The organism is Chelativorans petroleitrophicus (assembly GCF_025398195.1).
GTDB lineage: Bacteria > Pseudomonadota > Alphaproteobacteria > Rhizobiales > Rhizobiaceae > Chelativorans > Chelativorans petroleitrophicus.
Map to the genome: position 1 here is coordinate 55,616 of NZ_JAODNV010000019.1, position 41,035 is coordinate 96,650.

The 41,035-nt window shown below is 61.0% G+C and carries 36 protein-coding genes and 3 pseudogenes (1 of these 39 only partly in view); 20 read left to right on the forward strand and 19 right to left on the reverse strand.

What is annotated here, in order from left to right; translation table 11 throughout:
• The 3 genes from NYR54_RS16215 to NYR54_RS16225 all read left to right on the forward strand — a co-directional run.
• Positions 1 to 460, forward strand: the 3' portion of a protein-coding gene (locus tag NYR54_RS16215) for a phosphoenolpyruvate hydrolase family protein (RefSeq protein ID WP_261516754.1). It extends 389 nt beyond the left edge of the window; 460 of the gene's 849 nt are visible here — the last part of the coding sequence; its start codon lies off the left edge, out of view; the stop codon is at positions 458 to 460.
• Between the two features lies 1 nt (position 461).
• Positions 462 to 875, forward strand: a complete 414-nt coding sequence (locus tag NYR54_RS16220; protein ID WP_261516755.1) for a cupin domain-containing protein — start codon at positions 462 to 464, stop codon at positions 873 to 875.
• Between the two features lie 250 nt (positions 876 to 1,125).
• On the forward strand, positions 1,126 to 1,671 hold the full coding sequence (locus NYR54_RS16225; protein WP_261516757.1) for a cell wall hydrolase: 546 nt from the start codon (positions 1,126 to 1,128) through the stop codon (positions 1,669 to 1,671).
• Between the two features lie 22 nt (positions 1,672 to 1,693).
• On the opposite strand, the gene NYR54_RS16230 is transcribed toward NYR54_RS16225, so the two are convergent.
• The 4 genes from NYR54_RS16230 to NYR54_RS16245 all read right to left on the reverse strand — a co-directional run bounded on the left by NYR54_RS16230 (position 1,694) and on the right by NYR54_RS16245 (position 5,635).
• Positions 1,694 to 2,866 (reverse strand): M24 family metallopeptidase, encoded by a 1,173-nt coding sequence (locus NYR54_RS16230; protein WP_261516797.1) that lies wholly within the window; start codon positions 2,864 to 2,866, stop codon positions 1,694 to 1,696.
• 310 nt (positions 2,867 to 3,176) lie between these two features.
• The gene (locus NYR54_RS16235; RefSeq protein ID WP_261516758.1) at positions 3,177 to 3,836 is read right to left on the reverse strand and encodes a peroxiredoxin; all 660 of its coding nucleotides are present in this window, start codon (positions 3,834 to 3,836) and stop codon (positions 3,177 to 3,179) included.
• 174 nt (positions 3,837 to 4,010) lie between these two features.
• Positions 4,011 to 4,886, reverse strand: a complete 876-nt coding sequence (locus tag NYR54_RS16240) for a prephenate dehydratase (RefSeq protein ID WP_261516759.1) — start codon at positions 4,884 to 4,886, stop codon at positions 4,011 to 4,013.
• Positions 4,886 to 5,635 (reverse strand): 3-deoxy-manno-octulosonate cytidylyltransferase, encoded by a 750-nt coding sequence (locus tag NYR54_RS16245; protein WP_261516760.1) that lies wholly within the window; start codon positions 5,633 to 5,635, stop codon positions 4,886 to 4,888. The genes NYR54_RS16240 and NYR54_RS16245 overlap by 1 nt, the downstream gene beginning before the upstream one ends.
• A 207-nt stretch (positions 5,636 to 5,842) precedes the next feature.
• On the opposite strand from NYR54_RS16245, the gene NYR54_RS16250 reads away from it, so the two are divergent.
• From NYR54_RS16250 to NYR54_RS16290, 9 genes are all read left to right on the forward strand, one after another.
• The gene (locus NYR54_RS16250) at positions 5,843 to 6,661 is read left to right on the forward strand and encodes a c-type cytochrome (RefSeq protein ID WP_261516761.1); all 819 of its coding nucleotides are present in this window, start codon (positions 5,843 to 5,845) and stop codon (positions 6,659 to 6,661) included.
• A gap of 150 nt (positions 6,662 to 6,811) precedes the next feature.
• On the forward strand, positions 6,812 to 8,677 hold the full coding sequence (locus NYR54_RS16255; RefSeq protein WP_423738633.1) for an extracellular solute-binding protein: 1,866 nt from the start codon (positions 6,812 to 6,814) through the stop codon (positions 8,675 to 8,677).
• 50 nt (positions 8,678 to 8,727) lie between these two features.
• Positions 8,728 to 10,557 (forward strand): extracellular solute-binding protein, encoded by a 1,830-nt coding sequence (locus tag NYR54_RS16260; protein ID WP_261516762.1) that lies wholly within the window; start codon positions 8,728 to 8,730, stop codon positions 10,555 to 10,557.
• 51 nt (positions 10,558 to 10,608) lie between these two features.
• On the forward strand, positions 10,609 to 11,709 hold the full coding sequence (locus NYR54_RS16265; protein WP_261516763.1) for a microcin C ABC transporter permease YejB: 1,101 nt from the start codon (positions 10,609 to 10,611) through the stop codon (positions 11,707 to 11,709).
• Complete coding sequence (locus NYR54_RS16270) at positions 11,710 to 12,861, forward strand: ABC transporter permease (protein ID WP_261516764.1); 1,152 nt, start codon at positions 11,710 to 11,712, stop codon at positions 12,859 to 12,861. It abuts the gene before it with no gap.
• Between the two features lie 230 nt (positions 12,862 to 13,091).
• The gene (locus tag NYR54_RS16275) at positions 13,092 to 13,235 is read left to right on the forward strand and encodes a hypothetical protein (RefSeq protein ID WP_261516765.1); all 144 of its coding nucleotides are present in this window, start codon (positions 13,092 to 13,094) and stop codon (positions 13,233 to 13,235) included.
• Positions 13,235 to 13,420: a hypothetical protein gene (locus NYR54_RS16280; RefSeq protein ID WP_261516766.1), complete on the forward strand. Its 186-nt coding sequence runs from the start codon at positions 13,235 to 13,237 to the stop codon at positions 13,418 to 13,420. The genes NYR54_RS16275 and NYR54_RS16280 overlap by 1 nt, the downstream gene beginning before the upstream one ends.
• Before the next feature lie 8 nt (positions 13,421 to 13,428).
• The gene (locus NYR54_RS16285) at positions 13,429 to 15,057 is read left to right on the forward strand and encodes an ABC transporter ATP-binding protein (protein WP_261516767.1); all 1,629 of its coding nucleotides are present in this window, start codon (positions 13,429 to 13,431) and stop codon (positions 15,055 to 15,057) included.
• Between the two features lie 24 nt (positions 15,058 to 15,081).
• Entirely contained in the window at positions 15,082 to 16,035 is a 954-nt protein-coding gene (locus NYR54_RS16290; RefSeq protein ID WP_261516768.1) for a 2-hydroxyacid dehydrogenase, read from the forward strand.
• 43 nt (positions 16,036 to 16,078) lie between these two features.
• Here NYR54_RS16290 and NYR54_RS16295 read toward each other — a convergent pair whose 3' ends face one another.
• The 4 genes from NYR54_RS16295 to NYR54_RS16310 form a co-directional block, all read right to left on the reverse strand.
• Positions 16,079 to 16,279 carry a DUF2905 domain-containing protein gene (locus NYR54_RS16295; protein WP_261516769.1) on the reverse strand — a complete coding sequence of 67 codons (201 nt, stop codon included), beginning with the start codon at positions 16,277 to 16,279 and terminating at the stop codon, positions 16,079 to 16,081.
• 98 nt (positions 16,280 to 16,377) lie between these two features.
• The gene (locus tag NYR54_RS16300) at positions 16,378 to 16,857 is read right to left on the reverse strand and encodes an Hsp20/alpha crystallin family protein (RefSeq protein WP_261516770.1); all 480 of its coding nucleotides are present in this window, start codon (positions 16,855 to 16,857) and stop codon (positions 16,378 to 16,380) included.
• Positions 16,858 to 16,961: 104 nt separating this feature from the next.
• Complete coding sequence (locus NYR54_RS16305) at positions 16,962 to 18,155, reverse strand: zinc-dependent alcohol dehydrogenase (RefSeq protein ID WP_261516771.1); 1,194 nt, start codon at positions 18,153 to 18,155, stop codon at positions 16,962 to 16,964.
• A gap of 10 nt (positions 18,156 to 18,165) precedes the next feature.
• Complete coding sequence (locus NYR54_RS16310) at positions 18,166 to 18,822, reverse strand: SRPBCC family protein (RefSeq protein ID WP_261516772.1); 657 nt, start codon at positions 18,820 to 18,822, stop codon at positions 18,166 to 18,168.
• A gap of 242 nt (positions 18,823 to 19,064) precedes the next feature.
• Between NYR54_RS16310 and NYR54_RS16315 the strand changes: the two genes are divergently transcribed.
• Both NYR54_RS16315 and NYR54_RS16320 read left to right on the forward strand, forming a co-directional pair.
• Entirely contained in the window at positions 19,065 to 19,886 is an 822-nt protein-coding gene (locus NYR54_RS16315) for a GGDEF domain-containing protein (RefSeq protein WP_261516773.1), read from the forward strand.
• Between the two features lie 615 nt (positions 19,887 to 20,501).
• Positions 20,502 to 21,224 carry a helix-turn-helix domain-containing protein gene (locus NYR54_RS16320; RefSeq protein ID WP_261516774.1) on the forward strand — a complete coding sequence of 241 codons (723 nt, stop codon included), beginning with the start codon at positions 20,502 to 20,504 and terminating at the stop codon, positions 21,222 to 21,224.
• 126 nt (positions 21,225 to 21,350) lie between these two features.
• On the opposite strand, the gene NYR54_RS16325 is transcribed toward NYR54_RS16320, so the two are convergent.
• The gene (locus NYR54_RS16325) at positions 21,351 to 22,835 is read right to left on the reverse strand and encodes a mannitol dehydrogenase family protein (protein WP_261516775.1); all 1,485 of its coding nucleotides are present in this window, start codon (positions 22,833 to 22,835) and stop codon (positions 21,351 to 21,353) included.
• Positions 22,832 to 24,049, reverse strand: a complete 1,218-nt coding sequence (gene uxuA / locus NYR54_RS16330; protein WP_261516776.1) for a mannonate dehydratase — start codon at positions 24,047 to 24,049, stop codon at positions 22,832 to 22,834. The genes NYR54_RS16325 and uxuA overlap by 4 nt, the downstream gene beginning before the upstream one ends.
• A 281-nt stretch (positions 24,050 to 24,330) precedes the next feature.
• Here uxuA and NYR54_RS16335 point away from each other — a divergent pair, with 281 nt between their 5' ends.
• A complete protein-coding gene (locus tag NYR54_RS16335; RefSeq protein WP_261516777.1) occupies positions 24,331 to 25,125 on the forward strand; it encodes a molybdopterin-synthase adenylyltransferase MoeB in 795 nt (264 codons plus the stop codon).
• Positions 25,126 to 25,159: 34 nt separating this feature from the next.
• On the opposite strand, the gene NYR54_RS16340 is transcribed toward NYR54_RS16335, so the two are convergent.
• The gene (locus tag NYR54_RS16340) at positions 25,160 to 26,989 is read right to left on the reverse strand and encodes a glycosyltransferase family 2 protein (protein ID WP_261516779.1); all 1,830 of its coding nucleotides are present in this window, start codon (positions 26,987 to 26,989) and stop codon (positions 25,160 to 25,162) included.
• Positions 26,990 to 27,491: 502 nt separating this feature from the next.
• Between NYR54_RS16340 and NYR54_RS16345 the strand changes: the two genes are divergently transcribed.
• Both NYR54_RS16345 and NYR54_RS16350 read left to right on the forward strand, forming a co-directional pair.
• On the forward strand, positions 27,492 to 28,325 hold the full coding sequence (locus NYR54_RS16345; protein WP_261516781.1) for a transporter substrate-binding domain-containing protein: 834 nt from the start codon (positions 27,492 to 27,494) through the stop codon (positions 28,323 to 28,325).
• Positions 28,326 to 29,442: 1,117 nt separating this feature from the next.
• Positions 29,443 to 30,325, forward strand: a pseudogene (locus NYR54_RS16350) (IS3 family transposase); the annotation flags it as partial.
• Between the two features lie 280 nt (positions 30,326 to 30,605).
• Here NYR54_RS16350 and NYR54_RS16355 read toward each other — a convergent pair.
• The 5 genes from NYR54_RS16355 to NYR54_RS16375 are packed head-to-tail and all read right to left on the reverse strand — an operon-like array spanning position 30,606 to position 35,959.
• A complete protein-coding gene (locus NYR54_RS16355; RefSeq protein WP_261516782.1) occupies positions 30,606 to 31,988 on the reverse strand; it encodes a M20/M25/M40 family metallo-hydrolase in 1,383 nt (460 codons plus the stop codon).
• Positions 31,989 to 32,029: 41 nt separating this feature from the next.
• The gene (locus tag NYR54_RS16360) at positions 32,030 to 32,806 is read right to left on the reverse strand and encodes an amino acid ABC transporter ATP-binding protein (protein WP_261516783.1); all 777 of its coding nucleotides are present in this window, start codon (positions 32,804 to 32,806) and stop codon (positions 32,030 to 32,032) included.
• On the reverse strand, positions 32,806 to 33,729 hold the full coding sequence (locus NYR54_RS16365) for an amino acid ABC transporter permease (RefSeq protein WP_261516784.1): 924 nt from the start codon (positions 33,727 to 33,729) through the stop codon (positions 32,806 to 32,808). The genes NYR54_RS16360 and NYR54_RS16365 overlap by 1 nt, the downstream gene beginning before the upstream one ends.
• Before the next feature lies 1 nt (position 33,730).
• Positions 33,731 to 34,633, reverse strand: coding sequence for an ABC transporter substrate-binding protein (locus NYR54_RS16370; protein ID WP_261516785.1), 903 nt, complete (start codon positions 34,631 to 34,633; stop codon positions 33,731 to 33,733).
• A 57-nt stretch (positions 34,634 to 34,690) separates the two neighbouring features.
• Complete coding sequence (locus NYR54_RS16375) at positions 34,691 to 35,959, reverse strand: trans-sulfuration enzyme family protein (RefSeq protein WP_261516786.1); 1,269 nt, start codon at positions 35,957 to 35,959, stop codon at positions 34,691 to 34,693.
• 104 nt (positions 35,960 to 36,063) lie between these two features.
• Here NYR54_RS16375 and NYR54_RS16380 point away from each other — a divergent pair, with 104 nt between their 5' ends.
• Positions 36,064 to 36,939: a LysR substrate-binding domain-containing protein gene (locus NYR54_RS16380; RefSeq protein ID WP_261516787.1), complete on the forward strand. Its 876-nt coding sequence runs from the start codon at positions 36,064 to 36,066 to the stop codon at positions 36,937 to 36,939.
• 7 nt (positions 36,940 to 36,946) lie between these two features.
• On the opposite strand, the gene NYR54_RS16385 is transcribed toward NYR54_RS16380, so the two are convergent.
• Together NYR54_RS16385 and NYR54_RS16390 are read right to left on the reverse strand one after the other, a co-directional pair.
• Positions 36,947 to 37,807 (reverse strand): transposase, encoded by an 861-nt coding sequence (locus tag NYR54_RS16385; protein WP_261516788.1) that lies wholly within the window; start codon positions 37,805 to 37,807, stop codon positions 36,947 to 36,949.
• Positions 37,808 to 37,938: 131 nt separating this feature from the next.
• Positions 37,939 to 38,925 (reverse strand): MBL fold metallo-hydrolase, encoded by a 987-nt coding sequence (locus NYR54_RS16390; protein ID WP_261516789.1) that lies wholly within the window; start codon positions 38,923 to 38,925, stop codon positions 37,939 to 37,941.
• Positions 38,926 to 39,218: 293 nt separating this feature from the next.
• On the opposite strand from NYR54_RS16390, the gene NYR54_RS16395 reads away from it, so the two are divergent.
• Positions 39,219 to 39,689 (forward strand): hypothetical protein, encoded by a 471-nt coding sequence (locus NYR54_RS16395; RefSeq protein WP_261516799.1) that lies wholly within the window; start codon positions 39,219 to 39,221, stop codon positions 39,687 to 39,689.
• 179 nt (positions 39,690 to 39,868) lie between these two features.
• Here NYR54_RS16395 and NYR54_RS16400 read toward each other — a convergent pair.
• Positions 39,869 to 40,467 (reverse strand): annotated as a pseudogene (locus NYR54_RS16400) (SDR family oxidoreductase); the annotation flags it as partial.
• A 121-nt stretch (positions 40,468 to 40,588) separates the two neighbouring features.
• On the opposite strand from NYR54_RS16400, the pseudogene NYR54_RS16405 reads away from it, so the two are divergent.
• Positions 40,589 to 41,035 (forward strand): annotated as a pseudogene (locus NYR54_RS16405) (transposase); the annotation flags it as partial.

Genomic DNA, 41,035 nt, shown 5'->3' on the forward strand with positions numbered 1-41,035 from the left:
CATGCGCCAGAGCTTCGAGGAAACCGGCATGGGCTTCGGCCTTGAGGTGGACATGATCGCGCTGGCGCATGAGCTCGATCTTCTGACCACGCCCTACGTCTTCAACACGGATGAAGCCGTTGCCATGACGAAGGCCGGTGCCGACATCGTGGTCGCCCACATGGGGGTGACGACGGGCGGCGCCATCGGCGCGACCTCGGCAAAGTCGCTGGATGAATGTGTGGCCGAGATCGACGCGATTGCCGCCGCCGCACGGTCCGTGCGCGAGGATGTCATTGTGCTGTGCCATGGCGGGCCGATCGCCATGCCCGAGGACGCGCGCTACGTGCTCGAGCGCTGCGAGGGATGCCACGGCTTTTACGGGGCGAGCTCGATGGAGCGGCTGCCGGTGGAAATGGCGATCCGCGACCAGATCAGGAGCTTCAAGGCACTGCCCCTCAAGACAAAAGCGGGAGGATGAAATGACCGGGGAGAAGTTCTTCGTCTATCCGGACAAGGTGGACACTTTTGCCTTCGATTGGGGCAGACTGGCGCTGACCGTCGGGCCGGAGGTGAACGGTGCTGAGCGGTTCTCGGGCGGCGTGGTGGACCTGCAGAAGGGCCAGGGGCATGCCCGTCACAATCATCCCGGCGCGGAGGAAATCATCTTTGTCGTCTCCGGCACCGGCGAGCAGATGGTGGAAGACGAAAACGGCAATCCGGTCGTCCAGCAAGTGGGGCCCGGCTGCACGATCTATGTGCCCGAAAGCCGCTTTCACTCCACGCTAAACACGGGCGATGGACCGATGCGCCTCTTCGTGGTGTATGCGCCGGCAGGACCGGAGCAGGCCCTGCGCGAACTACCCGATTTTCGGCTGATACCGGCGGAGAAGTAGCGGCGGCGGGCTTCGTCTCGAAGGACGTGCCGCACGTCGCCGGTTAGCCCGGCGGCAATGGCGCATTGCGTGCTTTCACGACTTCCAGAACGAAGGGATAGGCGGCTGCAATGGACTGCAGCCCCTCCATGCGACTCACTGACCTGCCCATTCTCCCGATTTGCCCTTTTCTCGCCCAATCTGTTCCAAGTTGACGCCCCATTGATCCAACAGAAGACCCCAAAAAAGACGATCAACACAGGGGTTGGGTATGATCCAATCACTTGCGGGTGCAAGGCTCGCCGCCATATTCACTTGGGCCGTGTTTCTCAGCCTGGCTGTTCCTGCCGAGGCCGCCCCGGTGCCGAAATCGCGCTCGGAGATGGCCCCGGTCTATCTGAGCTACAAGAAGGAAATGGAGTGCCTCGCCCGGGCCATCTATTTCGAGGCAAGAGGCGAGTCCGTCGAGGGGCAACGTGCCGTAGCCCGCGTCATTCTGAACCGGGTGGAAAGCAAGTACTATCCGAACAGCATTTGTGGCGTGGTCTATCAGAACGACCATCTGCGCAACGCCTGCCAGTTCTCCTTTGCCTGTGACGGCAAGCCGGATCGGATCACGGATGAGAAGGCCTACAGGAAAGCAGAAAAGATCGCCAGGCAGGTCTACGGATGCGGCCAGAGCTGGTGTAAGCTGTCCGATCCGGTCGGGCGCTCTACGCATTACCATGCGGATTATGTGAAACCCGGCTGGGCAAACCGGCTGGAGAGGACGGGCCGCGTCGGCAGTCACATCTTCTATTACACGGCCACGATGTAGCCGGGGGCGAATGCCGCCCGGCTCAGTCGCGCGGCATACCGCCTCTGTTCCATCCCCTGCCGCGATCGCCGAACATCTGGTAGCCATCCGGCGTCACCGCCAGCGTGTCTTCAAGCTTGATGAAACCACGCGTGGGATGCAGCATGGTCGTCTCGACGGAGATCACCATGCCCGCCTCCAAAGGCCGGGCCGCATCGACTCCCTCATAGGTGACGGGGTGGTTGGTGGTCAGGAACGGCACCTCATGGGTGATCAGCCCCATGCCGTGGGCGAAGAAATCGGTGTAGGCGGCCACGGGCAAGGTCTTCAGCGTCTCTTCGGCGGCCGCGATCACGTCGCCGCCCTGCGTGCCGGCGGCGACCTTGGAGAAGGCGGCCTGCTGGACGGTTTCCACGTAGCCCAGCAGATCCTCCAGCTCCGCATCGGGCTCGCCAAGAATGCCCATGCGGCAGAGATCGCCGATATAGCCCTGATAGTTGCCACCCGAATCGATGGACAGCACCTCGCCCTGCTGCCACTTCTGTTCGGAAGCGGCACGATTGTGGCTCGAGCCGAGCGTCAGCAGGCAATATTCGAAAGTGAGACCGCGCTTCGTCTCCTCCTGGCGCAGCCGGTCTATGATCTCGCGCTTGGTCGTGCCCTCCTGCGCCCAGCCGATCGTTGCCAGCATGGCATCGGTGATGCGCTCCGAAGCAAGCCGCAGCTTCTCCAGTTCCTCGCCGGACTTGATCGCCCGCAGGCGCTCCAGCATGCCTGTCGCATCAACCAGGCGCGCGCCTTCGAGCCTGTCGGAAAGCAGCCGGTATGCGTCGGCGGGCAGGAAGCCCGGCTCAATGCCAATGGCAGCACTGGTCCTGCCAATTTTCTTCAGATGCTCGAGGGCAGTCTCCGCCGCATCCAGCGTGCCCCAGCAGGCCGGGTAAAAGGCAGGCGTCCAGAAAGGATGGTTCTGGTGCTCGCCCGCTTCCATGCGGTTGGCGATATAGGCGGCCTGTTCTGGCTGCCCTTTCACATAGATCACGATCGGCAGATAGCGGCTGTGACCGATCGCATCCATGGCGGAAAAGAAGATGAACCGGTAGCCCCCGAGAAGATATTGCGTGTTGTGCTTGGACGTGGCCACCAGCACGTCGATGCCTGCTTCCTCCATCAGCCGGTCGGCGCGCTGCGTGTCGAACGGAATGCTTGTCCCCATGCCTGAATTCACGACGCTCCTCCTCCTGATTCCTGACACTGGGTGCATCTGGTCGGACCAATTTCGCACGGCGTGAGAGCGGCGTCCAGAGTTTCTCGATGGCGGATGTCACTCCAGGCGGAGCTCAGCCTTTGGTTATTGCGTGCCGAAAGACCGGCGCCGCGAATGCCGCAACGGTAAACAGGAGCGCACTGATGACAAGAAATGCCCGCGGGTCATAAGAGGCCCGCGGGCTAAGATGTTAAGGTTCTGCAAAAAGCAACGCCGCTCCCGGCTGAGGTGGCCAGGTGCGGCTTGCCTTGTCCTCGGATCAGGCGGTCGGCTGCTTCGTCTTGCGCAGATAGGGCAGGATCGTCTCGAAGCTGCCGAAACGCTGAACCGCGTCCTCGTTGGAAACGGCTGCCGTGATGATCACGTCATCGCCCTGCTTCCAGTTGGCGGGTGTGGCCACCTGATGCTTGGCGGTGAGCTGGATCGAGTCGATCGCGCGCAGGATTTCGTCGAAGTTGCGCCCGGTGGTCATCGGATAGGTCAGGATCAGTTTGATCTTCTTGTCCGGCCCGATGACATAGACGGAGCGCACCGTGGCGTTGTCGGCAGGCGTCCGCCCGGCCGCCGAATCGCCGGCATCGGCGGGCAGCATGTCGTAGAGCTTGGCGACCTTCAGGTCGCGGTCGCCAATCAGCGGATACTGCACGGTAAAGCCGGTCGCCTTCTTGATGTCGTCCTTCCAGCGTTCGTGATCCTCGACCGGATCTACCGAGATACCGATGATCTTGGCGTTGCGCTTCCTGAATTCATCCTCCAGCCCCGCCATCGTGCCGAGTTCGGTGGTGCAGACGGGGGTGAAGTTCTTCGGATGGCTGAAGAGCACGGCCCAGCCGTCCCCGATCCACTCATGGAAGTTGATCGTGCCGTGCGTTGTCTCGGCCGTGAAATCCGGAGCCGTGTCGTTGATACGCAGACCCATGGCGTCTCTCCCTGTTTGAAAGATTTATCTTAACATAGGAGGCTGAACAGCGGGAATTGAGGATCGGAATAGGCGTGAAATATCCCTTGAAGGAAAACTATTCCAACAAGGGGCAGTTCGAAACAACAGCCTGCTAACCGACCAATTCCCGAGCAATTCCGATGAGCTGGCTACCTAGTCGTCGTCCTCGCTCTGGGTGGCCCGGAACGGGTGGCCTTCGTAGACGCCCAGAATGCGCACTTCGCGTGAGAAGAAGCGTAGCTCCTCCAGCGCAAGTGCCAGGTTACGGTCGTCCGGGTGCCCTTCCACATCCGCGTAAAAGAGGGTGGAGAAGAATTTGCCGCCGAGCTGGTAGCTTTCCAGCTTCGTCATGTTGACGCCATTGGTGGCGAAGCCGCCTAGCGCCTTGTAGAGCGCGGCCGGCACGTTGCGCACCCGGAAGATGAATGTGGTGATCATCGTCTGATCCGGCGAGCGGCGCTCTGCCCAATGGCTGTCCTTGGACAAGACGACGAAGCGGGTCACATTGTTGTCGGCGTCCTCCACGTTCTCCGCCACGATTTCCAGGCCGTAGAGCTCGGCCGCGAGCCGGGGCGCAAGCGCGGCGTTGGACCGCACCTTTTCCTCTGCGACGATGCGTGCCGCCCCGGCCGTGTCGCCCGCTACCACTGGTTTCCACCGGTGCCGCCGGATAATCTTACGGCACTGGCCGAGCGCGTGGATGTGACTGTAGACCGCCTTGATTTCCGAAAGCTGGACGCCCGGAAGCACCATGAGCTGAAATTGGATTGGCAGAAAATATTCACCCACGATATGCAGCCTGGACTGGGGCATGAGGTGGTGGATGTCGGCCACGCGCCCGGCGATGGTGTTCTCGATCGGGATCATGGCCAGGTCCGCCTTGCCCGTTTCCACCGCATTGAAGGCATCCTCGAATGTAGGGCAGGGTAGCGGCTCCATATCGGGAAACATGTCGCGGCAGGCCGTATCCGAATTGGCGCCCGGCTCGCCCTGAAAGGCAATCCTGTTCGTCTTGCGTGGCAGCATCATCAGTTTCCGTTCGCGGAGAGAATTTGCCTCGCCCGCTCCAGATCCGCCGGCGTATCGACACCGAGCGGCACGGTGCGGACGATCTCGGCATCGATGCGCATGCCCGCCTCCAGTGCGCGAAGCTGTTCCAGCCGCTCGCGCTGTTCCAGCACGCCTGGCGGCAGTGCTACGAAGCGTTCAAGCGCCGCGCGGCGATAGGCATAGATGCCGATGTGGTGATAGAGCGGCCCGTCGCCCCATGGGGCTGTGGCCCGTGTGAAATAAAGGGCGCGCAGTCGCTCCTGTCCGGGCGTCGCAGGGAGCGGCGCGCCGACGATCTTCACGACTGCGGGGTTTGTCTTTTCCTCCTCGTTTGAAATCTCCGCGCCCAGAGTCGCAATGTCCACATGCCCGTCCTCCAGTGGGCGCAGCACGGCGCGAATGTCCTCCGGCGCGATGGTGGGCAGGTCACCCTGGAGGTTGATGACGATCTCGGCCTTGCTGTCCGGGTCGATCTTGCCGAGTGCCTCGAAAATGCGGTCCGAGCCGGACGGATGGTCGCCGCGCGTCATGACCGCCTCTACGCCTCCCGCTTTCGCGGCAGCGGCGATCTCGGCTGTATCGGTGGCCACCACGACGCGGCCGATTCCGCTCTCGAGGGCTCGTGCGGCAACCTGAGCGATCATCGGCTTTCCGGCGATATCGGCGAGCGGCTTCCCGGGCAGGCGCGTGGAGGCCATACGGGCGGGGATCAAGATGATGGCGGTCATAGACGGCGGTGCTGCGAGGCTGTCGGCGGGATTGAAAAGTGGCAAAAGGTCTCAGTTGCAAACAGCCTTATATGTGTTGCAACGCTTCAGCAAAAGACCTAGTTTCCGCGCCGGTTTTACCGGCAGCGGCCGACGCGGGGGACGTGATGGCAGGTGAGAACGGCGCAGCGTCTCCTGGCGCGCGGTAGAAGGGAGCCTCTGGGCAGCATGGATTCTTTCGAACTCAACAAGCTTATCGGCGCATTCCTCGGCGTCGTTTTCATCATCTTTTCCGTCAGTCTCATTTCCGACGCCATCTTCCACTCTCCCGCGCCAGAGACACCAGGCTATGCGATCGTGGTGCCGGAAGATGGCGGGGCGGGCGCAGACGGTGGCGCCGAAGAGCCCGCGGCCGAATCAGTGCTGCCGCTTCTCGCCTCCGCCGATCCATCGGCCGGCGAAGGTGTCTTCAAGCGCTGCGCGGCCTGCCATTCGACGGAGCAGGGCGGCCCGAACAAGGTTGGTCCGAATCTATGGGACGTCGTGAACCGGCCCATCGCCAGCCACGAAGGCTTCAGCTACTCCTCCGCGCTGCAGGAATTTTCCCAGGGCGGCCAGGTCGTGTGGGACTATGAGCATCTCGACCACTTCCTACTCAATCCGAAAGGCCTCGTGCCAGGCACGGCGATGTCGTTCGCAGGCCTGAAGAATATTCAGGACCGCGCCAATGTAATCGCCTATCTGCGGACGCTTTCGGACAATCCCGCGCCTCTGCCTGAGGCCGCTCCCGCTGAAGACGAGAGCGGTGAAGACGCCGCGCCTGCGGAGGACGATGCGCAGCAGGAAGCGCCGGCCGACTCCAGCGGTGCCCAAGCCGCTCCGGCCGAGAATGGTGCCGGTGAGCAGGATGCTGCCCCCGCCGCGGCGGAAGAAAGCTCCGCCCAGCCTGATGCGGCGAGCGACGGCCAGGCTGAGCCGGAAGCAGCTGGCGATGTCGACACCGCACCCGAAGCCACGGAAGAGGGCGAGGCTGCACCGGCGCCTTGATCCGCCGCTCCATGCGTTAACAGGAAGCCGGCCTGCGCCGGCTTTTTGTTTGCGTGAGGTGATGCGCCATTTGCCTTCGGCCGCGGATGAACTAACTTCGCCGAAAAGAAAAAGCGGACGAAGGGAGAAAAGCGGATGCCGACCGCATTGATGGGGCAGGGGTGGAAGGCCGTGGCAGTGGCGCTGGCCTTGGTGCTCATGGGTGCGGTTGCAGGCGCGCAGGAGTGGCGCACATCCTCCTCGCTCATCAATCCGGAAATCGAGACCCAGCCTTTCGAGCGGTACAGCTATGTCAATCCCGAGGCTCCCAAGGGCGGCACGCTCAATTCCGCAGCCTTCGGTACGTTCGACAGCTTCAATCCCTTCCTGGTGCGTGGCACGCCCGCGGCGGGCCTGACCTCCTTCGGCGGGCTGATCTGGGAGACGCTGATGCAGCAGTCTCCGGAAGAGCCCAGTACCAGCCATCCCCTCATCGCGGAGGCGTTCAAGTATCCCGAGGATTATTCCTCGGCGACCTATCGCCTGGACCCGGATGCGCGCTGGCATGACGGCACGCCGATAACAGCCGAGGACGTCGTTTGGTCGCTGGAAGTGCTGAAGAAGATAAGCCCTATGCACAACCGCTACTTCGCCAATGTCACCGAGGCCGTGGCGCTATCGGATCACATGGTGGAGTTCCACTTCGATCAGGCGGGCAATCGCGAGCTGCCGCATATCATGGGCGATCTGCCGGTGCTGCCGAAACACTGGTGGGAGGGCACGGACACCAAGGGCAACAAGCGCGACATCACCCAGCCGACGCTCGAGCCGCCGCTAGGCAGCGGGCCGTACCGCATCGCCAGCTTCCGCGCGGGATCGGAGATCGTGTGGGAGCGCGTCGAGGACTATTGGGGGGCCGATCTGCCGGTCAACATCGGCCGCAACAATTTTGACCGCATCCGCTACATCTATTTCCAGGATCAGAATGCGGAGTTTCTGGCCTTCACCAGAGGCGGCGTTGAGGATGTCCGCCGCGAAGTGAGCACCCGCCGCTGGGCCCAGGATTACAATTTCCCCGCGTTCGAGGCAGGCGACGTCGTCAAGCGCGAGTTCGTCAGCAACAGCGTGGAGCCGATGCAGGCCTTTGTCTTCAATATGCGCAAGCCGCGCTTTGCCGACCGCAGGGTGCGCCAGGCGCTCACTCTAGCCTACAATTTCGAGCAGCAGAACCGCACCCACTTCTTCGGCATGAACAAGCGGTTCAGCAGCTATTTTGAAAAATCCGAACTCTCCGCCACAGGCGTCCCCGAGGGACACGAACTGGAGATACTGGAGGAATTCCGCGATCAGCTCCCGCCGGAGCTCTTCACGCAGCCCTTCGAGCTGCCGGTCTATGATTCGCCGCAGGACGAGCGGGAATATTTGCGCGAGGCCGTACGCCTGTTCAACGAGGCCGGCTGGGAAATCAGGAACGGCCGCATGGTCAACAGGGAAACGGGCGAGCAATTCAGCGTAGAATTTCTCGGCGCCTCGCCCACCGACGAAATCATCGTCAGCGGCATCATCCCCAATCTGCGGCGCATCGGCATCAACGCCGAGCTGCGCGTGGTCGACACGTCGCAATACATTCAGCGCATCCAGAATTTCGATTTCGACGCGATTACGAGCCGGTTCGCCCAAACCCATTCCCCCGGCAACGAGCAACGCGATTTCTGGGGCTCGGAAGCCGCCGACATGCCGGGTTCGCGCAATCTGGCGGGCATCAAGGACCCAATCGTCGACGCGCTCATCAACAAGATCATCTATGCCGAAGACCGCGAGGAGCTGGTGGTCGCAACTAAGGCGCTCGACCGGGTACTCCTGTGGAATTACTACATGATACCGCAATATTATCAGCCCACATTGCGCTACGCCTACTGGAACAAGTTCGGTATTCCCGAGAAGCAGCCCGAATATGCCGGAATTGACGTGCAATCCTGGTGGGTGGACGAAGAACGCGCTGCCGCCCTGGCTGCCAAATACAGCGGTTTCAATTGAGCCACATGCGCCCCATCGCCCGGTCGAGACGTGATTTCCTGAAGCTGTCCATGGCCGCAGCCGCGGCTCCCTTCGCAGGGCGTGTGGCCTTTGCTGCAGCGCCGACCGACGTGCCGCTGCACGGGCTCTCGGCCTTCGGCGATCTCAAATATCCGCCGGACTTTACCCAGTTCGGCTATGCGAATCCGGATGCGCCCAGGGGCGGCACCTTCAATTTCCAGCCGGGATACTGGTACTACAATCAGAATGTCCTCACCTTCAACACGCTGAACAGCTTCGTGCGAACGGGCGATGCCCCGCCGCGCATGGAAATGTGCTTCGATTCGCTGATGGTGGGCGCTTGGGACGAGCCGGACTCCCTCTACGGCCTCGTGGCCGAGACCGTGACGATTTCGGCCGACCGCAACAGCTTCACCTTCAGGCTGCGGCCGGAAGCCAGCTTCCATGACGGCTCGCCGCTCACCGCCGAGGACGTGGCGTTCAGCTACAATCTGCTGAAGGAAAAAGGCCATCCGCAGCTCGCTCTCGTGCTTTCCGAGATGGTCGCGGCCGAGGCGACGGACAAGCACGAATTCCGCCTCGTCTTCTTCGGCAAGCAGTCGGAGCGCACGGTCTCCACCGCCGTGCAGTTTCCGATCCTGTCCAAAGCGTCTCTCGAAGGCCGTTCCTTCGACAGCTCCAGCCTCGAACCGCTGCTCGGGTCCGGGCCGTACAAGGTGGGCCGTTTTTCTGCCGGCCGCTATATCGAATATGACCGCGTGGAGGATTACTGGGCGCGCGATCTGCCCGTCGCCCGCGGTCTTTATCATTTTGATCGCATCCGCATCGATTTCTATCGCGACCGCAACGCCGCTTTCGAGGCTTTCAAGAAGGGGGAGGCGCTGTGGCGCGAGGAATTCACCTCGCGCGTCTGGGCGACGGGCTATGACTTCCCGGCGCTGCATAAGGGACAGGTCGTGCGGCGGGAGTTTCCCGAGGAGCGCGTGGCCGACATGCAGGGCTGGGCGTTGAACCAGCGGCGTGCCCGGTTCCGCGATCCCCGTGTGCGTGAGGCGATCAGCCTCTGCTTCGACTTCGAGTGGACGAACCGGAACTTTTTTTACGGGCTCTATGAACGCAGCGTATCGGCCTTTCAGCAGTCGGATTTCATGGCCGAAGGCTTACCCTCGGCGGAAGAACTGGCGCTTCTGGAGCGATTCAGGGGCCAGATACCAGAAGCCGCTTTCGGCGAGGCCGTCACGCCTCCGGCTTCCAACGGATCGGGCCGCGATCGCGATCTGCTCGGGCGGGCCCGCGAACTCTTCATGGAAGCGGGCTGGCAGCCCAAGGGGCGGCTTCTCCACAATGAGGCCGGCGAGCCTTTCACGCTGGAATATCTGGTCCGCGACGAGGTGTTCGTGCAGGTCTCAACTCCCTTCATCGAGAACCTGCGCGCCATCGGCGTCGATGCCTCGATCCGCTTGATCGATGCCTCGCAATATCAGCTGCGCCTGACCAGCTTCGATTTCGACATGGTGGGCGTGCGCTTTTCCCTCGGCGCGACGCCTACTAGGGACAGTCTGGAGCTCGTGTTCCATTCCCGTTCGGCCTCCGTCGAGGGCTCGCGAAATCTGCCGGGTACGGCCGATCCTGCAATCGACGGCCTCATAGAGATCGCCGGACGCGCGACCAGCCGCGACGAGTTGATCGTCGCGCTGCGGGCGCTCGACAGGGTGCTTCGCGCCCGGCGCGACTGGATCCCGAACTGGCATTCGCCCTCTCACCGGGTCGCGTATTGGGATGTGTTCGGCTTCAAGGAGCCGAAGCCCGATTACTTCTTCCCTGTCGAGGCGCTGTGGTGGTACGACGAGGAAAAGGCCAGGGCGATCGGCAAGGCATGACCGCGGCGTGACGACCATCCCGACAACCATTTCTCGCAGGGCTGTTCACTGATGGGCACCTATATCCTCCGCCGCCTGCTTCTCATGATTCCGACACTGTTCGGCATCATGCTCATTTCCTTCATCGTGGTACAGTTCGCGCCGGGCGGACCCGTCGAGCAGGTGATTGCCCAGATAACGGGGCAGGCCGGCGGGGCAGACGCGCGCCTTGGAGCGGGCGCGGGCGCCGACATGGCCGGCCAGGGCTTCGAGGCGGGCGGGGCGACCTCGCGCTATCGCGGCGCCCAGGGCCTCGACCCGGAGTTCATCGCGCAGCTTGAAAAGCAGTTCGGCTTCGACAAGCCACCCGCCGAGCGCTTCTTCCTGATGCTGTGGAACTATATCCGCTTCGATTTCGGCGAGAGCTATTTCCGCGACATCTCCGTCGTCGATCTCATCATCGAGAAGATGCCGGTCTCCATTTCGCTGGGCGTGTGGATCACGCTGATCTCCTACGCTATCTCCATTCCGCTCGGCATCCGCAAGGCCGTGAAGGATGGCTCGCCCTTCGATGTGTGGACGAGCGGAGTGGTAATCATCGCCTATGCGATCCCCAGCTTTCTCTTCGCGATCCTGCTTATGGTGCTGTTTGCGGGCGGATCGTTCTTCGATTGGTTCCCCCTGCGTGGCCTCACCTCGGACAATTGGGCCTCGCTTTCCTGGCCGGAACGCATTCTCGACTATTTCTGGCACCTCACGCTGCCGCTTACGGCACTGGTGCTGTCGGCCTTCGCGACCACCACGCTGCTGACAAAGAACTCCTTTCTCGACGAAATCCGCAAGCAGTATGTGGTGACCGCGCGAGCGAAAGGGCTTTCGGAGCGGCAGGTGCTCTACGGCCACGTGTTCCGGAATGCGATGCTCATCATCATCGCCGGGTTTCCGGGCGCATTCATCTCGTCATTCTTTACCGGAGCGCTCCTGATCGAGAGCATCTTCTCGCTCGATGGCCTGGGGCTGCTCGGCTTCCGGTCCGTGATCGACCGCGACTATCCGGTGGTTTTCGCAACGCTCTACATCTTCTCGCTTATGGGGCTGCTCATCAACCTGCTCTCCGACATCACCTATACGCTCATCGATCCGCGCATCGATTTCGAGCGGAGGGACGTGTAGATGGCTGGGTTTCAGAGCGCAGCGCAGGTGCAGCGGGTGCGGGCCGAAGCGGCACGGCCGTGGCTTTCGCCCATCAACCGTCGGCGCTGGCAGAACTTCAAGGCCAACCGGCGCGGCTACTGGTCATTGTGGATCTTCCTTGGCCTTTTCGTCCTCTCGCTCTTTGCCGAGTTCATCGCCAATGACAAGCCAATCATCGCCTCCTACAAGGGCGAGCTCCTCTTTCCGGTGGTTGTCGATTACCCGGAGGAGAAATTCGGCGGCTTTCTCGCGGTTACGGACTACCGCGACCCCTTCATCCAGGAGGAGATCGAGGCCAACGGTTGGATGATCTGGCCGCCCATCCGCTATTCCTACCGCACCGTCAACAGTGAAATTCCGGAGGCCGCACCCGCGAAGCCCTCCTGGCTTTATACAAAGGAAGAGCGCTGCAGCCGCTATCCCCTGGGCGTGGACGATCCCAACTGCACGATGGGTAACTGGAACTGGCTCGGCACTGACGATCAGGCGCGCGACGTGCTGGCGCGCGTCATCTACGGCTTCCGCATCTCCGTCCTGTTCGGACTGGTGCTGACCGCCGCATCCGCCGTCATCGGCGTTTCGGCTGGTGCGGTGCAGGGCTATTTCGGCGGCTGGACAGACTTGATCTTCCAGCGGTTCATCGAGATCTGGTCGTCGATCCCCGTGCTCTACCTCATTCTCATCATCGCCGCCGTTCTGCCGCCTGGCTTCTGGATACTGCTCGGCATAATGCTGCTCTTCTCCTGGGTGGCGTTCGTGGGCGTCGTGCGCGCGGAGTTCCTGCGGGCGCGCAACTTCGAATATGTGGCTGCCGCCCGCGCGCTCGGCGTGCCAAATCGTACCATCATGTTTCGGCATCTCCTGCCGAACGCCATGGTGGCCACCCTCACCTTCCTGCCCTTCATCCTCAATGGGTCGATAACGACGCTCACTTCGCTCGACTTTCTGGGCTTCGGCTTGCCGCCCGGCTCGCCCTCGCTCGGCGAGCTACTGCGGCAGGGGCAGAGGAACCTCAACGCCCCTTGGCTCGGCATCACGGGTTTCCTCACCCTCTCCGTCATGCTGTCGCTTCTGATCTTCATCGGTGAAGCAGTGCGCGATGCCTTCGATCCGAGGAAGACGTTCAGATGAGGCACGCCTCTTGGTATGGAGTGAAGCATCTTCTATCTTGGCAATTGCTATGGACCTGACATCCTGAACGAGGCCGTGCAGCGGACTTAGCGCGCTACGCTCAATGGAAGAGAACACGCTATGGGCATCGTCGTGAGAAAGCACTACAGGGCTTCCAGGCTGCCGGCGCATTTGCGCACGGGATCTCGGAGGATGTGCTGGTTCGCGTGGCGGTTGAAGAGGAGCCGGTAATGTCGCTGCTCAGTCGTGAGGAGCTGTTGAACCTGGTGCGTCAGGCACAGGCGAATCCGCCGGGCACGCCCGTGAAACGAGGGGGCACTACAGAGGAAGCCGTCACGCAGACCAGAGACCTGCGCGACGAATGGGAGGACTGATGGAGCCCTTCCGGCGCCTCTATCTGGATGCGAATCTGCTCACAGAGCTCGGCGAGGGCGAAGGAGAGATACAGCGGCTGCTATTCGAGCTTCTCGCAAAGCAGATGACGCATGAGTGCGTGTTTCTCTGCACCATCAAGCGCCCTGCGACAGTCGGGGTCCTTCAAACTATTCTGGAGAGCTGAGGCATCACTTGACCTCCCCACTCCTTTCCATCCGCAACCTTTCCGTTGCCTTCACCCAGGGCGACAGGGAAACGCTCGCCGTTGACCGCGTCTCGTTCGACATCCGCCCGGGCGAGACCGTGGCGCTGGTGGGCGAGTCGGGGTCGGGCAAGTCTGTCACCGCGCTTTCGGTACTGAAGCTCCTGCCTTACCCGGCGGCAAGCCACCCTTCGGGCGAGATTCTATACGGCGGACGCGACCTGCTCGCCGCCGACGAGAACCACCTTCGGCGCGTGCGCGGCAACGAGATCAGCATGATCTTTCAGGAGCCGATGACATCGCTCAACCCGCTTCACACGCTGGAGAAGCAGGTGGGCGAGGTTCTGAAGGTGCATCGCGGAATGTCCGACCGGGCCGCTCGCGAGCGCACACTGGAACTGCTCAAGCAGGTGGGCATACGGGAGGCGGAAAAGCGGCTGGGCGCGTTCCCGCACCAGCTTTCCGGCGGCCAACGCCAGCGCGTGATGATCGCCATGGCCCTTGCCAACGAGCCGAAGCTGCTCATCGCCGACGAGCCCACCACCGCGCTCGACGTTACGGTACAGGCGCAGATTCTTGAGCTTCTTGCGCGCCTCAAACGCGAGCAAAACCTGTCGATGCTGTTCATTACGCACGATCTCGGCATTGTCCGTAAGGTGGCGGACCGGGTGTGCGTGATGACCGGCGGACGGATCGTCGAGACCGGGGCGACGGCCGACATCTTCTCCAACCCCCAGCACGAGTATACCCGTCATCTTCTGGCCGCCGAACCCAAGGGCGAGCCGCCGCGGAGCGACCCGTCGGCCAAGAAGGTGCTGGAGGGAGACAACATCAAGGTATGGTTCCCGATCAAGAAGGGGCTGCTCAGGCGCACGGTCGATCACGTGAAGGGCGTGGATGGCGTCGATGTGACCGTGCGGGCGGGGCAGACCCTCGGTGTCGTGGGGGAGTCAGGCTCCGGCAAGACGACGCTGGGGCTGGCACTGTCGCGCATGATCGCGTCCGAGGGCGAAATCCGCTTTAGGGGCGAGCCGATCAACCGGCGCTCTTTCCGCCAGATGCGGCCGCTCAGGCGGGAGATGCAGATCGTCTTTCAGGACCCCTATGGCAGCTTGAGCCCCCGCATGTCGGTGGCCGAGATCATCCAGGAGGGGCTGAAAATCCATGAGCCGGGGCTTTCGGCCGAAGAGCGGGACCGCCAGGTGGTGGAAGTGCTCGAGGAGGTCGGTCTCGATCCGGAGGCACGGTTCCGCTACCCCCACGAGTTTTCCGGCGGGCAGCGCCAGAGGATCGCCATCGCGCGCGCCATGGTGCTGAAGCCCCGCTTCGTCATGCTCGACGAGCCCACCTCCGCGCTCGACATGAGTGTGCAGGCTCAGGTGGTGGACTTGCTACGCGACCTGCAGAAGCGCCACCAGCTCGCCTACCTCTTCATCAGTCACGACCTGAAGGTCGTGCGTGCGCTTGCCAATGAGGTGATCGTGATGCGGGCAGGCAAGGTGGTGGAAGCGGGACCCGCCGACCAGATCTTTCACGCACCGAAGACCGACTATACGAAGGCTCTCATAGCCGCAGCCTTTGACATCGCGACGGCGCCGACGGGCGTGGTGAGTGAGTAATCAGCAATAAAACAGGGTGAGAGAATGACCGGCCAGCCAGCGGCGCACCGCATATTGCTTTCCATCAAGGGCCTGCACCCGCAGCGCTGGTACGAGCTGCTTTCAAAGGGGCGCGAGGTGGTGCTGGAGCCCGAAGGGGAGGCGGACCCGACCATACGCTATGCGGTGGTCTGGAAGCAGCCGCCTGGCCTGCTCAAGCGCTTGCCCAATCTGCAGGTGATCTTCTCCATGGGCGCCGGGGTCGATCACATTCTCGCCGACCCGGAACTACCTGATGTGCCGATCGTGCGTGTGGTGGCGGAAAACCTCACGCAGCACATGGTGGAATATGTCTGCTGGCGCGTGCTGGATCATCACCGTCAGGGCATAACCTATCGTGCCCAGCAGCGGGAGAAGATCTGGCACGAGCCTCCCCAGCCACCGGCCAGCGAAGTGGCGGTCGGTATTATGGGCTTGGGCGAGCTGGGCCGGGCCGCCGCGAAGGCGCTCCGTGCGATCGGGTTCACGGTCAATGGCTGGAGCCGCCGCGAACGGCGCGTGGAGGGAGTGAACGGCTTTCATGGCGAGGCTGGGCTTACGCCCTTCCTCAATGCGACGGACATTCTCGTGGTCCTTCTGCCGCTTACGCCCGCCACGGAAGGCATCATCGATTATTCGGTGCTGCAGCGGCTGAGGCGAAAGGGACCTCTGGGCGGGCCTTGCCTGATCAATGCCGGGCGGGGACGATTGCAGAAGGAGGCGGATATTCTGAGGGCGCTGGAGAAAGGCGTGCTCAAGGAGGCAAGTCTCGATGTTTTCGAGCGCGAGCCGCTCGACCTGCAAAGCTCGCTTTGGACGCACCCGCGTGTGTTTGTCACGCCGCACGCCGCCGCAACCTCGGACCCGGCACATCTCGCGCCGCTGATGCTTCAGCAGATGGAGGCGTTCGAGCGCGGCGAGCCACTGAAGAATGTGGTTGACCGCCAGGCCGGCTACTGAGGCTGCGCCCGATCGATTGCCGCTGGCCGTGGGCAGCAGACTCTCAGCGGTTGATCAGCCAGAGAATGAAAGTCAGCGCCAAGCTGATGAGGATCGATGTGGTGATCGGGATATAGACGCGAAAATTCTCGCCGCCGAAGGCAAGATCGCCGGGGAGGCGACCTAGCCCCAGCTTCTGGATGAACGGCCACAAAAGCCCCACCGCGATCAGAATGATGCCGAAAGTGATGAGCAACCGGCTCATATCCATCTACCCGCGTCCATCTCCTGCGTTGCGGCCGATGAGATAGGCGCGGGCTGCCACGGAGACAATGGCATCCTGGCGGGAGCTGGCGTTTCGGGTCAGCCCTTTTTCACCTCGATGCGCCGCATGCGCGATTTCGCCTCTTCGGTCTTGGGCAGCCGGATGGTCAGCACTCCTTTCTTGAAGGTCGCCTCCGCCTTGTCGGTGTTGATGCCTGGAGGCAGCGGTACCGCGCGGTGGAAGCTTCCGTAGGTGCGCTCCGAAAGATAATAGTCCTTCTTCTTTTCCTCCCTCTCGGCCTTCTTTTCACCGCGCACGGTGAGCATCTCGTCGCTGATGTTCACCTCGATGTCCTTCTCGTCCATGCCCGGAAGCTCGATGGACACCTCGACCTCGTCGTCCGTCTCGGAGACATCGGTGCTGGGCTCCGTGCCCGTAAACAGGTTGGGCATGCGGGGGCTGCGCCGCCAGAAATTGGTGAAGATGTCGTCGATCTCCTGCTGCAGGCTCATCAGTGGATTGCGTCCGCTTTCCTCCTCGCGCCGGTTCCAAGGCAGGTTTCTGCGTAAGTTCCACATGACATACCTCCTTTCATTTCACGTGGTTGCGCGCCTTCGCCAGCCATCCGCGCAGCCGCGCCATTCGACTTCCTGCCAACGCCGCAGGCGGCAAGCCTGACCGGTCAGCCATTGCGTGCCTCCATGCCCGGCTTGAGCACGACTTTGGTGGTCTCGTTCTGCTCGAAAGCGAATTTACGGTAGGCATCAGGGCCCTTCTCAAGTGGCATGCGGTGGCTGATGAGGAAGGTGGTGTTGATCCGATTGTCGCGGATCATTTCGAGCAATCCAGACAGGTATTTCTGCACGTGCGTCTGCCCGGTGCGCATCGTCAGGCCCTTCTGCATGAAGGCGCCGACCGGGAATTTGTCGACAAAGCCGCCATAGACACCCGGCACGGACACGCGCCCACCTTTGCGGCAGGCATAGAGCGCCTCGCGCAATACATGCGAGCGGTCCGTCTCGAGCCTGAGCGACTGCTTGGCGTAATCGTAAAGATTGTCCGGCGCGAAGCCGTGACTTTCGAGACCGACTGCGTCGATCACCGCGTCGGGACCGATCCCGCCCGTCATCTCCATCAGCGCCTCGTAGACGCGGGTGTTGCGGTAGTTGACGGTCTTGGCGCCGAGCTTCCGGGCGAGCTCCAGCCGGTGGGGGTAGTGATCGATGGCGATCACCTGCGCCGCGCCCATGATGAGCGCGCTCTGGATCGCAAAGAGTCCGACAGGTCCGCAGCCCCATACGGCCACCGTGTCGCCTTCCTCGATCTCGCAATTTTCCGCCGCCATCCAGCCCGTGGGCAGAATGTCCGACAGGAAGAGCACCCTGTCGTCCTCCATCCCGTCATCGATGACGATCGGGCCGACGTCGGAAAAAGGCACGCGCACATATTCGGCCTGCCCACCGGCATAGCCGCCGGTCAGATGCGAGTAGCCGAAGAAGCCGCACATATGGTGGCCATAGAGCATCTGCGAGATGTCGGCCTTGTAAGCCGGGTTGGAATTGTCGCAGGCGGCGAATTGCTGGCGTCTGCAAAAGAAGCAGTTTCCGCAGGCGATCACGAAGGGGACGACGACGCGATCGCCCCTCTTGAGCCTGGTGTTGCCTCTGCCGACATCCACCACCTCGCCCATGAATTCGTGGCCCAGGATGTCGCCGGGCCGCATGGTGGGGATTACACCGTCATAGAGGTGCAGGTCCGAACCGCAAATGGCGGTAGACGTCACCTTGATGATGGCATCGCGAGGATTTACGATCTGCGGATCCGGGACCGTTTCGACCCGGACGTCGTGCTTTCCGTGCCAGGTAAGCGCACGCATAGCGCACCCCTCAGCCGTGCGACGCGGCGGGGCGAGATGCGGCGGTGGCGATCTCGCCGGTCTCCATGAGCTGTTTGAACCGGCGCAATTCGCGCCGGGTCTGAACGCCCGGCCCCCGCTGGAACAGCTTTGCCGTCATGCGGCCCACCGCTCCGCCGGACGGATCGTAGGCGATCACCGCCTCAATTTCGGTGCCGCGTCCGCCGGGCGCATCGCGGAATGAGACCCGGCCGCTGTTGCGGACCTGCGCGTTCTCGTCCGATTCCCATGCGATAAGCTCGTTGGGGCGGTCTTCCACAATCTTCGTCTCGAATTCGACCGTACTGCCCGCCGGTCCCTCGACCACCCAGCGCGAGCGTGTCTGGTCGAGCGGGGTGACGGAGCGGACGTTCTCCATGAAATTGGGAAAAATGGCGAAATCGCGCCAGCGCGCATAAACCTCCTCACGCGGGCGGTTGACCGTAATGGTGCGGCCGGCGAAGATACCTTCACGCCAGCGCCCTTTTCTGCGCCAGGTTCTTCGCGGCGCGTCTTCAGGCTCAATGATGCGGCGGTGGCCGCGCATCATGTTGCGCGCGGCGAAGAGAACGGCTGCACCGGCAACGACGCCCAGCACACCCGCTGCAAGTGCCCGGCCGTTCGACCGGCGGACGTGTCTGCGATACATGGAACGCTCCCTCGATGAGAGCTTCGTTTTGCCGGCCCCAACGCGGGCGCGGGAAAGATGTTCCCGGCCGAACGCCGTTTCAGCATGCCTTGATAAATGCCGGCTTCATGCTTCCGGCGGATACGCTGCATGCCTAGGAGGGCAGCGGTTTGCTTCACCACGGGCCGGGGTGCGGCCTCGATCGTTAAAATGCGGCGGAGCTTGTAAAATGTTCCTTCGCCGCGGCCGGATATACCGCAGCCATGAAAGGGCGGATTCGGACCATTGTTTCCAGGGTTTCGGCGGTAACGGCGCTGGCCATCGCGGCCACTTACGCCGCCTCCTTCATAACGCGCCTGTTCACCGGCGCACCTCACACTTCCGTGGATCTATTTGAGTGTTTCGTAATCCCGTTGATGGTGGGCGTTCCGATCCTAACCTGGTTGTTCGACCAGATGGAGCGGCTGAAGGAGGCAAACCGCAATCTCGTCTTCATGAACGAGAAAATGCGGGAGGCCTGCCGCCAGCTCGAGCTCGCACATGAAATCGTGACCCACACTGCCGGTCACGATCGCATGACCGGCCTGCTTAATCGCGAACGCTTCACGGAGTATCTGGAGCAGGCGCTGCGCGATGGCACCCGTGCCGTCCTGCTGCTTATCGACGCCGATCATTTCAAGCAGATCAACGACCGATTCGGCCATCTTAAAGGCGATGATGCCCTCGTGCAGATCGCGCGTGCGATTCGCTCCTCAGTGCGCCGGCAGGATGCGGTCGGCCGCATCGGAGGCGAGGAATTTGCCGTGCTGCTGGAAGATGTCAGCCTCACCCAGGCAGCCGAAATGGCGGAGCGGATCCGGCAAAGTGTCCAGGATATCGCCTGGCATTATGCCGAACCCGGAGTGCACCGGCTGAGCGTAAGCATCGGCGGCGCCATGTTGGGCAACGGGCTGGATACGGCGGCCGCCGTTTTCGATCAGGCGGACCGCTGCCTGTATGCGGCCAAGCGTGCCGGCCGCAATCGCGTCCATTTCAAGGTTCCGATCAGGGAGGCCGAACCGGACATGCTGCTCAAGGCAGGCTGACGGCGGTCAGGCTTCGGGGGGATCATGATCGGATTGCGCGCTCGTTGATATAAAAAGCACCCGCCGGGGGAGGATGCCGGCGGGTGCTTTTGAAGTCGGTCAGCACTAGGAGGAGGAAAGCTGACCGCATCTCGACGAGGCGGGAGGAGGAGACCCCGTCGAGGACTTGCGCCGTAGATAGGGGACCCTGCGCGCGGTTTAAAGAGCCAACTTGCAAAAGAGCTATGCAAATGTGTCGCACCTGCTTTCCCTTACAGGGAAAGCGTAACCTCTCGGCAGTGCAACCTTCGTAAAGGACAGGCGCCTTCATGGTTGGTGGTTGAAGACGTAGTCTGATTGCTCCGAGTACGGGAGGGGGAGGGGGTGCAGTTGCCGCTGAAATGACGGAATGTACTGGGTAATAATTCGGGGTGGCGGCCACCGATGCTAACAGGTACGGGCGGGAGTGCGCATCGACGGTTCATGGGGGCCGGTCGATCGACAAACGTGGAAATATTGAATGTGATTCCCGCGAGCGCGGGCCCGCGGAAGGCGACGTTCGGAGGCGGGGTAGTTCACTCGATTCGCCCGCCGGGATCACAAAACTTCCTTTCCGAGAATCACTTTGCGGCGATAATGCTTGCGCCCTCGCCAAAAATTTCCGCGGCCTTTGCAAGCGATAAGCTCGAGACCTTCGATGCACCGCTGGGCATGCTGGTCATCAACCCCGCCAATGTGGAAAGCCGGACCATCTGGTCATCTACACGAGAGAATCTGGTGGTGGGGATCCGCCGCGAGAGCATGCTTTCCCTGGCCGAGCAGGAATTTGACATGGGCGCGGCCGAGCTTCGAACCGTGCCATTCGGCACCGTCGATCCGACTGCGCTGTCACTTGCGCAGATGCTCCGTGACGAAGTGGCTCGGAGCGACCGTGCCAACGAGCTTCTGATTGATTCGGTAATCACCATTTTCGGTCTTCATCTGCTGCGCAAATATGCCGACTCACGCGTGCGGCCCACCCGGGTGAAGGGCGGGCTTTCCGAGTACAGCGCGCGCAGGGTCCGTGATTTTCTGGAGAATAACTTCGCCCGGAAGCTTTCCGTGGCGGACCTCGCCGAGGTCTGCGATCTTTCGCCGGGGCATTTCCTTCAGGCTTTCACAAAGACCTTCGGCGAGCCCCCGCACAAATATCTTCTCAACCGGCGGCTTGACGCGGCGGAAAAGCTGCTTTGGGAGACGAGCATGACCATCTCCGAGGTGGCCTATATGAGCGGCTTTTCAAGCCAGAGCCACCTCACCTCAACCATGCAGCGTTACAGACACGTCACGCCCGCGCAACTGCGCGCACCAGGCCGTTAAGGACCGTCAATCCGACATTGGTAAGCAGCTGGACCGCTTGCGTGCCATCGCGGATGCAATCCGCCCCGCCGACACAGGATAATGATCTCCGCCTGCACGACCACGAAGCTGCCTTTGGTCCGGAGTTTATCGCGATTGCCGCTCAGCCTCTTCCTTTACGGCGCCTGCCATGCCCTTGTGGAGCATCGTTGCGAGGATCTCCGTGACAAGGCTGGTCCAGCGCTCGTCACCCGTGAGCCTTTCGGGGAAAACACCTGGCAGTGCGAAGAGAGCGCGGGCAATGTCGCCGGCATCGTTCGCGCCAGCTAGCGCCCCGCGAATGACCTCCTCACGCGGGTCGCGCAAGGTGTAGGGAGCGCCATCGTCGGTGCGACCCAGGGCGTAACGCATCCAGGCGGCGACAGCGAAGGCGAAGGGGCGGATATCCTGCCCGTTCTCGAGCGCATGACTTGCCGCGCCCAAGATGCGCTGGGGAAGCTTCTCCGTGCCGTCCATAGCTATCTGATAGGTTTCGTGCGCAATGGCCGGGTTGGCAAAGCGCTTGGCAAGCGCGTTGGCATAGTCAGTAAAATCAATGCCGGGCAGAGGGCTGAGCGTGGCCGCGGCCGCCTGCATGTAGCGGCGCACGAGCCGGGCGAGGGCGGCATCGGCCATCACATCCCGCACGTATTTGTGCGCCGAGAGAAAGCCTGCATAGGCGAGCATCGAGTGCGTGCCATTGAGCATTCTGAGCTTCATGGCCTCGTAGGGGGCGACATCCTCCACGAAGATCGCCCCATCCGCCTCCCAGGCGGGGCGCCCGGCAGTGAAATGATCCTCGATCACCCACTGCGTAAACGGCTCGGTTTCTATCGCCGCAAGATCGGCAAAGCCCGTGAGCCGCTCCGCCTCGGCCAGCGTGGCCTCCGTGGCTGCAGGCGTGATGCGGTCTACCATCGTGGCGGGGAAGGCGACATTGTTCTCGATCCAGCCCGCCAAAGCAGGATCGACCCGCCGGGCGAAGTTGAGCACGCCCGCGCGTACGAGGCTGCCATTATCCGGCAGATTGTCGCAGCAAAGCACGGTGTAAGGCGCAAGGCCTCTCTCGCGTCGAAGCCTTAAGCCTTCGACCAGCATGCCGATCACGCCCGCAGGCGCGCGGGGGTTAGCAAGATCGGCGGCGATTGCCGGGTGACCCGTATCGACAGCGCCGCGCGCCCGGTCAATGCCATAGGCCTTTTCGGTTACCGTCATGCTGGCGATGCGCGTTTCCGGCGCGGCAAGTGCCGCAAGAGCCGCATCCGGCTCGCGCGCGGCGGCGATCACCCGGCGGATGCTGCCGACGACGCGGGCCGAGATCCCTTCCTCGCCGCGTATGATAAGCGTGTAGAGACCGTCCTGCGGATTGAGTGCATCGGCGATGTCCGTGCTGCGCAGGCTTATCCCGTCGATGCGCCAGTCGCCGCCCTTACGGGCAAGGGCCGAGTCGGTGTAGACCGCCTGATGCGCTCGATGGAAAGCGCCGACGCCGATATGCACGATGCCTGAGCCGTGGGCTGCTGGATCATAGCCCGGGCAGGCAACCGTTCGGGGAAGACCCGTAAGCTTGCTCAGAGCTAGACGTTCGCTCATTCCGCCAAACCGTATTCAGGATGGGAGAGCGCTGTAATGATGCCGCGCAGCTCCGCAAGCCCCCTCAGCCGCCCGACAGCCGGATAGCCAGGCTGCGCCTTGCGTTTGAGATCATCCAGAATGTCCTGCCCATGGTCCGGCCGCATGGGAATGGAATGGTCTTCCCTGCCGGCAGCCCTGCGCCGCTCCTCTTCCTTAAGGATCTCCGCAATCAGCGCCACCATGTCCGTATCGCCGCCGAGATGCTCCGCCTCGTAGAACGAGCCCGCAATGTTCGCCGTTTCGCGCTTGACATTTCGCAGATGCAGGAAATGCACGCGGCTTCCCAATCTGCGCATCATGCCAGGCAGATCATTGTCGGGTCGGGCCCCGAGCGAGCCGGAGCAAAGCGTGATGCCATTGGCAGGCGAATCAACCGCATTCATGATTGTCGCATAGTCGGCTTCGGTGGACATGATGCGGGGCAGCCCAAGGAGCTGGAACGGCGGGTCATCGGGGTGGCAGCACAGCCGGATGCCAACTTCCTCCGCGGTCGGCACCACCTCTTCAAGAAAAGCGATGAAATGATTACGCAGCTGCTCGGGCGAAGTGGCGCCATATTCTTCCAGATGCGCCCGCAGATCGTCCATGGTGAGATGTTCGGCCGCGCCCGGCAGACCGAAGGCGATGTTGCGAGCGAGCTCGTTCTTCCGCGTGGCATCCATTTCCGCGAGGCGGCGGTTCGCCTCCTCGACGATCTCCGGCGGGAAATCCTCGCTCGCACCCGGACGTTTCAGGATGCCGATGTCGAAGGCAGCGAAATCGACAAGATCAAAGCGCATGCAGGTGCCGCCATGCGGCAGCCGCCAGGCAAGATCGGTCCGTGTCCAGTCGAGCACCGGCATGAAATTGTAGCAGACCACTTTGATGCCTGCCGCAGCGAGATTCCTCAGGCTGGTGCGATAGTTGGCGATGTGCTCCCGCCAGTCGTTTTTCTGCTTCTTGATGTCCTCGGAAACCGGCAGGCTTTCGACCACCTCCCAGGCCAGGCCGGAGGGCTGGCCATTGGCTGCGGTTGCCACCTCGCGCTGCCGCTTCTCGATTTCCTCAGGCGTCCAGACGGCTCCGCTCGGCACATGATGAAGCGCGGAGACCACGCCTTCCGCGCCTGCCTGCCGGATGTCATCGATTGAGACAAGGTCCTGAGGGCCGAACCAGCGCCATGTCTGCCTCATCGCTCTCCCTTCCGCATCTACGTCCGGCCGCTTTTGCCGCTTTCCGGCCGGCACCAACGATTTCAGGATCGTGTAGCAGGAGTGCCATCGCAAAGCTAGTATTCTAGTATTCCGGCCAAGGAAATGCGGCCCCGGCGGCGCATTCTGCCTCATCACGTCGAGCAGGCCAATGGGATGCCGCGCCCATATGATGGCTGAAGAACGCCCACCTTTTAGAACCCGCAGAGCAGGGTGTAAGCAGCCCCGCTGACAAGCGGCCTGACGCACAGTAAGGTCCCGACATGAATGAGACCATCCTGTCCGATGAAGAGCTGGAGCGCTATGCGCGCCACATCGTACTGCCGGAGATTGGCGGCGCGGGCCAGCAGAAGCTGAAGCGCGCGCGGGTGCTGGTGCTGGGGGCTGGCGGGCTCGGCGCGCCGGTGCTGCACTATCTTGCCGCTGCCGGTGTCGGCACGCTCGGCATCGTCGATGACGATGTGGTGAGCCTGTCCAATCTCCAGCGACAGGTGATCCATGCCACGGATGCGGTAGGAATGATGAAAGCCGAGAGCGCCCGGGAGGCAATCCGCCGGCTCAACCCGCATGTGACGGTCGAGATGCATATTCTGCGCCTCGATGCCGGAAACGCCGGGCCGCTTATCGCGCGATACGATATCGTCGTCGATGGCTCGGACAATTTCGCAACGCGATACGTATTGGCCGATGCCTGCGCGGAACAGAAAGTTCCGCTCGTGACGGCGGCGGTGGGCCGCTTCGACGGATCACTGACGGTGCTGAAGCCGTATGAGCTTGGGCCGACGGGCGCGCCGCTCCCGTCCTATCGCGACCTGTTCCCCGAGGCTCCTCCGTCGGGAGTCGTTCCAACTTGTGCGGAGGCGGGCATTGTCGGCGCGCTGACCGGTGTCATGGGCAGCCTGCAGGCGATGGAGGTCATCAAGCTGATTACCGGCGTGGGCGAGCCACTGGTCGGACGGCTACTGCTTTATGACGCGCTTTCGGCCCGCTTCGAGATCATGCGCTACGGCACCCGGACGCCCGCCGGGCAGGCCGCGCCTTCCGGCGCGAACAGCTGATGCACGCACGGATCTCCGGGCGCGGAAGGCGCGTCTACGCCATCCGGGAGAGCGGAGACGGGCGCGCGGACGGCTGTGTGCGTAGCTGCGTATCAGCAACCGTCTTTTTAATCGGCCTGCTCGGCCGGTGCGGCGTCTTTTCCCAAGCATGCGGGCAGCGGTAAAGCTGCCAGAGCGCGCGCCAGGCCGCTGCCGACAACAGCATCCAGTAGGCCGGCGTCCAAAGCACGAGCTTCCAGAGACCCCGCCGCTCTGTCGCGGGCAATGTGCACCAGCCCAGCGCCAGAAAAGCTCCGTGGCCGAACACAATGTTGACCATATCGAGCAGGAGGAGTGCCAGATTGGGCGGAGTGGGGAGATACCCCAAAAGAAGCCGTGCGATGACCCAGAGGATCGTCAGGCCGAAAACCGAATAGGCAAGCGCCGAGATCAGCATTCCGGCGGTCAAAACCTGGGTCACCACAAATGAGGCGAGCCCGAGATCGCGATAAAGCTGCCGCGCGTTGCGCATGTGGACGAGCCAGGTTTGAGCCCAACCCTTGAACCACCGTGTGCGCTGCGGCAGCCATATCCGGGCCGAGGTCGGCGCATCCTCATAGGTCGGATAGTCGATGGTGCCGGTGCGGTAGCCGAGCCGCGCAAGCCTGAGGCCCAGATCGGCGTCCTCGGTCACGTTGCACGGATCCCAGCCTCCGACTTCCTCCAGCACCGCGCGGCGGAAATGGTTGGACGTGCCGCCGAGCGGCAAGACAAGGTGGCGGCGGGCGAGCCAAGGCAGTATGCCTTTAAACAGAGCTGAATACTCGAAGCCGAACATCGCCGAGATCCAGCTCTCGTGCCTATTTGAGATGACAAGCGGCGCCTGCAGGCAGGCCAGCTTCTCGTCACCTTCGCGGAACCGCTCCCACGCTTCCACGAGCTGAAAGGGATGGGGTCTGTCCTCCGCGTCATAGAGCACGAGGAATTCTCCGGTCGACATGGGCAGCGCGTAGGATAATGCCTTGGGCTTGGTGCGCGGGCCGCCCGGCGGCACCTCGATGACGTCGATATAGGAGCGCAGCTCCTGTGACCGGATCGCGGTGAGCGTTTCCTTGTCATCGCTCTCGCAGACCAGCTTGATTTCCAGCTTGCTGCGTGGCCAGACGAGCCTCCCCAAGGCGACGAGCAGGTCCGGCACGACCTCGGCCTCCTTGTAGAGGGCCACGAGAACCGTATAGACCGGCATCTCTTCAGTGCGCACGGCCTTGGTGAGCGCCGGCCGAGGTGTCTCACGCACACTATGGCCGACGACCATACGAAGCGTGACGCAACCCAGAAACAGTATCGAAAGGGCACCATGCAGCGCCAGCAGCGAGGTCATTGGCGCCATGAGCAGGCCTGTGATCAGAAGAACGGTGAAGGCGCCAAGCGCCACTCCCTGCCAGGCATTGAGGACGAAACGGGCCGAAAGGTGCGGCATTGCCTCGAACAGCCCATTTACGGCGGTGCGCAGCAGGGGTTCCCGAGCCCGCAGCTGGACCGCCCTGCGCAGTTCCGACGGCGGCACCATCCGGATATGCTTCGCCACACGGTCGTGACGCTGCAGAAAGCGTCGCATCGCCGGGATGTCCAGCCGGTCCGGCGCGATCAAAAGCACGGTTTGCGCCCCATCCGCGGCGACGGCTTTCAGCACGCCCCCCGGGCGGCGCAAAGCCTCCATACAATGGCGCTCCGGCATGAAAAGACTTTCAGGCCGGACCTTGGCCATGAATTCGATGCCCAGGTGTTCAGCAAGCGTGCGAAAGAGCTCCCGCTCTTCCACGAGCCCTGATGCCATCAGCTCGACCTGAAACGGCACGCCGGCCAGCTTGGCTCGCAACTCCACGGCATGTACATCCCGCTCGGCCACTCCGAGTTGCGTAAGAATAGGCTGCCAATCGGTAACGTTGGACGGAGCGTAACCGTGGCTGTCCATTGCTTGAGGCGCATTGCGAGAGTGATCGCGCGCAGCGTTCGACACACCCGCACCGCCCATTGTAAACGGGTTGGGAGACATGATCTTCATACGGTGCTGAAACGGCGGAGAATAGACCGCCTTAGGAAGTGGTCGGAACGAACAGGAATGTTCCGCTATAAGTGGTATGGATATACCCGCTGATTTCGAAGTTACTTGTGCACCGGAACAATCGCCGGTGGCTAGTGGCTCCCCTTGGCATTCGCCAGCCCCCCAAATCAATTACCGGCGGGTCCCATCCTCACAGACCCCACGGCCCATCTTGATAGACTATCTCGAAGACGTCAATGCCTGGTTGCAAACGAAATCGATTGCAATCGTTTCCTGCTTCGTGCAGCGGCGTTATAGGATTGATTCAGGGGAGATCAGAGCGATGCGTCCATTGGCCGCGATCCTGGCAAGCTTCATTCTGGCCGCGGTAGCGAGTGGCGCCAGCCGGGCGCAGACCGTGCCCGATTACTGGGACGAAAGGCAGGGGGTCGCAAAGGCCGAACTTGAGATTGCACGCCTGCGGTTTCTTACGACGACGGATTTCTTTCCTTTCAGCTTTCTCGATGCGCAAGGCCGGCTGAGCGGGTTTCACCTGGATCTGGCGCGCGCCATCTGCATCGAGCTTGATCTTCTCGACCGCTGCCAAATTCAGGCGCTTCCCTTCGATGAACTCGAGGCCGCTCTTGACGAGGGGGAGGGGGAAGCTCTGATTGCCGGCCTTTCAATCACGAGGCGAACGCGGGTGACACTTTTGTTTTCGCGTCCCTATCTTCGCTTTCCAGCGCGCTTCGTGGCCCGAAGGTCGGCGGGTTTCGCCGAACCCATTTATGAACAACTTGCCGGCCGGCGGATCGGCGTCATGGCGGATACGGCCCATGAAGCCATGCTGCGCGACTTCTTCCCGCAAATGCGCCCGGTGACCTATTCCGACCGCGAGCGGCTGCTTGAGGATGTGGCCGACGGTACGATCGACGCGGTTTTCGGCGACGGCATGCAGCTTTCGTTCTGGCTGGCGGGGGAAGAAGGCCGGCACTGCTGTGCCTTTACGGGCGGGCCTTATTTCGCGCCGGAATATCTGGGCCAAGGGCTAGCTGTCGCTGTGCGGCATGACTTGCCCGATCTCGTCACCGCCATTGACTATGCGCTGCAGGAGATCGAGGCAAAGGGAATCTTTGCGGAACTCTATCTGCGCTATTTCCCCGTCGGATTTCACTGACCGAAGGGATATTCCCGCTAGGTGAGCAGAAACCGCCCGCAGTTAGCGTAGTTAGCCTAAGAGGCTGATTCTAAGAGGTCAAATGGTGGACCTAAATCAGGTAATATCGAACCGGTTTGACGAGCTATGTGAGGAGCTGAAGCGATGGGGAGACGTTCTCGAAGCGCTTTCGGCTGGGGGTGCCAGTAACGAGCCTCACCGAGCCGAGCCCCAAACCTAGCGCGAAGATTCTTTCACAGCGGCGCACGGCGTGTTCGCGCCGCGGCATCCAGCTCAAGCTGCTCGTTCCCTCTCCTGAAACGCGACTCGGGCGTTTCCCGCCGATGATGTGAGCCGGTGAGCCACTTCGAGAAGGGCGCTAGCTAAGCCTGCGAGAACGATCTCAGGTTTCGGTCCACGAAGTACCACGCAACAGCACTAACGGGCCACCGCTTGCCGGATCGCTGATCCGACTGTGTTGCTCCGCCCCTCTGCCTGGAAATGCGATGGCCAGAAGTCTTAGCCCCAGCGTGGTTGCCGAGCCCCGATGGTTTCACGCATTACAAGGGCGTCGGGCTAGACATAGGTAACGCCGCCTCGGGGTCTCCGTCATCGGTTAGACCCACGCTGCGCTATTTCGGATAGCAGCCACCAAATACGCCGTGTAGTCCTAGTGCTGACGATCTGGACACCTTGGCACTGTACGGCTGACGCGAATGTCCATTGGGCTCTTGAGTTCGTCCTACGACGCATAGATCGCGATCACTCCCCACCTCTTCAGTCGAGCCAGTTCCGGCCCCCTGAGGCAACGCTCATAACGCCAAATGTTCTCCAAGAGCGGTTGTTCGCCGGAGATTTCTGCCCGGATTCCTACGAATCCTAATCTTGGATGTCTCGAAGGTCGGGAGCGACGGATTCAATCTTCTGGTTGTAGGATTCGCGATGCCATTTCGACGTACCGCACCGATGAATCCTATCGGATGGGGCAAAGGATTGATATTTTATCTCAATTAATAGAATTCACCCTTGATCTTGCCCTTTCCCTCAAAGCCTGCGTCGCGTGCCAGGAGAGCCTGGTCTGCCCCCTGAAAAGTGGTCCTCCCTGAAGTAGGCTATTGAGCCGTAGGAGGACGTTGGAATGCCCCAGAAGAAGCATAGACCTGAAGAGATCGTGGTGAAGCTGCGCCAGGTCGACGTGTTGTTGTCGCAAGGCCGATCCGTCGGAGAAGCGGTTCGCTCGATCGGCGTGACGCAGTTTACGTATTACCGGTGGTGCAAGGAGTTCGGTGGACTGAAGGGTGACCAGTTAGAGCGCCTGAAAGAGCTTGAGAAAGAGAATGACCGGCTGCGCAAGGCGGTGTCGGACCTGACACTCGAGAAGCTGATCTTGAAAGAGGCTGCCTCGGGACCCGAAGGGCAGCGAATGCAAAACTTCTGAGCCCCGCTCGCCGCCGCCGTTGCGTTGACCATGTCGTGGCGAAGTTCTCCGTGTCGGAGCGCTTTGCCTGCAAGGTACTGGGCCAACACCGCTCGACGCAGCGCAAGAAGCCGCACGACCGAGCCGATGAGGATGCGTTGACGGCCGATATTATCCGGCTTGCTTCCCGATATGGGCGCGCTACGGCTACCGCAGGATCGCGGCGATGCTGCGGTCCGAGGGCTGGACGGTGAACGCCAAGCGTGTCGAACGGATCTGGCGGCGGGAGGGGCTCAAGGTTCCCCACAAGCAACCGAAGAGGGGTCGCCTCTGGCTGAAGGACGGATTGTGCGTCCGGCTGCGGCCCGACCACCCTAACCATGTCTGGTCCTATGACTTCGTCGAGGGTCGGACCTACGATGGCAGGAGATTCTGCATGCTCAACATCATCGACGAGTTCACCAGGGAATGCCTTGCAATCCGCATCAATCGCAAGCTCAACTCGACCGACGTCATCGACGCCCTGTCGGACCTGTTCATCCTGTGTGGTGTGCCCGGCCATGTCCGTTCCGACAACGGCCCGGAGTTCATCGCCAAGGCTGTACCGAGGCCGTCATCTGGCCTGCGCCAGCAAGCGGAGCAGCACCGTCATCTGCCCAGGCAATAGCCCCAAAGCCGATCATGCACTATGATTGAAACCGGACCACCCTATGGGGTCAAGCCACGGGGTGGGCGGCAGGAGTCCAGAGGGGTAGCGCCCCTTGGGCCAGGCCGCGCCACGCGACCACACAGCGTTCATTCACACTTGAGGGGCGACCTGGGCGGCTTCCAGGCGCTTGACAGCCATCACGAAGTCCAAGCGCGCTTGCGGTTTCGCTTTGCGCCTATAACTTTCCGACTTCGTCGATGATGCGCACCCAACTTCGAATCCCTTTACGCAGTCGATTTGCATCATATCGTTCATTCGGTGCGTGGATGGCATCATCGGCTAGAATAAATCCGGTGACGATGCAGTCGACGACAGCAAGTTCTCTCATCAAGAGTTCTACTATCGGTATGGTCCCGCCCGACCCCTTAAGCAGGGTAGGTTCCCCCCATTCGGCCTCAAGGGCGCGGGCGGCTGCAGCAATGTAAGGACTGTTTTCATTGACCAATACCGCCGATGTTCCGCCTTGTCCTTCAAATTCTGCACGGGCCCCCTGAGGGAGATTGGCCTCCACAAAGCGGCGGAAAATCGAGCGGACCTGCTCAGGGCTCTGCCCATCCACCAGGCGAAACGACAGGCGCGCCGTGGCCGATCCCGGCAGGACCGATCGCTCGCCAGGCCCGGTATTTCCGCCAACAATGCCGTTTAAGTCGATGCTCGGCCGTGCCCATATGAGTTCAAAAGGCCCGCACGCGTCCCACTCTGGTCCGCCCTCTGTCGAAACCCCCGCCAGGGCTTCCGCGGGATCAAGTGATTGCCATTGCTCGCGCAACGCCGCGGGCAGGGGACGGACCCCTTCATAGAAGCCTTCTATTGCTACCTGCCCCCGCTCATCGTGGATCGAGGCAAGAATCCCGGCCAGCACGCGCACCGGGTTCATCGCCACATTGCCGAAATGACCGGAATGAAGATCGCCATTCGGGGCGTGAATGGTCACTTTCTCGTGGAAAAGGCCCTTAAGACGCGTCGTAATGGCCGGACGTGTGGATGTCCACATATCACTATCGCAAATGAAAGCCACGTCACAGGACAGAAGATCGCGATAGCGCTCGACGATCTGCGCCAGGCTCGGCGAGCCAATCTCTTCCTCCCCCTCGAGCACGACAACGGCTTCGAGTGGGAGATCGCCCGCAACAAACTTCCAAGCGCGAAAGGCTTCAATGACTGACCAGAGCTGGCTTTTGCTATCGGAAGCGCCACGCGCGTAAATGCGGGTTAGGCCTTCCTCCTCCCTAATCATGGGTTGAAAGGGCGGAGAGTGCCAAGCTTCGATTGGTTCAGCCGGCTGTACATCGTAATGCCCATAGAAAAGTGCCCTCAGAGCACCGCCAGGGGATGGTGTTCGTGCAAGGACAAGGGGGTGGCCCTCGGTCTCCGCGACTTCGGCGTTGAAGCCTAGATCATCCAACTGTGTCTGGAGCCATTTTGCGCATGCGATAATGCCCGCCTTGCAGTCTGGCTGACTGGAAACGGAAGGGAACGTCAGGAGATGCTTCAACCCGGCAATTGACGTGGGCATGTTAGCATCGACCTTCGCAAGTATCGCTTCCAGTCTGCTCATGACAGGTCTTGGTGAAATCGGTTCCATGATGCTCCGGGCCGCTAGAGGACCTTCGAAAGGAACGCCTGTGTTCGGGCTTCCTGGGGATTGGTAAGGACGTCGTAAGGGCTGCCGCTTTCAACGATCATCCCGTTGTCCATGAAGACCAGTTGATCGGCAACTTCGCGTGCGAAGCCGATTTCGTGGGTGACAAGCATCATTGTCATTCCGGTACGTGCCAGATCTTTGATGACGTCAAGGACTTCTCCCACCAATTCGGGATCAAGGGCCGAAGTTGGTTCATCGAACAACATGACCTCCGGATCCATGGCTAAGGCACGAGCAATGGCCACGCGCTGCTGCTGGCCGCCGGAAAGCTGGTTGGGGTAGCGCTTCTCCAGGCCGCTCATGCCCACACGCTCAAGCAGAGCCATTCCCCGCTCTATTGCCTCCGCTTTGATTTGACGCTTGACTTGCACCGGACCCTCGATGGTGTTCTCGAGTGCTGTCATGTGCGGGAACAGATTGAAACGCTGAAAGACCATTCCGGTGCGCCGCCGTTGCTGGGCAATCTGCCTGGGCGAAAGTTCATAGAGCTTTCCGTTTATTTCCCGGTATCCCTGTAGTTCTCCGTTCAAATAGATCCGTCCGGCGGAGATTGTCTCCAGCTGATTGATGCAGCGCAGGAGCGTTGATTTCCCGGAACCCGATGGTCCGATGGCTACACACACCTCACCCCTGGCGATTTTTAGATTCACGCCACGCAGAGCGTGGAAATCGCCATAGAACTTGTGAACGTCCCGCACTTCGACGGCCGGATTTACCGCTGCCCCGTCCATCAGTGCTGCCCTCCTTTTCCAAGGACAGGGCCCTGCCCGCGCCCGTAGTAACGCTCAAGGTAATACTGTCCAACCATGAGCGCTGACGTAATCACCAGATACCACGTGGCCGCCACCAGCAGGAGCGGGACCGGCAAGTAGGTGCGGTTGGCAATCGCGTTGGTGGCAAAGGTAAGGTCGAGAGTGAACGGCACCGCCAGCACCAGCGACGTCATCTTCAGCATTCCGATGGTCTCATTGCCTGTCGGCGGGATGATGATGCGCATCGCTTGCGGAATGAGGATGCGCGTCCAGATCTTTGGCCGGGACATGCCGATGGCTTGCGCTGCCTCGATCTGACCTGGATCGATAGCGCGAAAGCCGGCTCTGAAAATTTCCGTCAGGTACGCGCTCTCATTGAAGCTCAAGCCAATGATGGCGGCAACGGCCGGTGTTACGATCCAGCGGCTTTCTATGCTGACAAGTTCTGGTCCGAACGGAATCGAAACGGAGATGCTGGGAAAAAGGACCGCAAAAAGGCCCCAGAAGGCCAGCTGGGTGTAGACCGGCGTCCCGCGGAAGAACCACACCCAACACCAAGCCGCTCCCCGAAGGATCGGATTGATGCTTTCGCGCATGACAACCAGGGTTAGGGCCAAGGGTATTGCGATACCCATGGCCACTACTGTGAGCAGGAGAGTCCAGCCTACGCCACGCAGAACCGTGGGTGAAAAGATGTACTCTGCATAGACTTCCCAATGGAAATTGGGGTTTGTCGCTACCGCCTTGCCAGCCTGCAGCGCGAGGATCAGGATGACAATAACGGCGATGACGCGCCCCGGATAGCGCCTAGGCACCACATGGTTGCGCGGAATTGCATGCGCCGTAGCCTCAGACGCTGACAGGCGGCTTCCCATTTTCAGCCCTGCACTGTGCTCCGCCACATCAATGCTCCTCCACGGGATTGATGAGGGCTTCCTCGACGGCAACGGCACCCATGCCCCAGGCATCCAGTATGGCCTTGTAGGTGCCTTCCCCGATCAACTCGTTCAGCGTGTCAGCAATGAGCTGTGTCAGCTCCATGTCGTCCTTGGCAATTGCGATACCATTGAGGCCCCTGACATCCAGGAGTTCACCCACCGGGCGCATGGTTTCGAGAGCGCCATTTGAGACGAATGCGGCGTAGAGCGCGGTAGCACTGCCTGTAACAGTTGCATCGGCACCGCCCGTAGCGACGCGCGTAACGGCTTCGGTCTGCGTCTTGAACGGCAGGAATGTCATTTCCGGCTTGCCGCGCGAAATGCATTCCTGATTTATCAAGTGCAGCCGCTCCTCGTGACGGCTTCCGCTCTGCACCGCGATCTGGCGGCCGCAAATATCACTGGGGTCAAATCCAGTTGGATTGCCAGCCTTGACAATCCATTCGTTACCAGTTGCGGCATAGGAAACGAAATTGACGACCTGTTTTCGCTCTTCGGTTATGGAGAACGCCGATAAGCCGATGTCATAATTGGTTCCCAGCGATGGCAGGATGGTCGTGAACTGGGCGGTACGAGATTCGTACTTTAGGCCAAGCTTTGCCGCGATGGCATTGCCGATATCTATGTCGATCCCCTCCGGGGTCTGGCCATCTTCACCAGCAAGATATTCCCACGGTGCGTAGTCATTGTCCGATCCGCCCACCAGCACTCCCGCGGCTCGCATGGCGGATGGAACGCGTGCTGCCAAAGCCTCGCTCACCTCTACCGTGGAGGTGTCATACCCTTGCGCGGATGCCACTCCTGCATGGACCAGGGCGGTCATAAAGGCAGCTTTGGAAACCGCAGTCATCCAGCTGATCGTTTGCATGATTTCTCTCCCTGTTGCTTCGCCTTCCCCTCGGCGACTTCCAAACATCCGGAGCAGTCACGAAAGCTCCGATCTAGACTTGAGTGGCATTTCCTCTGCCAAGGTTTGCTTGTTCCGTTCCACCATCCTGCCTGTGCCATCGCGCGCGTTCGGTTCTCCTGCAGTCGCTTCCAAGGAAGAAAAGAAGAGCTCAAGATCCTCCCGGATGTCGTCGGGATGTTCGAGCCCGATGCTCAGACGCAGCAGATAATCCGGCCCGATCCACGGTTTCACCGTTCGCAAATCTCTCAGGGAAGTCGGTGCAATCAGGCTCTTGGTGCCGCCCCAGGACGCTCCGATACTAATCAGCTTCAGTGCATCGAGCGCCTTGATGATCCCAGCATTCACGGAGTTGACCAACGAGAAGGTCAGTACGCCGCATGACCCGGCAAAATCGCGCTTCCATATCTCATGGCCGGGACTGCCCGGAAGGGCTGGAAAGTACACCTTCTCAACAAGTGGATGCCGCTCCAGCCAGTCGGCGATAGCGCGGGCAGTCATGGCCGCCCGCTTAAGCCGGACCGCCAATGTCTCAATGCCACGCAGAACAAGCACGCAGTCATCCGGAGAAACCCCGATGCCGATACGGCCGAATGCGGCTTTCAGCCTTTGACCCAAGCCTGGGTCGCGTAGGGTCACGGATCCCATCAGAACATCCGAATGGCCGCAGAAATGCTTACTTAGCGCCTCAACGACGATGTCCGCTCCGAGATCGAGCGGCCTACAGTTCAAGGGGGAGGCCCAGGTGTTGTCGCATCCGACGAGCGCGCCCTTCGCATGCGCCATCTCCACAATGGCCGGAAGATCCTGAACCTCCATGGTGACCGAGCCGGGGGATTCCACCCAGACCAATCGGGTTTGATCATCGAGAAGCGATGCAAGTGCCTTGAGATCGCATGGATCATAGAACACGGCCCTGATGCCGAGCGCCCGGAGCTCGTTCTGCGCAAAATCCCGGACCGGCCCGTAAACCGTATCGGGGATCAAAACTGTTTCGCCGGCATGCAGGAGAGCCAGAAGGGTGTTCGTGATCGCAGCTTGGCCGGAAGGTGCCAGTATAGTTCGAGCGCCTCCCTCCAACTCGGTGATCTTATATTCCAAATACCGGTGCGTCGGCGTTCCGTAGAGCCCATAGGTGTATCCGTCCGTGTCGCGTTCAAAGCGGGCTGCGAAGGACGACGCGTCTGGATAGCGTATCGTGGAGGCACGATAGACCGGCACTGTAAGACTATCGTAGCCCTCAAGGCTGACAGGGGGGATGGTAAGGCACTTGGTCTCGTTCCGCATCACGCTCCTCTTCGCCAGACCAAGCAAAATTTGACATGCCGGATCCTATTCTGTCCAATATGAAGATCGCTGCGTTCTATTCCATTCGATTATAGAGGCGCTTCATGGACATCCGTCAGATTGAAGCCTACCAAGCTGTCATGACCTATGGGACGACGTCGCGCGCGGCGGAGGCATTGGGCATTTCGCAGCCGGCTGTCAGCAAAGCGGTTGCGACCTTGGAGCGCTCGATAGGATTCAGGCTTTTCGATAGGGAAAAGGGTCGCCTCACGCCAACGGCGGAGGGACATCTGTTCTTTCGAGAGGTGCAGCTTTCGCTGGCTGGCCTCGCAAAACTGAGAAGCGCGGCTGCGCGAATTCGGGACTACGGCTCAGGCGACATCCGTCTTGCCTGCCTTTCAGCCTTCAGCACGAACCTAATACCTCACGCCATCGCGAACTTTCGCAAGAAACATCCACATGTCGCTATCTCTCTCCATGTTGCGGGATCGTCCGCCATTCGCGACATGGTGGCCGCGCATCAGATCGATATTGCCGTTACCGCCGATGAAATCGATGTGAGCGGTGTCGAGGCAGAACCTTTTGCGGAAATCGCGGCGTCAGTGGCTATACCACCGGGGCACCCGCTTGCGGCAGTGGACGTGATTGTCCCCCATCATCTTCATCGTGTACCCTTCGTTGCGCTGTCCCCGGAGGACACGACCCGGCGTGAAGCCGAAGCTATCTTTCTCGATCATGGGGTAAGACCTGAGATCGTGGTCGAAACGGCATATTCATCGACGATATGCGCGCTTGTACTGGCCGGTGTCGGATGTGGTATCGTTGATCCAATCACGGCGACAGGCTTTGTCGAGAGAGGACTCACCCTCCGGCCCATGAAGCCTTCGGTAAGTTTCCGCACATTGATGCTGTTCCCAATGCGAAAGAAATCCAAAATTGTGATAGACCTCGCGGCCGCTCTGAAGCAGGCAAAGATTTGAATTTGACTTACTCTTGTTTAATGTGGACGGATTTGACCAAGGTGAAACCGGCTGCGAGTGCGACGATGGATGCGAAGTTCCCGCTTCGTCTTCTCGCATCGTAGGACGAGACGCTGAAGCGCTTGAGCTTTCCGACCGCCCGCTCGATACGCGCACGCCCTTTGTAGATGGCCTTTGCGAAGAAGCCCGGCTTGCCCTTTTCGTTGGCCTTTCGCGGAATAACGGGGATGATGCCCCGTGACCGCGCCGCTTGTCGGTTGGCCTTGCTGGCGTAACCCTTATCGGCAACGGCCGCCCTCGGATCGACATCGGGGCCGAGCCCGGGCAGGATCGGGAAATGCGGTGCATCGCCCTTCTCACCGCCGGTTAGGTCGAAGGCGATCAGGTGGCCGTCGAAATCGGTCTTCAGGTGGATCTTGGTGGAGAAGCCGCCGCGTGAGCGGCCGAGCGCCTGACCCTTCTGCCCCCGTTTGCCTCTGCTGCCGAGACATGGGCGCGCACGATGGTCGAGCTGAATATCTGGACCAGATGCGCCGAGGATGACAGCGAAGCCAGATGGTCGAAGAAGGTCTCGAACACGCCTGCCTTGCTCAACCGGCCGAAGCGTCTCCATACGCTGTTCCATTTGCCGAACCGCTCCGGCAGCGCCCGCCAGGTGATGTTGTGAACCGAGAAATAGTGCATCGCTTCCAGAAACAGCCGGTCGTCGCGACCCTTGTCGCCACGGCACGGCAGTGAGGCCCGGAACACCTCCAGCGCCACCATCCAATCCTTCTCTGTCATCTTCGTGGACATCGCCGACCTCCAAATCAGTCGGCTCTCCATGAATCAGACAAATCCCCTCAGAGGAATTCTCGCCTCTCTTCATGCGGCAATCCGTCCACACAGCCTAGAAGGCATTTGCAATGGTACATCATCGCCGCTGTAGCTCGCGCTTTCGGGTCAGAATGCTATTTGGTGCGGCTCAATTGCACCGAACCCGGCGCACAACACAGCTGTTCAGAACTGCCAAGCTTGACCCTGCTCTGGCACAATGAAACGGACCTCCGGTGAGTTCGCTGCTTGCAACTCACGCAGTATGGTTTCCTGGGGTGTTTCACCCTTCTTCAGCGAGTATTTGATGTGGCTGATCACGACCGGCAGGTCCGTCAATGATCCCGGCCCGGCCATGGCTTCGAGTTCCTGCAGTGATGCAATCAGGTAGTTTGGGGTCAGGTGCCCGAACAAGAACCCGTCAGGCTGCGTATTGGTGTAGGACACCTCGATGATGATTGCGCGCAGCTGCTTCTGCTTCACGCGCTCCGCAACCGCTGCCCACACATCCCGCATCCGCGTCGTCTTCTCTACTGTGTCCGGACCTGTGTCGCCAAAGCACAGTAGGGCATTGTCGCCGCTCTCGATCAGGAAGGCCGTGGATTCCACACCTGAATGAGACAGCGGAAATGCCGTGACCTGCATCGCGGTCCCGTCGATCATGGTCTTCTCGCCGGCCGGCAGGTCTCGAAGCTCGTATTTCTTCAGGTGCGGCTCCTTCCCCGCCGTGCCGAAGTTCGGCCAGGCCTCCCAATTGAAATAGTTGCGCTGGATACGCTCGTTGACAGAGGCCAGCGCATAGATCGGCTTGTTGCTGTCGTCGGGTGAAGCGATAACCAATCCGGCCAGGTGATCCATATGGGCGTGTGTAATCAGGTAGCCCTTGATCTGTTCGGTCAGCACATAGCCGATGCGCGTGTAGGGAGAATCCTCCGGAACCCTTACGCCGTCAAACACGCCCTTGGCGTCAGCGACGCGCAAACCGTTCACCAAGGAGCCTGCGTCACAGGTTACGGCGCGCGGGTCACCCGCCGGCGCGACCATGAAGGCACTCAGGTTGCCATCCTCGATGCCGCCCCTGGCGCCGAGAGTGACGGACGTCGAACCCACCATCTGCATGCGCAGCAAACGAAAACAGTGAGGCAATCGCAAGCGAGACAGCGGCTGAGCCAAGAACGGCCTTCATGAAGGGTAGCTCCCCTGCCTTGTGTTTTAGGATTGATAAAGCCATAGGATGATGGCGGTCAAGGCGCGCCGCGTTCTCGGACTTGACCAGCGGTTCTTACCGAACGCTCGGAGACGTTCATCAATGCCTTCAGGAGACGCGGCAGAATTTGCCAAGCAATAGCTAAGCGCCGGCGATCATCTGCCTAGCCTGCTCCATTCCGCGAGCGATCGTTGCTCGTCCCTCTCGGTTGCCGGAGATATCGGTAGAGTTTTCGAAGCCACTCCCCGGGTTGGTCACGATGAACAACTGTGCGTGCACGTTCGTTGGGTTGTTGCCGAGAAATGTCAGCATCACGCGCGCATTTCCGAATCGATCGCTGAAGCAGCTGCGAGCTCTGGGCGGTTACTACGGCATTCGCTTCCAGCGCCCGCAATCGTCCGACTGGTTTTCCATCATCGATGCCATCCGCGCCCGCGGCATCAAGCTCAATTACTCCATGCCCGATCTCGACGAGCTTGCCCGCACAGGTAGCTATTTCCGCAGGGCAGGTTGGTGCAGGGGGCGGGCTGAACTACCGCGCGATTGGTCCTGGCCCGATCGTGCCGCGATTGAGGCCGAGATCGAGCGACTGATAGAGCTTCTCGACAAACTCGACGGCGACCCAGATTTCGAGATCGAGACGGCAGTTCACCGCGAAGCAATGATCAATAGCAGACTGTCCGCTTTCGGCCCCCAACCTGCCCGCACGACTTCCCTCCGAGAGCGGTAATTGAGGGTTCGTTCTCGCCCGATCGGGGTGTGAAGCAGACGCTCGGCTTTGCCCTGGACGTTGATGAAAGCGACAAATTGGGACGCGGAATTCCCGCCGATGCGCTCCCACAGGATCAGGTACGCTGCGAATCCTCTTGCCGCGTGGTCATTGAACCACGCGGCTGAGATAGGTAACCATTATGTTAGCCGAACGGACATTCCGCCGTCTGTAATCAATGGGCTGCCCGTCATGAAGCTCGAACGATCGGAAAGTAGGAAGACTGCCGCTTGCGCAATCTCTTCGCTTTCGCCATTCGCTTCATCGGATACAGGTTGGAGATATATGCCAGCACATCCGGATTACCCTCGCCGGCCGCCGGGGTAATCGTGCCACCCGGCAACAACGCGTTGATGCGGATACCCTCGTGAGCATGGTCGGAGGCCAGCGACTGAACTAGCCCAATCAATCCGGCCTTGGAGGCGGCATAGGCTCCCATTCCGGGCATGCCACCATTGCCGAAGCCGACGAAGGAGGACGTGAAGACGATTGAACCGCCTCCCTTCTTCCTCATCACGGGGATCTGGGCTTTCGCAGCCAGGAACGCGGCCGGCAGGTTTACTGAGATGACATCATTCCAGTTACCGACGCTCATGTCGGGGACCGTCTGCATTGTGCCGACGATGCCGGCGTTGTTGAACGCACCATCAAGCGCGCCAAACTCCTTCGTGGCGAGCTCTACCAGGGCTTCGGCGTAATCCTCGTCCTTGACGTCACCCGCGGCGAAAACGGCACGGCCCCACATTTGCACCTTCAGCAATGTGTAACCTGTACAATGTCACCACGACGCATGCGGCCATGCGCCAGTTCTCGCTTCGGCTCAGCGATCTTCGCGATGAGGTTGGCTTCAATGAGCCTTCGCCGTTCCCATCTTCGGCTACAAGAACCATGCCTCGATCGACCGGCGACACAGCTTCATTCGCGGCTGGACGGTCACGCATGCCGCCGCCCATGACGGTGCGCAGCTCCGCAACGTGGTCAGGCGACCCAACACAGGCTCAACCGTATGGGCCGACACGGCCTATCGCTCCAGGAAGAATGAGGCCTGGCTCGACAGGAACGGCTTTGTCAGCGATACCCATCAGAAGAAGCCGAAGGGGCGCCCGATGAGCGAAGCGACCGCCAGAGCCAATGGCCGGCGATCAAAGATCCGAGCTCATGTAGAGCACGTCTTCGCTTACCAGTAAGCCAGGATGGGCCTGTTCGTAAAGACCATCGGCATCGCAAGAGCGACGATGAAGATCGGCATGGCCAATCTCCCCTACAACATCACCCGATACGTCTGGCACGAAAAAAGAGCGGCGGCC

What these genes read in the sequence shown, in the direction of transcription:
- NYR54_RS16220 (WP_261516755.1), top strand. Translation starts at nt 462, where the DNA reads ATGACCGGGGAGAAGTTCTTCGTCTATCCGGACAAGGTGGACACTTTT.
- NYR54_RS16225 (WP_261516757.1), top strand. Translation starts at nt 1,126, where the DNA reads ATGATCCAATCACTTGCGGGTGCAAGGCTCGCCGCCATATTCACTTGG.
- NYR54_RS16230 (WP_261516797.1), bottom strand. Translation starts at nt 2,866, where the DNA reads ATGGGGACAAGCATTCCGTTCGACACGCAGCGCGCCGACCGGCTGATG.
- NYR54_RS16235 (WP_261516758.1), bottom strand. Translation starts at nt 3,836, where the DNA reads ATGGGTCTGCGTATCAACGACACGGCTCCGGATTTCACGGCCGAGACA.
- NYR54_RS16240 (WP_261516759.1), bottom strand. Translation starts at nt 4,886, where the DNA reads ATGATGCTGCCACGCAAGACGAACAGGATTGCCTTTCAGGGCGAGCCG.
- NYR54_RS16245 (WP_261516760.1), bottom strand. Translation starts at nt 5,635, where the DNA reads ATGACCGCCATCATCTTGATCCCCGCCCGTATGGCCTCCACGCGCCTG.
- NYR54_RS16250 (WP_261516761.1), top strand. Translation starts at nt 5,843, where the DNA reads ATGGATTCTTTCGAACTCAACAAGCTTATCGGCGCATTCCTCGGCGTC.
- NYR54_RS16255 (WP_423738633.1), top strand. Translation starts at nt 6,812, where the DNA reads ATGGGGCAGGGGTGGAAGGCCGTGGCAGTGGCGCTGGCCTTGGTGCTC.
- NYR54_RS16260 (WP_261516762.1), top strand. Translation starts at nt 8,728, where the DNA reads ATGGCCGCAGCCGCGGCTCCCTTCGCAGGGCGTGTGGCCTTTGCTGCA.
- NYR54_RS16265 (WP_261516763.1), top strand. Translation starts at nt 10,609, where the DNA reads ATGGGCACCTATATCCTCCGCCGCCTGCTTCTCATGATTCCGACACTG.
- NYR54_RS16270 (WP_261516764.1), top strand. Translation starts at nt 11,710, where the DNA reads ATGGCTGGGTTTCAGAGCGCAGCGCAGGTGCAGCGGGTGCGGGCCGAA.
- NYR54_RS16275 (WP_261516765.1), top strand. Translation starts at nt 13,092, where the DNA reads ATGTCGCTGCTCAGTCGTGAGGAGCTGTTGAACCTGGTGCGTCAGGCA.
- NYR54_RS16280 (WP_261516766.1), top strand. Translation starts at nt 13,235, where the DNA reads ATGGAGCCCTTCCGGCGCCTCTATCTGGATGCGAATCTGCTCACAGAG.
- NYR54_RS16290 (WP_261516768.1), top strand. Translation starts at nt 15,082, where the DNA reads ATGACCGGCCAGCCAGCGGCGCACCGCATATTGCTTTCCATCAAGGGC.
- NYR54_RS16295 (WP_261516769.1), bottom strand. Translation starts at nt 16,279, where the DNA reads ATGAGCCGGTTGCTCATCACTTTCGGCATCATTCTGATCGCGGTGGGG.
- NYR54_RS16300 (WP_261516770.1), bottom strand. Translation starts at nt 16,857, where the DNA reads ATGTGGAACTTACGCAGAAACCTGCCTTGGAACCGGCGCGAGGAGGAA.
- NYR54_RS16305 (WP_261516771.1), bottom strand. Translation starts at nt 18,155, where the DNA reads ATGCGTGCGCTTACCTGGCACGGAAAGCACGACGTCCGGGTCGAAACG.
- NYR54_RS16310 (WP_261516772.1), bottom strand. Translation starts at nt 18,822, where the DNA reads ATGTATCGCAGACACGTCCGCCGGTCGAACGGCCGGGCACTTGCAGCG.
- NYR54_RS16315 (WP_261516773.1), top strand. Translation starts at nt 19,065, where the DNA reads ATGAAAGGGCGGATTCGGACCATTGTTTCCAGGGTTTCGGCGGTAACG.
- NYR54_RS16320 (WP_261516774.1), top strand. Translation starts at nt 20,502, where the DNA reads ATGCTTGCGCCCTCGCCAAAAATTTCCGCGGCCTTTGCAAGCGATAAG.
- NYR54_RS16325 (WP_261516775.1), bottom strand. Translation starts at nt 22,835, where the DNA reads ATGAGCGAACGTCTAGCTCTGAGCAAGCTTACGGGTCTTCCCCGAACG.
- uxuA (WP_261516776.1), bottom strand. Translation starts at nt 24,049, where the DNA reads ATGAGGCAGACATGGCGCTGGTTCGGCCCTCAGGACCTTGTCTCAATC.
- NYR54_RS16335 (WP_261516777.1), top strand. Translation starts at nt 24,331, where the DNA reads ATGAATGAGACCATCCTGTCCGATGAAGAGCTGGAGCGCTATGCGCGC.
- NYR54_RS16345 (WP_261516781.1), top strand. Translation starts at nt 27,492, where the DNA reads ATGCGTCCATTGGCCGCGATCCTGGCAAGCTTCATTCTGGCCGCGGTA.
- NYR54_RS16355 (WP_261516782.1), bottom strand. Translation starts at nt 31,988, where the DNA reads ATGAGCAGACTGGAAGCGATACTTGCGAAGGTCGATGCTAACATGCCC.
- NYR54_RS16360 (WP_261516783.1), bottom strand. Translation starts at nt 32,806, where the DNA reads ATGGACGGGGCAGCGGTAAATCCGGCCGTCGAAGTGCGGGACGTTCAC.
- NYR54_RS16370 (WP_261516785.1), bottom strand. Translation starts at nt 34,633, where the DNA reads ATGCAAACGATCAGCTGGATGACTGCGGTTTCCAAAGCTGCCTTTATG.
- NYR54_RS16375 (WP_261516786.1), bottom strand. Translation starts at nt 35,959, where the DNA reads ATGCGGAACGAGACCAAGTGCCTTACCATCCCCCCTGTCAGCCTTGAG.
- NYR54_RS16380 (WP_261516787.1), top strand. Translation starts at nt 36,064, where the DNA reads ATGGACATCCGTCAGATTGAAGCCTACCAAGCTGTCATGACCTATGGG.
- NYR54_RS16385 (WP_261516788.1), bottom strand. Translation starts at nt 37,807, where the DNA reads ATGAAGAGAGGCGAGAATTCCTCTGAGGGGATTTGTCTGATTCATGGA.
- NYR54_RS16395 (WP_261516799.1), top strand. Translation starts at nt 39,219, where the DNA reads ATGAACAACTGTGCGTGCACGTTCGTTGGGTTGTTGCCGAGAAATGTC.